85 protein-coding genes and 1 tRNA gene (2 of these 86 cut by a window edge) are annotated in these 52,441 nt (G+C 33.4%); 54 read left to right on the top strand and 32 right to left on the bottom strand.

Translation table 11 applies throughout. From position 1 onward, the window contains the following. The 3 genes in view from ACX12B_RS03770 to ACX12B_RS03760 are tightly spaced (each overlapping or abutting the next) and all read left to right on the top strand, a layout consistent with a single transcriptional unit that may run on beyond the window. Positions 1–134, top strand: the 3' end of a protein-coding gene (locus ACX12B_RS03770; protein WP_459352711.1) for a hypothetical protein. It extends 367 nt beyond the left edge of the window; the window shows 134 of its 501 coding nt (coding positions 368–501); its start codon lies off the left edge, out of view; its stop codon occupies positions 132–134. Next, on the top strand, positions 131–601 hold the full coding sequence (locus ACX12B_RS03765) for a cupredoxin domain-containing protein (RefSeq protein ID WP_459352710.1): 471 nt from the start codon (positions 131–133) through the stop codon (positions 599–601). The genes ACX12B_RS03770 and ACX12B_RS03765 overlap by 4 nt, the downstream gene beginning before the upstream one ends. Next, positions 591–1,556, top strand: coding sequence for a WD40/YVTN/BNR-like repeat-containing protein (locus ACX12B_RS03760; protein WP_459352709.1), 966 nt, complete (start codon positions 591–593; stop codon positions 1,554–1,556). Before ACX12B_RS03765 ends, ACX12B_RS03760 begins: the two co-directional genes overlap by 11 nt. A gap of 405 nt (positions 1,557–1,961) precedes the next feature. On the opposite strand, the gene ACX12B_RS03755 is transcribed toward ACX12B_RS03760, so the two are convergent. Next, the gene (locus ACX12B_RS03755) at positions 1,962–2,303 is read right to left on the bottom strand and encodes a winged helix-turn-helix domain-containing protein (RefSeq protein ID WP_459352708.1); all 342 of its coding nucleotides are present in this window, start codon (positions 2,301–2,303) and stop codon (positions 1,962–1,964) included. A 362-nt stretch (positions 2,304–2,665) separates the two neighbouring features. On the opposite strand from ACX12B_RS03755, the gene ACX12B_RS03750 reads away from it, so the two are divergent. The 6 genes from ACX12B_RS03750 (at position 2,666) to ACX12B_RS03725 (ending at position 8,118) form a co-directional block, all read left to right on the top strand. Continuing rightward, positions 2,666–2,965, top strand: a complete 300-nt coding sequence (locus ACX12B_RS03750; protein ID WP_459352707.1) for a hypothetical protein — start codon at positions 2,666–2,668, stop codon at positions 2,963–2,965. A 278-nt stretch (positions 2,966–3,243) separates the two neighbouring features. After that, entirely contained in the window at positions 3,244–4,221 is a 978-nt protein-coding gene (gene bioB / locus ACX12B_RS03745; protein ID WP_459352734.1) for a biotin synthase BioB, read from the top strand. Then, entirely contained in the window at positions 4,196–5,335 is a 1,140-nt protein-coding gene (locus tag ACX12B_RS03740) for an aminotransferase class I/II-fold pyridoxal phosphate-dependent enzyme (protein ID WP_459352706.1), read from the top strand. The genes bioB and ACX12B_RS03740 overlap by 26 nt, the downstream gene beginning before the upstream one ends. Before the next feature lie 201 nt (positions 5,336–5,536). Further along, positions 5,537–6,271, top strand: coding sequence for a cytochrome c biogenesis CcdA family protein (locus tag ACX12B_RS03735; RefSeq protein ID WP_459352705.1), 735 nt, complete (start codon positions 5,537–5,539; stop codon positions 6,269–6,271). Between the two features lie 4 nt (positions 6,272–6,275). Then, the gene (locus ACX12B_RS03730) at positions 6,276–7,376 is read left to right on the top strand and encodes a redoxin family protein (RefSeq protein ID WP_459352704.1); all 1,101 of its coding nucleotides are present in this window, start codon (positions 6,276–6,278) and stop codon (positions 7,374–7,376) included. A 91-nt stretch (positions 7,377–7,467) separates the two neighbouring features. Next, positions 7,468–8,118: a Snf7 family protein gene (locus ACX12B_RS03725; protein WP_459352703.1), complete on the top strand. Its 651-nt coding sequence runs from the start codon at positions 7,468–7,470 to the stop codon at positions 8,116–8,118. On the opposite strand, the gene ACX12B_RS03720 is transcribed toward ACX12B_RS03725, so the two are convergent. Beyond that, the gene (locus ACX12B_RS03720; RefSeq protein ID WP_459352702.1) at positions 8,111–8,452 is read right to left on the bottom strand and encodes a hypothetical protein; all 342 of its coding nucleotides are present in this window, start codon (positions 8,450–8,452) and stop codon (positions 8,111–8,113) included. The two genes, ACX12B_RS03725 and ACX12B_RS03720, sit on opposite strands and share 8 nt — an antisense overlap. Positions 8,453–8,683: 231 nt before the next feature. Then, the gene (locus ACX12B_RS03715) at positions 8,684–9,100 is read right to left on the bottom strand and encodes a DUF371 domain-containing protein (RefSeq protein ID WP_459352701.1); all 417 of its coding nucleotides are present in this window, start codon (positions 9,098–9,100) and stop codon (positions 8,684–8,686) included. A 52-nt stretch (positions 9,101–9,152) separates the two neighbouring features. Between ACX12B_RS03715 and psmA the strand changes: the two genes are divergently transcribed. The 28 genes from psmA (at position 9,153) to ACX12B_RS03575 (ending at position 22,570) form a co-directional block, all read left to right on the top strand. Then, positions 9,153–9,890: an archaeal proteasome endopeptidase complex subunit alpha gene (gene psmA, locus ACX12B_RS03710; RefSeq protein WP_459352700.1), complete on the top strand. Its 738-nt coding sequence runs from the start codon at positions 9,153–9,155 to the stop codon at positions 9,888–9,890. A 31-nt stretch (positions 9,891–9,921) separates the two neighbouring features. Next, entirely contained in the window at positions 9,922–10,734 is an 813-nt protein-coding gene (locus ACX12B_RS03705; protein ID WP_459352699.1) for a putative RNA uridine N3 methyltransferase, read from the top strand. 205 nt (positions 10,735–10,939) lie between these two features. Further along, the gene (locus tag ACX12B_RS03700; RefSeq protein ID WP_459352698.1) at positions 10,940–11,935 is read left to right on the top strand and encodes a 50S ribosomal protein L3; all 996 of its coding nucleotides are present in this window, start codon (positions 10,940–10,942) and stop codon (positions 11,933–11,935) included. Continuing rightward, complete coding sequence (rpl4p, locus tag ACX12B_RS03695) at positions 11,932–12,747, top strand: 50S ribosomal protein L4 (RefSeq protein ID WP_459352697.1); 816 nt, start codon at positions 11,932–11,934, stop codon at positions 12,745–12,747. The genes ACX12B_RS03700 and rpl4p overlap by 4 nt, the downstream gene beginning before the upstream one ends. Beyond that, positions 12,744–13,010, top strand: a complete 267-nt coding sequence (locus tag ACX12B_RS03690; RefSeq protein ID WP_141975629.1) for a 50S ribosomal protein L23 — start codon at positions 12,744–12,746, stop codon at positions 13,008–13,010. Before rpl4p ends, ACX12B_RS03690 begins: the two co-directional genes overlap by 4 nt. A 27-nt stretch (positions 13,011–13,037) precedes the next feature. After that, positions 13,038–13,433: a 30S ribosomal protein S19 gene (locus ACX12B_RS03685; protein WP_459352696.1), complete on the top strand. Its 396-nt coding sequence runs from the start codon at positions 13,038–13,040 to the stop codon at positions 13,431–13,433. 5 nt (positions 13,434–13,438) lie between these two features. Further along, positions 13,439–13,897, top strand: coding sequence for a 50S ribosomal protein L22 (locus tag ACX12B_RS03680; RefSeq protein WP_459352695.1), 459 nt, complete (start codon positions 13,439–13,441; stop codon positions 13,895–13,897). Between the two features lie 2 nt (positions 13,898–13,899). Next, the gene (locus tag ACX12B_RS03675; RefSeq protein WP_459352694.1) at positions 13,900–14,655 is read left to right on the top strand and encodes a 30S ribosomal protein S3; all 756 of its coding nucleotides are present in this window, start codon (positions 13,900–13,902) and stop codon (positions 14,653–14,655) included. Further along, on the top strand, positions 14,652–14,858 hold the full coding sequence (gene rpmC, locus ACX12B_RS03670; RefSeq protein WP_459352693.1) for a 50S ribosomal protein L29: 207 nt from the start codon (positions 14,652–14,654) through the stop codon (positions 14,856–14,858). The genes ACX12B_RS03675 and rpmC overlap by 4 nt, the downstream gene beginning before the upstream one ends. Further along, positions 14,855–15,121: a ribonuclease P protein component 1 gene (locus tag ACX12B_RS03665; RefSeq protein WP_459352692.1), complete on the top strand. Its 267-nt coding sequence runs from the start codon at positions 14,855–14,857 to the stop codon at positions 15,119–15,121. The genes rpmC and ACX12B_RS03665 overlap by 4 nt, the downstream gene beginning before the upstream one ends. Beyond that, positions 15,118–15,441, top strand: a complete 324-nt coding sequence (locus ACX12B_RS03660) for a 30S ribosomal protein S17 (protein WP_459352691.1) — start codon at positions 15,118–15,120, stop codon at positions 15,439–15,441. The genes ACX12B_RS03665 and ACX12B_RS03660 overlap by 4 nt, the downstream gene beginning before the upstream one ends. Next, positions 15,441–15,863, top strand: a complete 423-nt coding sequence (locus ACX12B_RS03655) for a 50S ribosomal protein L14 (RefSeq protein ID WP_048069135.1) — start codon at positions 15,441–15,443, stop codon at positions 15,861–15,863. The genes ACX12B_RS03660 and ACX12B_RS03655 overlap by 1 nt, the downstream gene beginning before the upstream one ends. 4 nt (positions 15,864–15,867) lie before the next feature. Next, a complete protein-coding gene (rplX, locus tag ACX12B_RS03650; protein ID WP_459352690.1) occupies positions 15,868–16,353 on the top strand; it encodes a 50S ribosomal protein L24 in 486 nt (161 codons plus the stop codon). Beyond that, a complete protein-coding gene (locus ACX12B_RS03645; protein ID WP_459352689.1) occupies positions 16,353–17,069 on the top strand; it encodes a 30S ribosomal protein S4e in 717 nt (238 codons plus the stop codon). Before rplX ends, ACX12B_RS03645 begins: the two co-directional genes overlap by 1 nt. Positions 17,070–17,073: 4 nt before the next feature. After that, entirely contained in the window at positions 17,074–17,595 is a 522-nt protein-coding gene (locus ACX12B_RS03640; RefSeq protein ID WP_459352688.1) for a 50S ribosomal protein L5, read from the top strand. Beyond that, a complete protein-coding gene (locus ACX12B_RS03635; RefSeq protein ID WP_014963151.1) occupies positions 17,595–17,774 on the top strand; it encodes a 30S ribosomal protein S14 in 180 nt (59 codons plus the stop codon). The genes ACX12B_RS03640 and ACX12B_RS03635 overlap by 1 nt, the downstream gene beginning before the upstream one ends. A 6-nt stretch (positions 17,775–17,780) precedes the next feature. Beyond that, the gene (locus ACX12B_RS03630; RefSeq protein WP_012215178.1) at positions 17,781–18,173 is read left to right on the top strand and encodes a 30S ribosomal protein S8; all 393 of its coding nucleotides are present in this window, start codon (positions 17,781–17,783) and stop codon (positions 18,171–18,173) included. Then, positions 18,163–18,720 (top strand): 50S ribosomal protein L6, encoded by a 558-nt coding sequence (locus tag ACX12B_RS03625; RefSeq protein WP_459352687.1) that lies wholly within the window; start codon positions 18,163–18,165, stop codon positions 18,718–18,720. Before ACX12B_RS03630 ends, ACX12B_RS03625 begins: the two co-directional genes overlap by 11 nt. 17 nt (positions 18,721–18,737) lie before the next feature. Further along, positions 18,738–19,025, top strand: a complete 288-nt coding sequence (locus ACX12B_RS03620; RefSeq protein ID WP_459352686.1) for a hypothetical protein — start codon at positions 18,738–18,740, stop codon at positions 19,023–19,025. 72 nt (positions 19,026–19,097) lie between these two features. Next, a tRNA-Asn gene (locus tag ACX12B_RS03615) sits at positions 19,098–19,174 on the top strand. 188 nt (positions 19,175–19,362) lie between these two features. After that, complete coding sequence (locus tag ACX12B_RS03610) at positions 19,363–19,611, top strand: hypothetical protein (RefSeq protein WP_428324258.1); 249 nt, start codon at positions 19,363–19,365, stop codon at positions 19,609–19,611. Positions 19,612–19,621: 10 nt separating this feature from the next. Then, positions 19,622–19,849: a hypothetical protein gene (locus ACX12B_RS03605; RefSeq protein WP_459352685.1), complete on the top strand. Its 228-nt coding sequence runs from the start codon at positions 19,622–19,624 to the stop codon at positions 19,847–19,849. A gap of 124 nt (positions 19,850–19,973) precedes the next feature. Beyond that, a complete protein-coding gene (locus tag ACX12B_RS03600; RefSeq protein WP_459352684.1) occupies positions 19,974–20,423 on the top strand; it encodes a DUF2299 family protein in 450 nt (149 codons plus the stop codon). Positions 20,424–20,482: 59 nt separating this feature from the next. Next, on the top strand, positions 20,483–20,635 hold the full coding sequence (locus ACX12B_RS03595) for a hypothetical protein (RefSeq protein WP_459352683.1): 153 nt from the start codon (positions 20,483–20,485) through the stop codon (positions 20,633–20,635). 114 nt (positions 20,636–20,749) lie between these two features. Further along, a complete protein-coding gene (locus ACX12B_RS03590; protein ID WP_459352682.1) occupies positions 20,750–20,875 on the top strand; it encodes a hypothetical protein in 126 nt (41 codons plus the stop codon). 106 nt (positions 20,876–20,981) lie between these two features. Then, entirely contained in the window at positions 20,982–21,137 is a 156-nt protein-coding gene (locus tag ACX12B_RS03585; protein ID WP_459352681.1) for a hypothetical protein, read from the top strand. Positions 21,138–21,575: 438 nt separating this feature from the next. Continuing rightward, a complete protein-coding gene (locus ACX12B_RS03580) occupies positions 21,576–22,064 on the top strand; it encodes a DUF4352 domain-containing protein (RefSeq protein WP_459352680.1) in 489 nt (162 codons plus the stop codon). Positions 22,065–22,165: 101 nt separating this feature from the next. Continuing rightward, positions 22,166–22,570, top strand: coding sequence for a hypothetical protein (locus ACX12B_RS03575; protein WP_459352679.1), 405 nt, complete (start codon positions 22,166–22,168; stop codon positions 22,568–22,570). 80 nt (positions 22,571–22,650) lie between these two features. On the opposite strand, the gene ACX12B_RS03570 is transcribed toward ACX12B_RS03575, so the two are convergent. The 11 genes from ACX12B_RS03570 to ACX12B_RS03520 form a co-directional block, all read right to left on the bottom strand. Next, positions 22,651–23,055, bottom strand: coding sequence for a PPOX class F420-dependent oxidoreductase (locus tag ACX12B_RS03570; protein ID WP_459352678.1), 405 nt, complete (start codon positions 23,053–23,055; stop codon positions 22,651–22,653). Beyond that, positions 23,048–23,368: a hypothetical protein gene (locus ACX12B_RS03565; protein ID WP_459352677.1), complete on the bottom strand. Its 321-nt coding sequence runs from the start codon at positions 23,366–23,368 to the stop codon at positions 23,048–23,050. Before ACX12B_RS03565 ends, ACX12B_RS03570 begins: the two co-directional genes overlap by 8 nt. A gap of 37 nt (positions 23,369–23,405) precedes the next feature. Then, entirely contained in the window at positions 23,406–23,909 is a 504-nt protein-coding gene (locus ACX12B_RS03560; protein WP_459352676.1) for an ArsR/SmtB family transcription factor, read from the bottom strand. A 348-nt stretch (positions 23,910–24,257) separates the two neighbouring features. Next, entirely contained in the window at positions 24,258–25,082 is an 825-nt protein-coding gene (gene purC, locus ACX12B_RS03555; RefSeq protein WP_459352675.1) for a phosphoribosylaminoimidazolesuccinocarboxamide synthase, read from the bottom strand. 33 nt (positions 25,083–25,115) lie between these two features. Then, on the bottom strand, positions 25,116–25,502 hold the full coding sequence (locus tag ACX12B_RS03550; protein ID WP_459352674.1) for a hypothetical protein: 387 nt from the start codon (positions 25,500–25,502) through the stop codon (positions 25,116–25,118). 33 nt (positions 25,503–25,535) lie between these two features. After that, positions 25,536–25,814 carry a DUF427 domain-containing protein gene (locus ACX12B_RS03545; protein ID WP_459352673.1) on the bottom strand — a complete coding sequence of 93 codons (279 nt, stop codon included), beginning with the start codon at positions 25,812–25,814 and terminating at the stop codon, positions 25,536–25,538. A 2-nt stretch (positions 25,815–25,816) separates the two neighbouring features. Continuing rightward, positions 25,817–27,286 (bottom strand): amidophosphoribosyltransferase, encoded by a 1,470-nt coding sequence (locus tag ACX12B_RS03540; RefSeq protein ID WP_459352672.1) that lies wholly within the window; start codon positions 27,284–27,286, stop codon positions 25,817–25,819. Then, entirely contained in the window at positions 27,279–29,444 is a 2,166-nt protein-coding gene (purL, locus tag ACX12B_RS03535) for a phosphoribosylformylglycinamidine synthase subunit PurL (protein ID WP_459352671.1), read from the bottom strand. Before purL ends, ACX12B_RS03540 begins: the two co-directional genes overlap by 8 nt. Beyond that, positions 29,441–30,121: a phosphoribosylformylglycinamidine synthase subunit PurQ gene (gene purQ / locus ACX12B_RS03530; RefSeq protein ID WP_459352670.1), complete on the bottom strand. Its 681-nt coding sequence runs from the start codon at positions 30,119–30,121 to the stop codon at positions 29,441–29,443. Before purQ ends, purL begins: the two co-directional genes overlap by 4 nt. A gap of 85 nt (positions 30,122–30,206) precedes the next feature. Beyond that, complete coding sequence (gene purS, locus ACX12B_RS03525) at positions 30,207–30,467, bottom strand: phosphoribosylformylglycinamidine synthase subunit PurS (protein WP_459352669.1); 261 nt, start codon at positions 30,465–30,467, stop codon at positions 30,207–30,209. Between the two features lie 267 nt (positions 30,468–30,734). Next, complete coding sequence (locus tag ACX12B_RS03520) at positions 30,735–30,890, bottom strand: hypothetical protein (RefSeq protein ID WP_459352668.1); 156 nt, start codon at positions 30,888–30,890, stop codon at positions 30,735–30,737. 113 nt (positions 30,891–31,003) lie between these two features. Between ACX12B_RS03520 and ACX12B_RS03515 the strand changes: the two genes are divergently transcribed. The 3 genes from ACX12B_RS03515 to ACX12B_RS03505 are packed head-to-tail and all read left to right on the top strand — an operon-like array spanning position 31,004 to position 32,522. Beyond that, complete coding sequence (locus ACX12B_RS03515) at positions 31,004–31,468, top strand: hypothetical protein (protein WP_459352667.1); 465 nt, start codon at positions 31,004–31,006, stop codon at positions 31,466–31,468. 27 nt (positions 31,469–31,495) lie between these two features. Then, the gene (gene tatC, locus ACX12B_RS03510; RefSeq protein ID WP_459352666.1) at positions 31,496–32,287 is read left to right on the top strand and encodes a twin-arginine translocase subunit TatC; all 792 of its coding nucleotides are present in this window, start codon (positions 31,496–31,498) and stop codon (positions 32,285–32,287) included. Between the two features lie 28 nt (positions 32,288–32,315). Continuing rightward, positions 32,316–32,522 carry a Sec-independent protein translocase subunit TatA/TatB gene (locus ACX12B_RS03505; protein ID WP_012215156.1) on the top strand — a complete coding sequence of 69 codons (207 nt, stop codon included), beginning with the start codon at positions 32,316–32,318 and terminating at the stop codon, positions 32,520–32,522. On the opposite strand, the gene ACX12B_RS03500 is transcribed toward ACX12B_RS03505, so the two are convergent. The 3 genes from ACX12B_RS03500 to ACX12B_RS03490 are packed head-to-tail and all read right to left on the bottom strand — an operon-like array spanning position 32,514 to position 33,712. Continuing rightward, entirely contained in the window at positions 32,514–32,948 is a 435-nt protein-coding gene (locus tag ACX12B_RS03500) for an SRPBCC family protein (protein WP_459352665.1), read from the bottom strand. The genes ACX12B_RS03505 and ACX12B_RS03500 overlap by 9 nt on opposite strands. Before the next feature lie 5 nt (positions 32,949–32,953). Continuing rightward, on the bottom strand, positions 32,954–33,511 hold the full coding sequence (locus ACX12B_RS03495; RefSeq protein ID WP_459352664.1) for a UbiX family flavin prenyltransferase: 558 nt from the start codon (positions 33,509–33,511) through the stop codon (positions 32,954–32,956). Positions 33,512–33,568: 57 nt separating this feature from the next. Continuing rightward, positions 33,569–33,712 carry a hypothetical protein gene (locus ACX12B_RS03490; RefSeq protein WP_459352663.1) on the bottom strand — a complete coding sequence of 48 codons (144 nt, stop codon included), beginning with the start codon at positions 33,710–33,712 and terminating at the stop codon, positions 33,569–33,571. Between the two features lie 97 nt (positions 33,713–33,809). On the opposite strand from ACX12B_RS03490, the gene ACX12B_RS03485 reads away from it, so the two are divergent. Next, on the top strand, positions 33,810–34,901 hold the full coding sequence (locus ACX12B_RS03485) for a DUF1297 domain-containing protein (protein ID WP_459352662.1): 1,092 nt from the start codon (positions 33,810–33,812) through the stop codon (positions 34,899–34,901). A gap of 440 nt (positions 34,902–35,341) precedes the next feature. After that, complete coding sequence (locus ACX12B_RS03480) at positions 35,342–35,602, top strand: hypothetical protein (RefSeq protein WP_459352661.1); 261 nt, start codon at positions 35,342–35,344, stop codon at positions 35,600–35,602. On the opposite strand, the gene ACX12B_RS03475 is transcribed toward ACX12B_RS03480, so the two are convergent. Further along, complete coding sequence (locus tag ACX12B_RS03475) at positions 35,599–35,847, bottom strand: hypothetical protein (RefSeq protein WP_459352660.1); 249 nt, start codon at positions 35,845–35,847, stop codon at positions 35,599–35,601. The genes ACX12B_RS03480 and ACX12B_RS03475 overlap by 4 nt on opposite strands. Before the next feature lie 153 nt (positions 35,848–36,000). Then, entirely contained in the window at positions 36,001–36,393 is a 393-nt protein-coding gene (locus tag ACX12B_RS03470) for a hypothetical protein (protein WP_459352659.1), read from the bottom strand. Positions 36,394–36,429: 36 nt separating this feature from the next. Between ACX12B_RS03470 and ACX12B_RS03465 the strand changes: the two genes are divergently transcribed. Then, positions 36,430–36,627: a hypothetical protein gene (locus tag ACX12B_RS03465; protein ID WP_459352658.1), complete on the top strand. Its 198-nt coding sequence runs from the start codon at positions 36,430–36,432 to the stop codon at positions 36,625–36,627. Here the strand turns inward: ACX12B_RS03465 and ACX12B_RS03460 are convergent, their stop codons facing one another. Together ACX12B_RS03460 and ACX12B_RS03455 are read right to left on the bottom strand one after the other, a co-directional pair. Then, positions 36,628–36,846 carry a hypothetical protein gene (locus ACX12B_RS03460; protein WP_459352657.1) on the bottom strand — a complete coding sequence of 73 codons (219 nt, stop codon included), beginning with the start codon at positions 36,844–36,846 and terminating at the stop codon, positions 36,628–36,630. A gap of 40 nt (positions 36,847–36,886) precedes the next feature. Beyond that, positions 36,887–37,321 carry a bifunctional nuclease family protein gene (locus ACX12B_RS03455; RefSeq protein ID WP_459352656.1) on the bottom strand — a complete coding sequence of 145 codons (435 nt, stop codon included), beginning with the start codon at positions 37,319–37,321 and terminating at the stop codon, positions 36,887–36,889. 150 nt (positions 37,322–37,471) lie between these two features. Between ACX12B_RS03455 and ACX12B_RS03450 the strand changes: the two genes are divergently transcribed. Together ACX12B_RS03450 and ACX12B_RS03445 are read left to right on the top strand one after the other, a co-directional pair. Continuing rightward, positions 37,472–39,289 carry a potassium transporter TrkG gene (locus ACX12B_RS03450; RefSeq protein ID WP_459352655.1) on the top strand — a complete coding sequence of 606 codons (1,818 nt, stop codon included), beginning with the start codon at positions 37,472–37,474 and terminating at the stop codon, positions 39,287–39,289. A 35-nt stretch (positions 39,290–39,324) separates the two neighbouring features. Next, complete coding sequence (locus ACX12B_RS03445) at positions 39,325–40,137, top strand: hypothetical protein (RefSeq protein ID WP_459352654.1); 813 nt, start codon at positions 39,325–39,327, stop codon at positions 40,135–40,137. 1 nt (position 40,138) lies between these two features. Here the strand turns inward: ACX12B_RS03445 and ACX12B_RS03440 are convergent, their stop codons facing one another. Further along, on the bottom strand, positions 40,139–40,402 hold the full coding sequence (locus ACX12B_RS03440) for a hypothetical protein (RefSeq protein WP_459352653.1): 264 nt from the start codon (positions 40,400–40,402) through the stop codon (positions 40,139–40,141). 75 nt (positions 40,403–40,477) lie between these two features. Between ACX12B_RS03440 and ACX12B_RS03435 the strand changes: the two genes are divergently transcribed. Both ACX12B_RS03435 and ACX12B_RS03430 read left to right on the top strand, forming a co-directional pair. Continuing rightward, positions 40,478–40,711 carry a hypothetical protein gene (locus ACX12B_RS03435; protein ID WP_459352652.1) on the top strand — a complete coding sequence of 78 codons (234 nt, stop codon included), beginning with the start codon at positions 40,478–40,480 and terminating at the stop codon, positions 40,709–40,711. 8 nt (positions 40,712–40,719) lie between these two features. Next, the gene (locus tag ACX12B_RS03430; RefSeq protein WP_459352651.1) at positions 40,720–41,286 is read left to right on the top strand and encodes a hypothetical protein; all 567 of its coding nucleotides are present in this window, start codon (positions 40,720–40,722) and stop codon (positions 41,284–41,286) included. Here ACX12B_RS03430 and ACX12B_RS03425 read toward each other — a convergent pair. Beyond that, positions 41,279–41,554 carry a DUF5615 family PIN-like protein gene (locus tag ACX12B_RS03425; protein WP_459352733.1) on the bottom strand — a complete coding sequence of 92 codons (276 nt, stop codon included), beginning with the start codon at positions 41,552–41,554 and terminating at the stop codon, positions 41,279–41,281. The genes ACX12B_RS03430 and ACX12B_RS03425 overlap by 8 nt on opposite strands. A gap of 195 nt (positions 41,555–41,749) precedes the next feature. Further along, entirely contained in the window at positions 41,750–41,929 is a 180-nt protein-coding gene (locus ACX12B_RS03420) for a DUF1059 domain-containing protein (RefSeq protein WP_459352650.1), read from the bottom strand. A gap of 144 nt (positions 41,930–42,073) precedes the next feature. On the opposite strand from ACX12B_RS03420, the gene ACX12B_RS03415 reads away from it, so the two are divergent. After that, positions 42,074–42,286, top strand: a complete 213-nt coding sequence (locus ACX12B_RS03415; protein ID WP_459352649.1) for a hypothetical protein — start codon at positions 42,074–42,076, stop codon at positions 42,284–42,286. 2 nt (positions 42,287–42,288) lie between these two features. After that, positions 42,289–42,495: a hypothetical protein gene (locus ACX12B_RS03410; protein ID WP_459352648.1), complete on the top strand. Its 207-nt coding sequence runs from the start codon at positions 42,289–42,291 to the stop codon at positions 42,493–42,495. Here the strand turns inward: ACX12B_RS03410 and ACX12B_RS03405 are convergent. After that, the gene (locus ACX12B_RS03405) at positions 42,492–42,836 is read right to left on the bottom strand and encodes a hypothetical protein (protein ID WP_459352647.1); all 345 of its coding nucleotides are present in this window, start codon (positions 42,834–42,836) and stop codon (positions 42,492–42,494) included. The genes ACX12B_RS03410 and ACX12B_RS03405 overlap by 4 nt on opposite strands. Before the next feature lie 33 nt (positions 42,837–42,869). Next, complete coding sequence (locus ACX12B_RS03400; protein WP_459352646.1) at positions 42,870–43,247, bottom strand: DUF6659 family protein; 378 nt, start codon at positions 43,245–43,247, stop codon at positions 42,870–42,872. A gap of 100 nt (positions 43,248–43,347) precedes the next feature. On the opposite strand from ACX12B_RS03400, the gene ACX12B_RS03395 reads away from it, so the two are divergent. Beyond that, the gene (locus ACX12B_RS03395) at positions 43,348–43,965 is read left to right on the top strand and encodes an O-methyltransferase (RefSeq protein ID WP_459352645.1); all 618 of its coding nucleotides are present in this window, start codon (positions 43,348–43,350) and stop codon (positions 43,963–43,965) included. Here the strand turns inward: ACX12B_RS03395 and ACX12B_RS03390 are convergent. Continuing rightward, a complete protein-coding gene (locus ACX12B_RS03390) occupies positions 43,957–45,408 on the bottom strand; it encodes a hypothetical protein (protein ID WP_459352644.1) in 1,452 nt (483 codons plus the stop codon). The genes ACX12B_RS03395 and ACX12B_RS03390 overlap by 9 nt on opposite strands. A gap of 112 nt (positions 45,409–45,520) precedes the next feature. Between ACX12B_RS03390 and ACX12B_RS03385 the strand changes: the two genes are divergently transcribed. Both ACX12B_RS03385 and ACX12B_RS03380 read left to right on the top strand, forming a co-directional pair. After that, a complete protein-coding gene (locus ACX12B_RS03385; protein ID WP_459352643.1) occupies positions 45,521–45,763 on the top strand; it encodes a hypothetical protein in 243 nt (80 codons plus the stop codon). 58 nt (positions 45,764–45,821) lie between these two features. Next, positions 45,822–46,247, top strand: coding sequence for a hypothetical protein (locus ACX12B_RS03380; protein WP_459352642.1), 426 nt, complete (start codon positions 45,822–45,824; stop codon positions 46,245–46,247). Between the two features lie 2 nt (positions 46,248–46,249). On the opposite strand, the gene ACX12B_RS03375 is transcribed toward ACX12B_RS03380, so the two are convergent. From ACX12B_RS03375 to ACX12B_RS03365, 3 genes are read right to left on the bottom strand one after another with little or no spacing between them, the layout of a single operon-like run. Next, the gene (locus ACX12B_RS03375) at positions 46,250–46,480 is read right to left on the bottom strand and encodes a hypothetical protein (protein ID WP_459352641.1); all 231 of its coding nucleotides are present in this window, start codon (positions 46,478–46,480) and stop codon (positions 46,250–46,252) included. A 34-nt stretch (positions 46,481–46,514) separates the two neighbouring features. Beyond that, entirely contained in the window at positions 46,515–46,745 is a 231-nt protein-coding gene (locus ACX12B_RS03370; RefSeq protein ID WP_459352640.1) for a hypothetical protein, read from the bottom strand. A gap of 42 nt (positions 46,746–46,787) precedes the next feature. Continuing rightward, positions 46,788–47,366, bottom strand: a complete 579-nt coding sequence (locus ACX12B_RS03365) for a hypothetical protein (RefSeq protein ID WP_459352639.1) — start codon at positions 47,364–47,366, stop codon at positions 46,788–46,790. Positions 47,367–47,683: 317 nt separating this feature from the next. Between ACX12B_RS03365 and ACX12B_RS03360 the strand changes: the two genes are divergently transcribed. Both ACX12B_RS03360 and ACX12B_RS03355 read left to right on the top strand, forming a co-directional pair. After that, on the top strand, positions 47,684–49,762 hold the full coding sequence (locus tag ACX12B_RS03360) for a pentapeptide repeat-containing protein (protein ID WP_459352638.1): 2,079 nt from the start codon (positions 47,684–47,686) through the stop codon (positions 49,760–49,762). Positions 49,763–49,828: 66 nt separating this feature from the next. Continuing rightward, positions 49,829–50,341: a hypothetical protein gene (locus ACX12B_RS03355; RefSeq protein WP_459352637.1), complete on the top strand. Its 513-nt coding sequence runs from the start codon at positions 49,829–49,831 to the stop codon at positions 50,339–50,341. 45 nt (positions 50,342–50,386) lie between these two features. Here the strand turns inward: ACX12B_RS03355 and ACX12B_RS03350 are convergent, their stop codons facing one another. Beyond that, positions 50,387–50,770, bottom strand: coding sequence for a nuclear transport factor 2 family protein (locus ACX12B_RS03350; protein ID WP_459352636.1), 384 nt, complete (start codon positions 50,768–50,770; stop codon positions 50,387–50,389). A 364-nt stretch (positions 50,771–51,134) separates the two neighbouring features. Further along, positions 51,135–52,441 carry the 3' portion of an elongation factor EF-2 gene (locus tag ACX12B_RS03345; protein ID WP_459352635.1) on the bottom strand. The gene runs 886 nt beyond the window's last position, so 1,307 of the gene's 2,193 nt are visible here — the last part of the coding sequence; its start codon lies off the right edge, out of view — the gene reads right to left on this strand; its stop codon occupies positions 51,135–51,137.

Here is a 52,441-nt window from a genome sequence, read left to right as displayed (position 1 = left end):
GTCTTGCAGTTTTCCCATTGCAGGGATTGGAGTTAAAAATCATCTCTGTTGTTGCATTGTTATTTTCAATATATTGGATATCTAGGGGATTACAACAGCCAAGCTGTTGCAGTATGAAGGAAAGTAAGAAATGACAACAAAAATAATCATTGTTGGGATTAGTGTAGGATTACTTGTTGTAGGACTTTTAGGAGGTTATGCTATTGCGGAACAAATGTTTAACCCTAAAAATATGATGAATGATCCTAAACTACATCAACAAATGATGAATCAAATGATGAACAATCCAAAAATGCAAGATATGATGGGAATGTCAGGTGATGATAATTCTAAAATGATTCATATGGGAATGAGCAGTTTTATGCCAAATGAATTAAGTGTAGAACCAAATACAACTGTTACTTGGCAAACTCACGACATGGAAACGCATAATGTTGTTGGAATTTTCAAAACGGATTCAGGAAACGAAATCCCCATACTAAGTGGTGATATTGTACACATGGAAAAATGGAGTTATACATTTGAAGAATCAGGCGTTTTTGAGTATATCTGTGGTTATCATGAAAGTGAAGAAATGAAGGGGAGACTAGTTGTCACGTAAATCAAACAAAAAATCATTCATGATTGGTGCCATACTTGTTGTGTCTATAGTTATTGCAATTACTTTGATTGGCTCATCCTTATTTTCAGAGCCTTCTACAAGTATTGATGATTCGGTAGTTGAGGATTCTGTAGTTGATAATACTAGAATAGTTGACTGGCGTCATGTTCATGGACTGGGATTAGATCCTGCTGATCATTCAATTTTGTATATTGCAACGCACGGAGATTTCTATCAGAGCATTAGTGGTGCACCTCCAATCAAAGTTGACAAAGTAAGAGCAGACTATATGGCATTTAATGCACCTCTAGTTTCTGGATTTCCACTGTATGCAAGTGGACACCCAATAACTGGCGGAAATACAGGATTAATCAAAAGCAATGATGGCGGAATTACTTGGGAACATGTTTCTAATGTTATAGAACCCCCAGTAGATTTTCATGCAATGGCAACAAGTAAACAAAATCCAGAAATGTTAATCGGATTTGACAGTGGTGCAAGAGGATTATTCAAGACTGTTGATGGAGGGAAAACTTGGGATACAATAGAACCCCCTGCATTTGAATACATTTCTGCATTGGCAATTTCTCCTAATGATTCAGACTTAATTTTTGCAGGAACTGGAAATGGAATTTACAAATCTAGTGATGGCGGAGAAACTTGGATTCATCTTGATCCATATCGAAAATTGGCTGTGTATGCATTAGCGTTTGATGATGATGGAAAATTATTTTCATCAGTCAAAACTTTTGGCTTAGTGCAGTCAGATGATCTTGGAGATTCATGGGAAAGTCTAATTCATGTTGATCTTACTGTTTCAAGCATTATTGCTGATTCACAAAATGATGAAATCTATGTTGGCGGATATTCATCTGCAGGATTCCAAGAAGTCTACAAAATTTCATATGATACAAGTTCTTATGAAATGATTGGAACCAACAAGGGATTGAGATAATTGGAATCTAAAAAGCAGTTTTGTGGTTATTGCCCTGAAGACAAATGTCTACTTGATTGCAAAATATGTAATCCTAGAAGAGGTAACAGTAGTAATTGTAACTGTTAAACTTCAAAGTTCATCTAACTTCTGTATCCCTTTGTCTTCCTTTTGGCACGTAGATGTGTCCTGCAACATGGACATTGAACTCCATCATATTCAAGATATGTGTCACAAGAAGTGCATCTCTTTACTCCATACCTGTACCTCTGAGTTTCTGAACGAAACCTCTCACAAATTCCTCTACAAGCCATTATGGAACCAAGAGTCCTTTGCATTTGGGGCAAGAATTTTTTAATTTTGTCATTGCATGTATCGTGTAAATTCCTCCACACAGAACACAGATTTTCAGAGATGATAGTTTGCTCATTTTTTTACATTAGGATTTTTACTAAATGAAATCAATGGCTCCAATTTTGTGATGCTGATTTTCACATCTTTGATCATGCTTTGATAAAATACAATTACGTGTCCATTTTCGGCAAAATCAGTTTTTTCAGAAATTAATGAACAATCTTTGAGACTCTGTATTCTTTTGTAAGCTGAACTAAGCGGAATTTTTGTCTCTTTAGAAATATCTTGAGCTCTTTTTGGTTCCTTTATTATTGAAAATAAGATGTGTCTTGACTCTAAATTTGCAAGTTCCTTGAAAATCTTGTGTGAAATATCATATTTTTCCACCATTAACGGTGTTACTTTTTTTGCCATGTGGCAGTTGAACAATTTTCTAGATATAAAAAAACCAGATACTCTAAAAATCTAGAATATCCTTTTGAAATGAAATTTAATTTTATCAAAGAAAGCATTAACACAGTTTATTCGAAGTTATGCCAATAGCAACTTCCATGTGGATGAACCTTAAATTGCGTTAATGCTTTCCTTGGTTCAAAACCTTGTTTGTAAAGGAGTGTCAGGGTAAGAAACATGGTTTGAACATATTTTGTTACAAGATAATTGTAATAAAATAGATGATGATTTTATTTTCCTATTCTAGGCTTTTGAGATAGAAAATTGTATTATCCTATTACAACCAACTCTATCTTTAATTTCTAATTTGCATCTAACATGTCATGTCTGATCAACTAAAACCATGGGTAATAGTTAGCTCGATTGGAGATGATGCTTCAGAACAAGATATTGAAAGGATTAGACCAAATATCATATCTCTAGTTGATAACTGGCAATCCTCAAAAGGAACCATGTGGTCTGGCTCTTTTAACGGTCAACCAAGTGGTATGGCAGTTTTTGAAGCAACAGAACAAGATGCAAAAAAATTCTATCAAGAATATTCTGATGCCTGTGAAAATGTGCTAGTACATCATATGTACCAGTGGGATGCAATGCCTATACTTTCAGTTTTATCAAAATAACTGAAAGATTTTCCTATTTTTTATATCTAAAAATGATTCACGATCATAGTGGCCAATACTCGGTAAACAGTATTTGGCGTGCAAGCCAATTTACATTCAGATTCAATACAATATGTGAAAAAACTCACTTTGAATACGGGTATCAAAAATAACTTTTTTAAATCCAGTGTTAACCCCATACAGTATGGAGGTTAACGTATTTTCAGGCATGAAATAACAATAATGGAAAGTTTTTGACTTCTATTGTTGTTATAAATGGAAAATATATGAGTCAAATTATGAGTACTCTAAAGTTCATCAAAGAGTGTCAAGAGAAAGTATTTTCAGGAAACCACATTACCGCCGAAGATGCTGAAAAATTACTAAACATTCCTGAAGAGTATCTTAAAGATTTAGCAAGATGTGCAAATGAGATAACTCGAGATTTCAATGGAGAAAAGGTTGATGTTGAACAATTAAACAATATTAAAAAAAATGCATGTAGTGAAGATTGTACATTTTGTGGACAGTCTGCATTCTTTGATACAGGTATAGAAACATATCAATTACCATCACCTGAAGAAGTAGTATCAAAAGCTCAAAAAGCAAAAGATGAAGGAGCAGAATCCTATTGTCTAGTAGCTGCATGGCGTCAACCATCAAAAACAGATTTTGAAAAAGTTTGTAAAATTATAACTCAAATAAATGATAAAGTTGGGATTAGCGTTGAGTGTAGTTTAGGATTTCTGACACAAGAACAAGCAAAAAAACTCAAAGAACTCAAAGTTAAAAGATACAATCATAATTTAGAGACTGCAAAATCAAAATTTCCAGAGATATGTACAACTCACACATATGAAGACAGATTAAAGACATTAGGAATTGCAAGAGATGCAGGTTTAGAGTTGTGCACTGGCGGAATTATTGGTTTAGGTGAAACCAGAGCACAGAGATTAGAATTAACATTAGAACTTGCAAGACTATTTCCTGAAGAAGTTACAATAAACATACTAGTTCCAGTTCCAGGAACTCCATTAGAATTACAAACAGATTTACCAAATTCAGAAATTGTACGAATGTTTTCTGTAATCAGATTCCTATTACCTGAATCAGTTATCAAGATCTCAGGAGGTAGAGAAACACAACTAGATGATTCTGGAGAAGAGTTACTACAGAGTGGAGCTAATGGCATAATTACTTCAGGCTACCTCACAATGGGTGGTAATGATGCTCAAAAAGACCGTAAAATGATTGAAAAAATTGGCCTCCAGGCATAAACTTGACTTTGTTGATGCAGAGTTACAAGCAATTAAACAAAACAATCTCTACAGAAAATTACGATACGGTAAAGCCCACGGAGCACACATTACAATCAATGGAAAAAAACTTCTCAATTTGTGCTCAAATGACTACCTAGGAATACCAATAACAAAGATTCAAACAAACCAACTTCAATCAAGTTCAAGACTGGTTTCAGGTAATGATGAATCATACAAAAAATTAGAAAAAGTACTTGCAAAACATAAATCTCAACAAAACAGTTTGATTTATCCCACAGGATACATGGCAAACTTGGGTTCAATTTCTGCAATTGCAAAGAAAGGAGATTTGATTCTCAGTGATGAATTAAATCATGCAAGCATTATTGAATCATGTAAATTAACTGATGCCAAAGTTTCAATCTACAAGCATAATGACATTCAAGATTTGCAAAATAAATCAAAACAAAAAGCCAAAAACAAGTTTATCATAACTGAAGGAATTTTTAGTATGGATGGAGATCTTTCATTATTAAAACAAATTACTGAAATTGCAGATAAAACCAACGCAATAACAATTGTTGATGATGCACATGGAGATTTTGTAATTGGAAAAGATGGAAAAGGAACTCCAAGTTATTTTAATGTTGGAAAAAAAATTGATTTGTATATTAGTAGTCTAAGTAAAGGATTAGGATCATTTGGAGGATATATTGCAGCAAAAAATAATGTAGTTGATTTGTGTATTAACAAATCAAAATCATTTATCTACACATCAGCATTACCATCATTTTTAGTAAAACATTCTCTAAAAAGATTTGAATCAAATAGAGAAAAACAAAAAAAGAAACTTGAAAAAAATACCAAACTATTATCAAAAGGACTCAAAGAGATTGGTTTTGAAATAAACTCAAAGTCTCAGATAATTCCAATCATTGTAGGCAATGAGAAATCAGCGATGGATTTTGGAAAATTCCTGTTTAATAATGGGGTATTTGCACAACCAATCCGATATCCAACTGTTCCTAAAAATCAAGCCAGATTAAGAATTTCAGTTACAGCATGGCTGCAGGACAAAGATATTGCGAGAGTACTTGAAATTTTCCAAAAAGCGTACGTAAAATTCTGTTAATTATCTAGCAGCATCAAAGCCACCAAACATTGGAGAACCAAGCAAAACAGCAGCCACAACAACGATACCCAAAACAATACCTACTATTACAAATCGTTTGTTCATACAAAAATTAGTCACAACCCAGTTAAAAACGGATTGCATTGACAATTGGTAAAAATCTGGAAGAACGCTTTAAAGTAAAAATTACAACTTTAGTATATGACAGAGATAACTCTAGCAGTTGCAGCATTAGCAGGATTAGGTTCATTTGTTGCACCATGTATTTTACCCATGATTCCAGCATTTCTTGCATACATTTCAGGAACAACACTATCAGAATTAAATCAAAAAGATGGAACAAAGACAGTTTCAATAAACAGAACAAACATCATTTTAAACTCAGTATTTTTTGTACTAGGATTTTCAGTAGTATTCTCAACATTAGGAGTAATAATTAACAGTACGCTTTCATCAGCGTCAGGAGAACTAGTAGAAGGGCTTAATCAAGTTGGAGGTATAATCATAGTTGGATTTGGAGTGTTCTTACTCCTTTCAATGAAGATAAACAAATTAAATTTAGAAAAAAAGTTTTTCCCAAAAAGATCAAAAGCAAGTTATCCAATGTCATTTATTTTTGGTTTAGCGTTTGCAGCAGGTTGGACCCCATGTGTTGGACCAATACTGGGAACAATACTTACACTTGCAGCAACAACACCATCTGTTGCATTCAATTTACTGTTAGTGTATTCATTAGGATTAGGAATTCCATTTATCTTAATTGGAGTATTTTATTCTAGAGCAAATAAAATTATTCGTTCAATGAGCAAACATCTAAAATATTACAACATAATATTAGGAGGGTTTATTGTAATTTTGGGAATTCTAGTATACACAAATCAACTAGCATATATTGCCAACTTTCCACTTCTCAATGAATTATTATTCTTAGGTTGATAAAATGAAATCAGAAATCAAAACAGCAATTATTCTAGTAGTCGCAATAGGAATAGGAATTATAGCCATAAGCATGACATTCTCAACACTTGATCAGACTAGCGTTTCAAACATAACAAATAGTGATTCTACAAATATAGACAAATCTGGATTCAAAAAGGCTCCTGACTTGGTAGGAATTGCGCATTATCTGAATACAACTCCTGAAGAGTTATCTCAAGAAATGGAAGGAAATGTAGTCTTGTATGACATTTGGACATATAGTTGCATTAATTGTATCAGAACTCTTCCATACATTACAGCATGGGATGACAAATATGCGGATCAGGGATTGCTAATCATCGGAATTCATTCACCAGAATTTGAATTTGAAAAAGTTCCTGAAAATGTAAAAATGTCAATTGAAAAACATGGAATCAATTATCCTGTTGTCATGGACAATGAAATGGAAACATGGAAAGCATTTGAAAATAGATACTGGCCAAGAAAATACATTGCAGATCATGAAGGATACATAAGATATGATCATATAGGTGAAGGCGGATATCAAGAAACTGAAAAAATTATTCAACAGTTAATTAAAGAAAGATCAGACGCATTAGGAATTCAAATGGTATCTGCTTCCTCATTAGTTGATATCAAAGAATTTGAACATACTTTGTTTAGAACTCCTGAATTATACTTTGGATATTACTTTGCACAAAACAGAAATCAGTTAGGTAGTGATGAAGGATTCCAACCCGACAAAACAGTAATGTATGAAGAATCAGACAAAATAGAATTACACAAATTCTATCCAGTTGGAACATGGAAAAATCATGAAGACAGTATGGAATTGGTTTCAGAGAATGGAGAGATAAAATTACTATACAATGCAAAAGAAGTAAATATTGTTACGGCAAATAATGCGGAACTAGAAATTTATCTTGATGGAGAACCATTACCAGAACAATATTCTGGAAAAGACATCATATCAGGACACATACTAAGCGTTTCAGAACCAGGATTATACAATATCATCAATAGTGAAGATAGTGCATCACATGTATTAGAGATAAAAATCAAGGGCAAAGGATTCCAGATATTCACATTTACCTTTGGATAGTGTAACCCTATCTATCTGTCACTCCAGTTACATAATCTATGGTGACAAATCTCTTTAAAACAAAAATTTTGACCAATATCGAGAATTAAATATGCTAAGTAACTCTTGGAACAAAACACAGGGAGAAAGCATTTCCCAAAAAGTTATGGGAAAAGTAAAGCCAGATGAACCACTAAAAAATAAAATTGACTTTGCACAGAAAAAATTACAATTTCAAATCTCAAAATTAGAAGGAATTAATGAAAAATTACGAGTAAAACATGATCAAATTTTTGAAAAAATAGTTCACGCTCATAAAAATAACAAAAATGCCTATGCGCAAGCATATGCAAATGAATTAGCACAAGTTAGAAAGATGAAAAATATGGTCAGTGGCGCCAAACTTTCAATGGAACAAGTCAAACTTAGACTAGATACAGTATCAGAACTAGGAGATGTAGTAGTCACACTCAGTCCATGTATGTCAATCATCAAAGGATTAGCACCATCACTGAACGGAATCATGCCAGAGGCAAATGCATCAATGCAAGACTTGTCATCCATACTTGGAGATGTAATGTCTGGCTCATCAGTGGAGTTGGGAGATACAATGAGTGTAGGTGCAGAAACCAATGCAGACACACTAGCAATATTAGAAGAAGCACAAGGTGTCATTGCAGGTCAAACAAAAGCAACAATTCCAGATGTACCAGATTCTCTCAAACAACAAATTGTTGAGAGAAAATCAGATATTTTCATTTAGATTTCTTTTTACTTTTTTGAATCAAAATTTTCTTTATTCTAGAAATTGTAGGATAACTGTATCCTCGTCTTCTATAGTTGGCAATCATCATCTTCCAATTTTTTAATCGCCATTGAGCTTGTTCAGTGGTAACAGAATGAACTTCTTTTTGAATAATGCTTTTTCGTCCAACCTTCAAAGTCCCTGCATCTTTTGCAGACCATCTATTTTTAGCAAATTTTAGCCCAGTAAGAATTTCATCAACAGGCATTTCTTTGAAATAATCTTTGAGTTTTTTGAGTTCTACATCTGTAGGTTTTTTAGAAATTGGCAACTCAATTGTTGGTTTTACCATAAAACATCTAATGATTCATGTCTTAAGAAAATCATGATAAATCAGAATTAACTAAAGATGGAAATTATTGAGTCAACAAGGTAATGGAACAAGAGCATTTTTACACAATGTTAGATACATTCCTGCACCAAGAATTATTGCAGCAAATGCTGCCAAGGGGACTAAAATGAACAAATTAGTTTTCATTCCCATGAACAAAATCAAATTAATGACTATAAAATTGTCACAGTTCTAATCAATTGTAATAGTAAAGATACCTTTGGTTTTTGGATCTTGTAGCAATCGGACCATTTCTCTAGGTAACAAATCAGATGCCTTGTCACATTTTACAGCTAAAGTTCTAGGACATACAAAATCACTTTTTCTAATTACAATATCTTCAGTATGTGTAAGGATTAGATCAGGGTGACCTTTCCCTTCTACAGTGAAATTGTAATCTCCAACATCAATAGAAAAGGTAATGTTTGAATCAGAATTTTTCAATTTGTCTTTTAGATCTTGTGGTAAATCAGCACAAGCATGATTTGCATTTACACCAACAATACAATCCCCCTGAGGCGTCAAATAGGACTCTTTTGTAATCTCTATAGTTTTTTGATGGTTTGATCTAATATTTTCATGTCCTGAAAATTCAATTCTGAATCTCACGGCAAATTAGATAGGCTAGACTTAAATTAAACTTTCAGAGCATTGGAATCAAATGCTTCCTGCACAACAAGGTTATGACAGAGCAATCACAGTGTTCTCGCCAGACGGCAGATTATACCAAGTCGAATATGCAATTGAGACGGTAAGAAGAGGAACAATTGCCGTAGGTGTAAAATGTAAAGATGGCATCGTAATTGCAGTAGAAGAAAAACCAAGAAAATTACAAATTTCTAACACTGCCCAAAAGATTTTCCAAATTGATGATCATGTTGGTGTTGCCGCAGCAGGATACATACCAGATGCAAGAAGTCAAGTGGACAATGCAAGATTCTTTTCTCAAAGTAACAAAATGATTTATGATGAACCAGTAGAAGTTGAAACAATTGCTAAACATTTAGCTGATCAATCTCAACAATATACACAATATGCAGGTGTAAGACCATTTGGTGTTGCATTAATTCTTGGAGGAGTTGTTGCTGGAAAACCACAATTGTATTTGACTGATCCTAGTGGAACATACATCTCATATGATGCAATTGCAATTGGTTCAGGTTCTGATCAAGTAACTGACTTTTTGGAAAAAACATACAAAAATGATCTTTCATTAGATGATGCATCTGCATTAGCTTCTGCAGGAATTTATCTATCAAGTGAAGACAAAGAAGGAACTAGTCATATCAGAATGGCACATATCAAAACAGATACTGGTTTGTATGAAATAGTTTCAGATGAGCAGGTTGCAAATTATGCAAAAACTGCTAAAGAAAAATATCCACACGACAAAAATTAATTATTTTATCTGTTTGTGAGACTCGATTATTTTGAAATTATCTGTTGCAATTCCCGAATCATCTCTATCAGATGAATCATTGAAGATAGACAAGACAAGAAAGATTTCAGTGTTAGCAAGAGCTTGTGCAATTTTTAAAATTGAAACTATCTATGTATACCAAGAAGGAAACAACAAACAAGATGGAAACCTTATGGTAATGATTCTGAAATATTTAGAAACACCACAATTTTTGAGACGGAGATTGTTTGCAAAAGTAAACGACTTAAAATTTGCAGGAGTATTGCAACCATTAAGAATTCCAAGTCATGTTACACCTGCAAATCCAAAAAAAATAAGCAGAGGTGACGTTAGAGAAGGAATCGTAGTAAGTGTAAAGGGAAAAAGATTCGTAGATGTAGGAATAAATCAATTAATTCCATTTTTTGGAAAAACATCTATTGGAAAAAGAGTAACAGTACAGTTCAAGGAAGGACATCCAAATTTCTCAATTAAAGAAATTAACAAAAGTGAAGCACCAGAGTATTGGGGATATTCAGTTAAGGAGAGAGCAAATCTATTTTCGTTGTTATCTGAATGGAAAGGAAACATAATTCTAACATCAAGAAAAGGTAAAACCGCAACAAAAGAACAAATTGCAAAATATACAAAGTCTGATCAACCAACACTTGTGGTGTTTGGTTCTCCTGAGAAAGGAATTCATGAGATCTTAGGTGGAAAGATGAAAAATGTACAAAATGCAAAGTCTCTAAATTTTTTCCCGAATCAAGCTACACAAACAGTACGTCTAGAAGAGGCATTACTTGGAACTTTATCTATATTGAATGCACAAACTACATCATAATCATGGCAGAAAGAAAAAATTTTTTGTTGTTGGCAATAGGAGTAGGAGCTGCAGGAATTATTATCGGTACAATAACAATTTGGAATATGTTAAATGAAATTCTAAAGCCTTAATTTTCAGGCACAGTTGGTTAACTAGGATTTTTTTAGCGGTTAACGATATCTCACATGGTTTAATAGAGGGCAATCGATGATGCGTTTTAGTCATGGGTGCTAGAAAAAGACATTCACCACGTAGAGGAAGCCTTGCGTATTCACCTAGAGTACGCGCTAAAAGTATGGAGGCAAGAATCAGAGCATGGCCCAAATTAGATTCAGACGAGCCAAAGATTTTAGCTCATTGTGGTTTCAAAGCAGGGTGTGTTCAAATTGTCAGTATTGATGATCGTGAAAAAGTACCCAATGCAGGAAAACAGTTGGTAAGTCTTGGAACAGTTCTAGTTACACCACCAGTATTGATTTTAGGAATTAGAGGTTATTCAAAAGATCATGATGGATTACATGCAGAGTTTGATGTTTATGCAGAAGACATTCCAAAAAATATCGCTAAAGAAATTTCACTAAAAAACAAACAAGAAAATGCAATTGACAATGCAGAAAAAAGTTTGAAGAAAATTAAAGAGATTTTTGCAATTGTTGCAGTGTCACCAAGTGCTGCAGGATTAGAGCAAAAGAAACCATATGTCTTTGAAGCTTCAGTAAGTGGAGGAGATATTCCAAAACAATTTACACATGTAAAAGAATTACTTGGAAAAGAAATTAAGATTGATCAGATTTTTGAAACCGGTGCAAGTGTTGATGTTGCAGCAATCACAAAAGGTAAAGGATGGCAAGGTGTTTTGAAAAGATGGAACGTAAAGAAGAAACAACATAAATCAAGAAAGACAGTTAGAGAAGTTGGTTCATTAGGTCCAATCTCTCCACAAAGTGTCATGTATACAGTTCCAAGAGCAGGACAATTTGGATTCCATCAAAGAGTTGAATATGATAAAAGAATTATGATTATGGGCAACACTGAAGATGATAAATTAAAAATTAATCCTGATGGAGGGTACAAACACTTTGGTTTAGTTAAAGGAGATTTCATTATTCTAAAAGGTTCAGTTCCTGGAACTTACAGAAGACTAATCAAACTAAGAAGTCAGATTAGAAACGTTCCAGCCAAAGTTAACAAACCAAACATCTTGGAGGTAGTAGTATGACCAAGACCGATGTATATACAACAACTGGAACAAAAGATGGAGAAGTAGAATTACCAGCAGTATTCTCCACACCATTTAGAAGAGAATTAATTCACAAAGCTTTCACTAATCTTACATCACATAAATTCCAACCACAAGGAAGACATCCAACTGCAGGTCAAGACGTAGTTGCAGATTCCAATGATCCACCAACAGGTCAAGGTGTATCTCGTGTCGCCAGAGCACAAGGCGGAGGTGGTGGAAGACAAGGTCAAGGTGCAGAGGTTGCATCAACTAGAGGAGGCAGACAAGCACATCCACCTATTGTTGAGAAAGTAATTTACAAAAAATTAAACAAAAAAGAAAAGAAATTAGCATTATGTTCAGCAATTGCGGCAACTGCATCAAAAGATAGAGTAGAATCCAGAGGACACAAAGTAGAAGGAATTGAGTCATTTCCAATTGTAGTCTCTGATGAGATTGAATCAGTGTCTAAAACAAGTGAGGTGACCAAAATACTAGATTCATTAAAACTAACACAAGATGTAAAAAGATTACAAGCAAGAAAACCACGTTCTGGACAATCAAGACTTAGAGGAAGAAGTAAAAAAGTTGGAAAGAGTGTATTGTTTGTAACTAAAGATGCATCAAACATTTCAAAGGCAATAGGCGCACTGCCAGGAGTAGAAGCAACAAGTGTCAAAGATTTGAGCGTATTAGATTTAGCTCCAGGTTCAGACCCAATTAGATTAACCGTTTATTCCAAATCCGCAATTGAGGAGATTGGAAAGATAAAATCAACACATCTAGAGGTAATGGCGAAAGTACAATGAATGTAGATCAAGCAAGTAAAATCATACTAAAACCATACATTACGGAAAAGACATTTGCAATGGTAGAAAATGAAAGTAAAATTTGTTTCATAGTAGACAGATCAGCAAGCAAACCAGAAATTGCAGATGCAGTTAACACACTATACAATGAAAAAGTTACTAACGTAAACACAGCTAGAACAATTTACGGCAAGAAAGCATTTGTTCAGTTTGAAAATACAGAAAAAGCAAGAGACCTCGCAACAAAGATAGGAATGCTATAATAGGGAGCTAGAAGGGGAAGAACAAAAATGGTTAAAGAATTTTCATACAGAGGAATTCCAAAAGAAGAACTCGAAAATATGTCATTAGAAAAATTATTCCAATTATTCAATGCAAGACAAAGAAGATCCCTTACCAGAGGAATTACCGACGGTAAAAGAAAATTAATTGAAGAGATCAAAGCTGCAAAAGCAGGTAAATTAAAAAATCCAATCAAAACTCATGTTAGAGATTTGATTATCCTACCATACATGGTAGATGTTACAGTAAATGTTTTCTCAGGAAAAGAGTTCAGACCAGTTCTAATTAGAACAGAGATGATTGGTCACTATTTGGGAGAATATGTCATAACAAACAAGAAGGTTTCACACGGTGCACCAGGTGTAGGCGCATCAAGATCCAGCCTCTACGTACCATTGAAGTGATTATTATGGGTAGATTCGGTTACGCTTTCCAAAATTATGATGCAACAAGACATGTACGTTCTTCAGTTAGAGAAAAAGACATGTCACATAAACATGCAAGAGAAGTTGCAGTTGCAATTAAAGGACTATCAATTGAAAAAGCAAGAGATTACTTGCAAGCTGTAATACACAAAGATAGAGCAGTTGCATTTAGAAGATACAAGAACCAAGTAGGACATAAAGGAGATCCTGGTATGATGGCAGGACGTTATCCACAAAAGACAGCAAAAGAATTCATCAAAGTTTTAGATAATTTAGAATCAAATGCTGAATACAAGGGAATGGATTTAGATAGATTAAAAATTGTAAATGCAACCGTTCACAAAGGAGTAATCGTAAAAAGATTTATCCCAAGAGCAATGGGAAGGGCAACTCCAAAGAACAATGTATTAACTCATGTAGAATTGGTGGCCCAGGAGATTTAGAAATGTCGTCAGTCAAAAATGTAATCAAAGACAATTACAATATGATGCTACTCAAAGACTATCTTAGAGAAGCAATCAAAGAAGCAGGGTTTTCACATGCAGAAATCTCAAAAACACCAACAGGAACAAGAGTTGCATTACATGTCACAAGACCTGGAATAGTTATTGGAAGAAAAGGTTCAGGAATTAGAGACCTTACTGACAAACTAGCAACAGACTTTGGGTTAAAAAACCCACAAATTTCAGTAGTAGAAATTGAGAAACCAGAATTATCACCAAGTGTAATGTGTAACAGAATGGCTTCTCATCTTGAAAGAGGAACAGCATTCAGAAGAGCAACCATGTGGACTCTAAAACAAATTATGGAAAACGGGGCCATGGGCGTACAAATTACAATTTCAGGTAAGCTTAGAGGTGACCGTTCTGCCTTTGAAAAACATACAGCAGGAATTTTACCAAGAGCAGGTCATCATGCAGAAGTAATTGTTGCAGAAGATATCGCACATGTCAATACAGCAATGGGATTAATTGGAATTAGAATTAGAATTGCAAGAAAAGAGAAATTTGTTCCAGAATTTGAAATGAGAGTAGAAAAACCAAAGAAGGCAAAACAAGTCAAAGATGCAGAAACAGGTAAGATGAGAGATGAAACTGCTGCTGAAAAGAAAGCAAGAACAGAATCAGAACAAATTGCAATAGAAGAAGAAAAGATGAAAGAACTTGAAACATTAGAAGAAGAGGAGGCCAAACTTAAATGACCAGAATCAGCATGAAGACAATTAAACAGTTAAACGAAAAAGATCTAAAAAGTAAGATTCAAGAATCACGAAGTGAGCTTTCAAAACTTAGAGTAGATGCAGCTAAAGGTACACTAAGAAAAGAAAGTGGAAAACTAAAACCACTTAGACATGACATTGCAAGAATGCTAACAAGATTAAACGAGATGAGGAAAGAGAAATGATTACTGCAGACAACATCACATCACATGAATTTATTGGGTTAAACACAGAGATAATTCAATCAACAAATCCACAAGTAATAGGATTAAATGGAAGAATTGCAAATGAAACAAAATCAATGTTTACAATTAATACAGATAATGGAATGAGATCAATTGCAAAATCTACCAGTAATTGGAAGTTTTCAATTAACAATAATGATGTTATTGTAGAAGGTTCCAAAATTGCAAAAAGACCATTTGACAGAATTGGAGGAAAGGCATGACTAAAAATATTGGACTAAAAGTAAAAGAGCCAAAAAGAGAATGTACAGACAAAAACTGTCCATTCCATGGAGAATTATCAATCAGAGGTAAACTCTTCGATGGTAAAGTTACTGGAAGTAAGGCAAGGCAAACCATTACACTACAAAAAGATGCACCAATTTACTTTAACAAATTCAAAAGATATGCAAGAGGAAAGAGTAGCATTCATGCCCATGTTCCAGGATGTATTGATGTCGAAGCAGGAGATAATGTATTGACTGCAGAATGCAGACCAATATCAAAATCAGTGTCATATGTTGTTGTGGAGGTTAGATCATAATGGCAAAACAAGCAGGTAAAGGAGTAGAAGAATTCCGACCATATGTAACTAAAGTAATTCCAGTTGGCGCAAATATTGTATGTGCAGATAATTCTGGTGCAAAAATTTTAGAAGTAATTAATGTTCCAAGACATAAAACAAGAGCATCAAGACTTCCATCAGCATCAGTTGGAGACTTTTGTAATGTTGTTGTAAAGAAAGGACCAGCAGAGTTAAGAAAACAAGTGTATGGTGCAGTTATAATTAGACAAAAATATCCGGTTCGCAGATTAAACGGTGTAAGAGTTTGTTTTGAAGACAATGCAGCAGTGTTGATCACTCCAGAAGGAGAAACAAAAGGAACAGACATCAAAGGACCAGTAGCAGCAGAAGCTTCAGAAAAATGGCCAAGAGTAGCTAACTTGGCATCAATGGTGGTATAAGAAGATGAAACCAACTAAAATGCGTAACAAGATGATTTATCGTGCATCTTACCAAACAAAAAGCAAACAGCTTGGAAGTGCATTATCAAAAGATCTTCATAAAAAATACGGTAAACGAAGTGTCAGAGTAGTTGAAGGTGACAGTGTAACAATTCTCAGAGGAGAATTCAAAGGTGTAGATGGCAAAGTTGCAGAAGTATCTACAGAAAAGAGCAGTGTTGCAATTGAAGGAGTAAAGAAAGAGAAAACTAAAGGTGACAAATTTGATGTTTTCATACACACATCAAATCTACTAGTCACATCACTTAACACAGATGACAAATGGAGAATTGCAAAATTAGAAGGCAAAGACCCAAGAAAAGTACCTAAAACTGAGCCTAAAAAAGAAGAACCAGTAAAAGAATCACCAAAGAAAGAAGAATCTGTCAACGAAGAGCCTAAAGAAACAAAAGTGGAGAACAAATCTGAAAAAAAGGAAGATGAGAATTAATGGTAAGTATAGCAGGTAGTAAAAAACTCAAACGACAAATGGCACCTCAATTCTGGGGAATAGCTAGAAAAGACAAAAGATTTGTAATCACAGTAAAACCAGGACCACACGGAAAAAATCATTCAGTTCCAACAGCAGTATTCCTTAGAGATATGCTAAAGATTGTTACAAGTCTTAGAGAAGCAAAAACTGCAATATATTCAGGTAGCGTAAAGATTGATGGGGTTGTCAGAAAATCACTTCATCATGCAATTGGTTTAATGGATGTTGTAGAATTAGAAAATGTTTCAGATGCTTATAGATTAGTACCAACAGAAGGTAAGCTTCTAAAACCAATTAAAATTAACGATGCAGAAAAAACTAAAAAACTTGTACAAGTTACTAGTAAAACTACAATTAGCAAAGGAAAAATGCAAATCGGATTCCATGATGGACGTTCAACAATTTCAGATACCAAAGTAAGTGTTGGAGATGTATGTTTAATGCAAGTTCCAGAACAGAAAATTCTTGAAGTAATTAAATTAGAAGCAGGAAATCATGGATTAGTTACACGTGGAATTAATGCAGGAAGAATTGGAAAGATAGAAACAATTGAAGAAGGTACATTTAATCTTCCAAAAAGAGTCATTCTAGACTTGGAAGATAGAAAAATCGAAATTCCAGCAGACATCATTATGCCAATAGGAAAAGAGGAACCAGTAATTCAATTAAAGTGATAATATGTCTCAAACAACAGAATCCCCAATGAAAAAAATCTCGTTAGAGAAAGTAGTACTCAATATGGGACTTGGTAAATCAGGAGATGTAATTGATATTGCAAGAAGAGCATTAGAACAAATTTCAGGTAAAAAACCATCACCACGTAATGCAAAAGAAACACAAAGAGATTGGGGTGTAAGAAAAGGAGAACCAATCGGTGTTGCAGTAACAGTTCGTGGAGAAGATGCTAAAGCATTATTGAAAAGATTGTTTGAAGCAAAAGGAAATACTGTAAACGGAAGATCATTTGATAATTTTGGAAACTATTCATTTGGAATTAACGAACATATCGACATTCCAGGAGTAAAATACGAACCATCAATTGGAATTTTAGGTCTTGGAATTTCAGTCACATTAACTAGACCAGGTTATGGAATTAGAAGAAGAAGTAAACACAAAGCAAGTGTTGGAAAATCCCACATCATTACAAAAGAAGAAGCAAAGGATTATCTAGCAAAAGAGTTTGGAGTGACGGTAGCATAATGGCAAAAGATAGATCATACGAATTTACTGGAAGAAAAAAGCATGATTTTGGTAGAGGTTCAAGATGGTGTAAAAGGTGCGGAGATTATACTGCAGTTATACAAAAATATGACTTGATGTTATGCAGACGATGTTTCAGAGAGGTAGCAACATCTCTAGGATTTAGGAAAAATAGGTGAGAGAAGATGCCAGCAACTAACATTTTAGCAAATCTATTTGTCACATTATACAATAATGAAACAAGAAGAAAAGGAGAATGTACAATACTCCCAACTTCAAAATTAGGAATAGAAGTTCTAAAGACACTTCAAAAAGACGGATACATTGGAGAATTTGAACACATTGATGATAAAAGAGGTGGAAAATTCAAAATAAAACTATTGGCAAAAATTACAAAATGTGGAGCAATCTCACCAAGATTCAAAGTAAAGACAGATGAATTTAACAACTGGGAACAACAGTACTTGCCAGCATATGATAGAGGAATGCTCCTAGTTACAACTAATCAAGGAGTAATGTCACATCATGAAGCAACACAAAAAGGAATTGGAGGATTTTTGATAGGATATGTCTACTAGTCAACTCGAAAAAATGCAAGATCAGGTAACAATTCCTGAAGGGGTTAAAATTACACAAAACAAACACATGTTAACATTTGAAGGGCCACTAGGCAAAACACATAAAAATTTCAGAAATATCCCGGTACAAATTGAAATTGTAGAAGATAAAGTTAATCTCAAAACAATCGGTGAGAAAAAAAGAGATTATGCAATTTTACATACGGCAAGATCAATTATAAGAAATATTTGTGAGGGTCTTGTTGAAGGATATACAATTAAAATGAAAGTAGTCTTTGCACACTTTCCAATCACAGTAAAAGTAGAAGGTAAGAAAGTTTTAATTGAAAACTATCAAGGTGAAAGAGCACCAAGAACAACTCACATCATGGGAAATACCAAAGTAATTCCAAAAGGAGAAGATGTTATTCTCACTGGAGAAGTTTGGACAGACATTACACAAACTGCAGCTAACATAGAATTAAAAACTAAAGTAAAAAACAAAGATCACAGAGTTTTCCTAGACGGCATCTATGTCTATGAAAAGAAAAAAGGCATAGACAAGTAAAATTTTTAATTCTTCTAATGACCCTAGACCCAGAATTTGCTAAACAAACAACAGACTTAATCCAACAGACTTTAGAATTATACAAAAAATCAGGAGCTTCTCCAAGAGTTGGAGAAATTTGGAATTGTGAAAAAATAGGCGATTTCTTGTGCGGGTTTTTTGTTGGAGAGATGGTAGGTTCAGCACTCAGTGCATTTCAAGTTGTACATCAAAGAGAACCTACTGCTGATGAACACCTAGATATTATCGAGTTAGTTGAGAACCATTCAAAAGAAATCAAAGAATTTTTTGCCAAATTTAACTAAACTACTAACAAATTTGGTCTAAATTGTATAGTCGCAAGGATTAAATCACTTTTGCCAAGGTACAAACATGTTGCCGCCCTAGCTCAGCGTGGTAGAGCATCCGACTGTTAATCGGACGGTCGTCAGTTCAAGTCTGATGGGCGGCGCCACTTATTTCTAAACTCGAGTTTTGAAACATTTTATTTTGACACTGATAACATAATCACCATAATAGAAAAATAATATTTCTAAATTCGAATTTAGAAATATTGATCGGTTGACAGTAATTGGTTTACACTATTAGACAACATAGATCTAATAGATGATCGCACATTTAGAATAATGCAGGAGGTTTACATTGGTCAGAACTAGAAGGGCCAACAGATATTGTGTTGATTGTGGCGCAAGACTAGTGTATTACCCTAGATTATCAAATCCAAAAGCACCAAATGAACACAGAGTACTAGTTTATGCATGCCCAGACTGTACAGATGACTTTGAGAAACCAAAAATGTTCTCAATTAAACGCAATCAAGTAGAGGATCCATTAGAAACTGTAGAAATTGAAATTACACAGTTACAGAAAAAAGCAGCTACTACAAAATAATTTTAAGAAAATGACATATCCTGAAAGACCAAGAAGCAATTTGTGGTTTTTGCTACCAATATTTTTTGGTATAATAGGAGGAATTATTGCATATTTTATTATACGAAATGACGATCCAAAAAAAGCAAAAAATTGTTTGTATTTGGGAATTGCATTGATGATAACAGGGTTAGTTCTTAATGTAATTATTGCATCACTTGTTCCTGAATTTGGTCCAGGTTTTCAAGTAAACGTTTAGCAAAAATGTTTAGTTTACAGGTAAAGATTTAGAATATTTCTAAACTCGAATTTAGAAATATTGTAAATTTAGTACTGTGATCATTGAATTTAGAATCATATAGAAGCACTTACAAGGATTTGTGATGAGCGCTTCAAAAATAAGAGATAATGTTGAAAGATGGTTAATTCATGAAGGATTATCATTTGAAGATATCAAAAATCCAGAAAATACATTTCAAATTCTTGTGAAACATGCAGGTCCTGCAGGAGTTCCTATAGAAATTTTTGAGCCAAAGGCACAACAAGGTATTTTGGTAATTGGCTCCAAAGTCATTATGAAAAATAATCAGATTGCAAGATATCTTGGATTTAGTGAAGAAGAGAAAGAAAAGTTTGAGAAAAAAGTAGCTGATTATTGCTATACCATTCAAGCAATTAATAAAAATACTACAGAAGATGGAAAACGTAAGATCGGAGTCTATGCGGTGTTAGATAAGGAAGAAAACATCCATCAACAAGGATTGTTTGATGCAATGGACAGAGTTTCAGAAATGCATGAAAAAACTGCAAGATTCCTAATGAAGACATTCTAAAAATAGACGATTTATCAATTCTACGCGGGCCTTATATCAAAAATTACCGTATTCTAATCATGAAAAGAAAAACATCAAAATCAAAACCAAGAGAACTTACAATTTCTACAAAAGAATTGTCAAGATTTGGCATGGGGGTAATGAATAGAGCCCTCAAAGTAGTCAATACTGCAAAAAAAGGCAAGATTACAATCAGAGTAGAACAACAATAAACTCAAGTTTTGTAGTTTCAACAAGTGGGTTCATACCCCTTTTTTATCAGATTTTCAGGATGTATTTCTTCAGGACATACCATTGGTTAATACAAAATAATTAACAGGATTTTCATGGAATTAGACTCAATATTGAACATGGAGTTAATCATTGGCCCTGCAACAGAACTTGCAGATAGAATGATGGATAGTACTCTAATGCTAGTTGACAAGTTAATGTCATCAGTTCTACTAAGTTAGAATGTTTTTGGCAGTATTTCTGTCCAAAAACCCCCCTATTTTGGTAGAAAATGTATGTTCAGATGGACAAGCAGAAGGTAAAATCACAATATTTTGCTAAAAAAACATGGAAATCAATTCTTTACAGATTGACGAGAATGCAATAAACGAATCATTTGAAACTACCAATAATCTGTTTGATAATTTCAGAATATTTTCATCTGAAATATTTACTCAAGTTTCAGAGTTAATCGGAGAGTTTACTCAAAATTTTCTGAAATAATATATTTGTCAGAATTATGCCTAGGCGTTAAACCCCCCTCTAATTTGACCATGATTAGGCACAATGTCATTTTTTCAAAATTAGGCATTTGGATGGGGGGTTGAACGCTTGTGCCTAGATATGAAATGCAACCTTCAAACCACCCTGATGTCCCAGCTAAACATGTATGATCTTTTTAGATCATGCCTAAAAGCTCAACCCCCATATTTTGATGAAAAATTATCAAAAAATTCCAAAAAAATAGGTCAAAAAATGCCCAAAAAAAGACCAAGATGGAACACTAGATCGAGTTAAAATTCCGTGGATTTTATGTCATAAAGTATCGTAATACTATCAGAGTTTAGGCCCCTGCCCCTCTCACTTGTGCAATTTTGCACCGGGGTCTAAGCACTTTTTTCCAAACTATGCAACTATATATCAAAAAAACCACGGTTTTTTGTGGCAGGATTAGGCGTAATCATAGTAATTGGAGCAATACTAGTTTCAATGGGAGCTGCAATGTACACATATACGCAATATCAGACCAACTTTATTGAAACTACTGCAGGAGAAACTGTCACAGTAGGTCCTGTAGAATATGTCATTACTTTTGAAGGAACACATGAAGGAGATAAGAAAACGCAACCAGAAAATACGTTTGTTATGATTGGAATTACTGCAAAATACATAGGAGATGAAGAAAGAACCCTGCTATCAGGAGGACAATTTTACATTGTTGATGAAAAAGATCAAAAACATGAAGCAGTTTATGGTGAGTTTTCCTCAAAAGATCTTCTTTTAGAATGGTTAGAACCTAACAAAGCAGTAGAAAAAACAACACAGTTTGACATTCCATTTGATGAAGAAAAATCATACAAAATAATTATCAGACCGCAAAAAGAACAATCAACAGTTGATACAGCATCAGTTTGCATAACAAATTGTTGATCGGAAAATTCAAAATTAGAAATAATTGTCAAATTTTTCTATAGTTTACGTAGTATTGTATGACTTTTACCATATAACACATATCATTTTTGAAAAAAATCATGGCAATATCTAAAGCCAAAAGAGCCGAAGCAGCTAAAAAAGCAGCAAGAACTCGAAAGAGAAATGCAGCTAAAAAAGCAGCAGAAGCCGCAGCAGCAGCAGCATCTCGTAAGAGAAAAGCAGCACGTAGAAGAAATGCAGCTAAAGCAGCAGCACCAAAGAGACGTACTGCAGCTAAACGTAAGGCAGCACCAAAGAGACGTACTGCAGCTAAACGTAAGGCAGCTCCAAAGAGAAAAACTGCAGCTAAAAGAAAAGCAGCTCCAAAGAGAAAGGCAGCAGCAAAACGCAAAGCCGCTCCAAAGAGAAAAACTGCAGCTAAAAGAAAAGCAGCTCCAAAGAGAAAGGCAGCAGCAAAACGCAAAGCCGCTCCAAAGAGAAAGGCAGCTAAACGTCGACGTTAAGCTGTCATGCTAACTTTTTTATAATTTACATTCTACATTTATTATATTTCTAAATTCGAATTTAGAAACATTCTAAATTGTTACTCTGACATTTTTAATTCAGGCAAAACAAAAACTTTGTTTGGTTTTATTTTTAGTATAACTCTTTTTTCATCATCACGTTTGAATGGATAGTGTTCTCGTCCCATGTATTGTTGTGTTAATTTATCTGCATGTTTGTAATCATGATCAGGAATCAATTCTTCAACAACCCCACGAATTGTTGTCATGTCAAGAGGATTATCTTTTGATACAACAGAAACTGCAACTCGAGGATCACGTAAAACATTTTTGTGTTTAATTCTACCTTCAGCAGTATTTACCAAAACATAACCATCTTCAAAATTTGCCCAAACAGGTGAAACTTGTGGAGAGCCATCTTTCATCACAGTTGCAATATACACAAGATTTTTTTCAGAAAATAGTTTTACAGCTTTTTCATCCATGTATGTCATCCCTCCATATTGTTGGAAGCTGTTCAATTTTAGTGATAACCTCAAGTGCTTTTTGGTTATCTTTTTCTTGCATTGCCACTGAAAACTCATAACCTAATCGGATCGCCTCAGGAGAAAGATCCTTTATTGATTCAAGATCTTTGCCTTCAATCTTTATTCTCTCACCAATTGCGCACATTTTCCAATTATCAGACATGTCCCGGTGTTCCTGACCAAGTTCTTCTTGAACATGACTACGCCAGTTTGTCAGAGTCATCTTTTCTATAAGATCTTCTGTTTTTTGGCTGTAAAATACGCGTACCATGTAAGAATTTCTTGTAAGAAATACTTAGGTGTAACGATTATTTTTTGCCAGAATTCTCAAGGACATTTGTCATGGCACGATTCATTATCTCCATTACCAAATACTGAGAATATTCTTCAGATTTTTTCCCTTTTGTTTTTCCAGTTTTTGGAGTTAGTCCTTTGAGGATTTTTTCAATTTTTGTTGATGTGTTGTCAATGACTTTTGAATATTTTGAGTCAAAATCTTCAGGGGTTTGAAAATCAAGTAATTTTGTAGAAGTGCTGTAAAATTTTGTGATGGCACCACGGGATTCCTCAATTCGTACAATTTCAATTAGCCCAGATTCTTTTAGAATTTCTAAATGATGACGTACTGTAGTTAATGCTTTTTTAAATCCAGATTTTTTTAAGGTAGTTGTAATCTGATCAGCAGAGAGAGATTGATGATATAATATCTCAACAATTTTTGCGCGTGCAGGGTCTTCAATTGCTCGTGCGTGTTCAATACTTGTCGTAACAATACGATTTACTTTGATTGGCTTTTCTAATAACGTAGACATGCTAAGATTACCTTTAATTCCGATCTAAAAGATCCTTGTATCATATTTTTTTGTCTAATCGCATCAATTTTTTTTCATTTCTAAAAAAATCATACCACTATGAAATTTATCATTACCATTACAATAATTATCGTAATGCAATTAGTAATAACAATACCACTATCATATATGTTATACTGGATAAAGAATTATTGTAACGGTCTAAGATTTTTTGTAAAATATCAAAAAACCCATGATCAGGGAACAAAGGTCTGAAAATACGTCATCAGGATGTAAATTTCCATATTTTCAAAAATACAATTCGAGTTGAAAGTTAGCTACTAGTCAACATAAAACGCAAAAATCTATCTACAAAGATTTGCCAGAGATTTTTTCATATGCAGCAACATAACGTTCTGTCATTTTCGAAATAATTTCGGGGGGGATTTCAGGAGCTATTGGTTCTTCCCCATTATCACGAGCATCATCGAATTGTTTTTGATACCCATTTGCAGTTAACCAATCTCTTAAGAGTTGTTTATCATATGCTTCTTGAATTTTTCCAACCTCAAAGGAGTCTTTGGGCCACAAACGATACTCATCAGGACCAATAGAATCACCCAATGTGATATTGCCATCTAAAATTCCAAATTCTAATTTCAAATCAGCCAAGATAAAACCAACGTTATCTGCAATACTAGTCATTTTTTTGTAAATTTCAATCGAAGTTTTTTCTAGCCAATTGTATTGTTCTTCAGAAACCAAATTCATTTCAATTGCTTTTGCTCTGTTAATTGGAATATCGTGTTCAGATTTTGTAGTAGGATCAAATATTGGTTCTGGAAGTTTTGCAGCAAGAGTGGTATCAGTTCCTTCAGGAACTTTGACTTCACCCTTCTTCCATCTACTTACTAAACTACCATAGAAATAACCACGAACTACACATTCTATTGGAAGCATTTTCATTTTCTTTACAAGTATCTCAGTTTCAGATTCACGTTTAACAAAATGATTTGGAACATCTAGTTCATTGAACCAAAATTCAGCAAATTTACACAGAACCTCACCTTTTCTAGGAATGTCTTGCTTGAATTTTACATCATATGCAGAAACTCGATCAGAGAATTTGAAGAGTAAAGTACTATCATCAACATCATAAAGATCCTTTACCTTTCCACTGGTAAGAAATTTCAAGTAAAATTACTTGGTTTTTACAGAATTTAACTGCTAGGAACCCATCATGCCAACCATTTTTGGCATTTCTCTGTAGGCCTTGTTGACAAAGATGTCATTATCAGCACTAATCATTACAAATTCCATAGAGTTTTCAGGGGGAGGAGAAACAATGATTTTTTGTCCAACATTAAGTGTTTGAATATCTAGGATATCCCCATCACCAAAATTAATGTGAAGATTCGTTATGGGTTTGGCGCCAAGGTTTTGAATTGTGACGCGTCCCATTGTAAACATTCCTTGTTCATCTAAAAGAGGATCTACAAAGATTTCATAATCCTGAGTAGTTATTGAAAACTTGAAAAAATCTGCCCCAAAAATAACACCAATAATTACAATTACCCCAACACCAACACAAAGAAGCGCAGTGTATTGTTTCACAAAAACCCTATGAATTTCTAATAATTAAGTTGGTTACTTTACTTCAACGCCATTCCAAAATGCAACCATACCTTTAATTTTCATAGCAGCATCATTTGGTTCTGCATAATACCATGCACAGTCTTTGTTGGTTTTCCCATTAACTGTTACAGAGTAATAATTTGCCATACCTTTCCAACCGCAAAAGCTAGTCATATCAGTTTTTTCAAAGTATTCTTTCTTGATAGAATCAGCAGGAAAATAGTGATTGCCTTCAACTACAACAGTATCTTCACTTTCTGCAATTACTTCCCCATTCCAAATTGCTTTCAATGTTAACTTACTTCTCCTTTGATTTCTTCTCTACTCTTAAACTCTGGAGTAATTCCAAGTGAATCATAATTTCCAGATGAACATGTAAAGCACATAGAATCAGTTGGAATTCCAACGGCTGCAGCAAGATTCTCAGCATCATTATATCCCAAAAAGTCAGCACCAATGCTTTTTCTCACCATATCGATGGTTTCATCTAAAGACATGTCCTCTCCATTAGAAAATGTTGCAAGTTCTTCCTGAGATGGAAAATCAATTCCAGCATAGCATGGGAATTTGATTGGAGGGTATGTAATCACCATACTGATTTTTTTTGCGCCAGCACGTCTCAATGCCTTGATAATGGCTTTAGAGCTAGTACCTCTAACTAAACTATCATCAATTACAACCACATGTTTTCCTTCAATGATCTCTCGGATTGGAATAATCCATCGATTAATTTCTATTCTATCAGTTTGATGAGGTTCAATGAAACTTCGTAGCGGCCCTTTCTTACTGTATCTGTCTTTGAGTAATCCTTCATCAAAAGATACACCAAGTTCTTGAGCATATCCTAATGCAGCAGGTCTTGCAGAATCAGGTACAGGTATAACTAAATCAGCATCTTTGATTGGAAATTTCTTTGCCAGATAACGCCCAATATTCTTTCTTGCGACATAGATGTTAGTACCTTCCATGTTACTTGTTGGATGAGCAAAGTAAGTGAATTCAAATGAACAATGTGCACGTTTAGTATCATCTGAAAACATTTCAGTTTCCAAACCATCTTTACTCATTCGGATTAATTCACCAGGAGTTACATTTCGCTCCATTTTAGCACCAACTGCAGAAACTGCAGAAGATTCAGATGCAACAATGTAAGTATCATCAGATTCTTTATGACCTAAAACCATTGGACGGAATCCTTTTGGATCCCGTGCAGCATAAACAGAATTATCATCAGAGATAAATGTAAAGCAATACGAGCCAACCATCTCATTTTTGAGAACAGATAGTGCTTTTCCCATTTGCCCATTTTCAGAAATTAATGAAACAAGTCTTTGGGCAGCAACCAGAGTATCACTTGCGTTTTGAGGAGTAAATGAACATCCACCTACCAAATTAGATAATTCCTGGACATTAGCAATTGTTCCATTATGAGCAACACAGAGATCTTTTACTTTGAGAGGTTGGGCGTTTTCTAGTGAACTTCGGCCCATAGTAGAATAGCGAACATGACCAATTACACAAGGAGAAGAGTATTCTTCAGCAATTGTTTTGAATTCAGAAGATGCAGCAGATACAAGACCCAATCTTTTGAGAGGAGGCTTGTTAGGAATTGCAAGACCCCATGCTTCTTGACCTCGATGTTGTAAAGCACGTAATGCGTCAATTGCCATAGGGATAACATTAGTACCACTAAGACTGTAAATTCCAATTACACCGCAGTTCTCTTTTGGTTTATCATCTAGAATATGCTGAGGTTTATCCATGCAGTACCAAATCCCTTAACGAATTTAACCAAGTTTTTTGTGCTTTATCAACTCTTAGATCTATGATCGATTTTGTTCCCTTTACGAATTGAATTTTGTCCCCTCCAAATTTACCTATAATGTTGTATGCGGTCTTGTTCTTTTTGAGAATTTTTTCAACTTTTGAGAGATTTTTCTTATCAAATGTTAAAAGATAACGAGAATGGCTTTCTGAAAATAATATTCTATCAACATCTAATTTTTTGGCAGGAATTTTGTCTAGAGATACTTTACATCCAATCTGATTATTCATAGCCAATTCAGATATTGCAACTGCCAATCCACCTTTTGAGCAATCATGAACAGATTTCAAAAGTTTTTTTGGAATTATTTCCAAAACAGACTTCATATTTTTCTTAGATTCAGTAAAATCAACTGCAGGACATTTACCACCAATGAATTTGTGTATGTATTCAAAGTATTCTGAACCGCCAAGCTCATCTTTTGTTTCTCCAACAATTATCAAATAATCATCTTTACTGATTCTTTGAGGAATCTGAGGATGTTTGTCAATTAGTCCTATAACACCGATTAACGGAGTAGGTTTGATTGGACCATTAGGAGTTTCATTATACAGGCTCACTTTACCTCCAACACAAGGAATTTTGTAGTCTTTAGCAAAATCAGTCAATCCTTTTAGAGATTCTAAAAACGTCCAAAATATTTCAGGGTCTTTTGGATTTCCAAATTGAAGATGATCTAGCATTCCAATTGGTTTTGCTCCAGTACAAACAACATTTCTGCATGCTTCTTCAAAGCAACCAATTGCACCTTCTCGAGGATTAATGTAACATTGTTTTGGATTCCCATCTATTTTGACTGAAAGAAACTTTCCGTTATCTAATCTCAAAACAGATGCATCCCTGCCAGGTTTCACTACAGTTCTGATTCCAACTTCATGATCATATTGCCCATATACCCAAATCTTGCTTGCAATGTTTGGAGATGCAAGTAATTTCATCATTGTTTTAGAATAGTCAGAGATTGGTTTGAGTTTCTTTTCTTTCTCAATATTTTTGAGATATGATGGTTCTTTTGAGGGTAAATCAAGCAAGGTGGCATTTGCCACAACATCAGTTGGAAGATTTGCAAATGTCTTTTTACCTTTTTTGACATGCATTTGATTGTCAGATTTTACACTTCCAATAACAGAACAACCAATTCTAAATTTTTTACAAATTTCTTGTAGTTTTTTGAATTTAGTTTTACTAGTAACAATTAACATTCTTTCTTGAGATTCAGAGACCATAATCTCATCAGGATGCATGTCAGATTCTCTAGTGTGAACTTTGGCCACATCCATCTCAATTCCAATCTCTAATGCATCAGCAGTTTCAGAAATGGCACAAGATAATCCACCCCCACCCAAGTCCTTCATTGCATGGATAAGTTTTTCATTTCGTGCCTCCAAAACTGCTTCAATGATTAGTTTTTCAATGAAGGGATCAGGGATTTGCACTGCAGAACGGTCTTCAGATTCTAGAGAATCAGATGCAAATTGTGAGCCTCCAATTCCATCCCTTCCTGTAGAACCACCCATTAAAACAACAATGTCACCTTTTTTTGCATGATTTTTTATCAAATTCTCTTTTTTGCCAAAGCCTACAGCAGCAACATCTACTAGGGCATAATTTTCATAACATTGATCAAATTCAACTTCACCGCCAATAGTTGGAATCCCTAAACAATTTCCATAGTCAGCAATACCAGTTACAGCATTTTTGAATAACCATCTTGCTTGTTGATCTTTTTCAATATCTCCAAATCTTAATCCGTCAAATATTGCAATAGGTCTTGTTCCAGCAGATAAAATATCACGAATTACACCTCCAACACCAGTTGCAGCGCCACCATATGGTTCTACAGCTGAAGGATGATTATGACTTTCAATGTGAGCTGTAACAACATATCCACCACCAACATCTAAGACACCAGAGTCATAACCTTTCTCAGTTATTACAAGTGGACCTTTCATTGGCAACATTTTGAGATGTTTTTTTGAGGATTTGTAAGAACAGTGTTCAGACCATTCTGCTGCAACAATTTGTAGTTCTGTAGAAGTTGGATCTCTTCCAATTTTAGATTTTAATTCAGATAATTCTTGAGGTTCTAAACTCAATTGCTTACACCCATTTTAGATAATAGAGATTCAAAGATTAGAGAAGAAGGTTTGTTATCAATTGGATTGATTTCTGATTCAACAGCTCTTTCAGGATGAGGCATCATACCGACAACATTTCCATCTTCGTTACAAACACCAGCAATTCTATTTGAAGAGCCATTAACTACTTCATCGTATCGGAATACAATTTGGTTTTTCTTCTTTAGTTGTTTCAACGTATCATTATCAACATAATATCTGCCCTCACCATTTGCTATTGGGATTGGAATTTTTTGTTGAAGTTTAAACTGATTTGTAAATGGAGTTTTGTTATTTTCGACAATCAAATTTGTCCATTCACACATGAAATTAAGAGATTCATTCTTGAGTAAAACTCCAGGTAATAGACCAGATTCCACTAGAATTTGAAATCCATTACAGACTCCCAAAATAGGAATTCCTTTTTTTGCCATTTTTTGAACATCCTTAATGATTGGGCTATGAGCAGCAATTACTCCAGCACGGAGTCTATCACCATAAGAGAATCCTCCTGGAAGAATTACTGCGTCAATATTTTTTGGTAGAGATTTTTCATGCCAATAGTATTGAGCGTCAAGATTAAAGACATCAGTTAGAACATGATACATATCACGATCACAATTACTACCAGGAAAAACTACAACCCCGACTTTCACAATTAGAATTAGATCTCGCGATATTTAATTTGAGTCTAGACTAAAAATTATGAACTAAAAAGTATGTGATCGCAAGGATCATGCATTAAGCATCAAAAACATCGATGGTAACTTTGCTTACCATTGGATTATAGATACGTAAATCATCACAGATTTCTCGAACTTTAGATTGTGCTGTTTTTTTGTCCTTATCTTTGATTGTAAATTTTAGCATTTTTGCAGTTTTAATTTTTGAGACAGTTTTGTGAGTTCCTTTTAGAACCAAATCATTGAGAATTGTGTCACCTTCAGGATCACTGATTCCAGGCTTATTTTCGATAGTTACATGGACATTATATGTTGCCATAATAATTTGCAGAATTGAATTGAGGTTAATCTATCTTCCGAATAATTTTGTGCTTTTATACTTATTTTGAAATAAAGGGTAAAGTTTCCGATTCTGAGGACTTGTGTTGTGCAGATATTACCCAGCCCAGAATCGGTTACTTTGAATTTATGTTGTCTTTTACAAATGTAGTATGTTTTCTATAAATCTCTGACACATACGAGTATTTTTGCTCGGTCATATAGAATCAGAATTAAGGATAGTAAATGAGCAATTGTATTGTTGCACTCAAACTTTGTATTTTTTTAATCCTTCACTTAGAACTAAATTCAAAACATGTGAGAAACTAACTGATTTTGTAGAGGTTCTGATCAACTTGGCTTGTATATTTCGAAGTTTTTCAGCATGTTCAGTTTTCAACACAACAGTGATTCGGTCTCCCAATATTCATAATGCATGCTTTTCATATAAAAGGAGACAGCGAATTTCCCAATACTAGGTCTAGTCACAGTCAGGCAATATTGGAATTTATATCAGAATGATTTTGATAAATCAATATGGCAAGATCAAGATATTGGAAGATTACAGCAGATGAGATGGAAGGGTTCAGTTACAAAGAAGAGAACTTACTAAATTGGGAGATAAAATGCGTAAGAGAGCCAGAAGATGAAGCACGTTTTATCGGAGTTTTCATGTATCGAAATGGTACAGCATATGACTATGAGTCAGTAAAAGGAATTTGCTATTTTCATAACAATATAAATAGAAAAGAACTACCTGAGATTACAAGTTTTCTTCAAGGGAAATTTGGGGGAAAGGAGATGGAAAAAGGAGAAAGAATATTCTTAAGAGATTCACAAGAAATCTACTCTAGTAAAGATCTTGCAAGTTTGGCAAAAGAGATGGAATCCAAATTCAATACAAAGGCCATAATTTCCTTAGAATTTGACAATATTTCCATTGAACAACTAAAAGAAGATGGATTGCCTGATGCAAAATTATTGCCAATTCCCGGCAAATAGATATAGCTAAAAACACAAAGAGATTAGATGTCAGAGTTAGATGGTATCAACCAGCATTTTGAGGAATTACGAAAAAGATTACTTCGAATTGTACTGGTAATTGGAATCATTACAGGATTTATTCTAACATTTCACGCAGAACCAATTCAAGTAGGACAAACCACATTATACTATCCAACACCTGAACCACTAAACAACATTGCAGCACAAATTACTAATCATATGAAAATTAATCTTGTACCCGAAGATGTACAGTTAATCCAAACAGCACCAGGTCAAGCATTCTTTGCACAAGTGTACATTGCAGCACTTGTTGGAATTGTGGTTGGAATGCCAATAATCATCAAAGAATTAGTAGGATTCATCAAGCCAGCTCTCAAAGAAAACGAGATTAATGTCAGCAGAAGTATTACAATTCCAGCATTAGGATTATTCATTACTGGATGTGCATTTTCTTACAATCTAGTAATCCCATACATTTTAGAATTCTTGTACAGATATGGGGAATCTGCAGGACTAGTTACATTTCTTAACGTAATAGAATTTGTCACTTTTGTATTACAATTCTTGTTAGCATTTGGATTTTCATTTCAACTTCCACTTGTAATGTATGCAATATCTGCATCAGGTATGGTTGATGCAGATTTTTGGCGCAAGAATATCAGATATGCAATTGTCGTAATTGTGATCTTTGGTGCAGTAATTACACCTGACGGAAGTGGGGTTACAATGTGGTTTATTGCAGGACCAATGATTGCATTGTATGCAACAGGCATGGTTCTCATTGAGCGTAAAGAACGCAAAAAGTTGAACACTTAAATCCGAATTTAGATAAAGAGACTCAGAAATGTTTGGAATGAATTTAGCCAATTTCATTGCAGGTCAAGAATGGATATTCATCATTGTCATTGCAGTAGTGTTAATTTTTGGTGCCAAGAAAATTCCAGAACTTGCAAAAACCTTCGGTAAAGCCAAAGGTGAGTTTGAAAAAGGCAAGATTGAAGGCGAGAAGGAACTAAAAGACTTTAAAGATAAAGAAGCAAAATCAGACTAGATTTTCAGCAATTTTTATAAAATTATCTATAATTTTCTCATAATTCTGCTGGTATCGATTTTTAGAAAACATACCACCAATCTTCATTTTTCCTTTTAATTTCAAATCCACAGCAACTAGAATTTTTGTGCCTTGAGGAGTTTCAATGAACTGTTCTTGAATGTGAGACCCTTTTGCATCACCTCCAATGACAAAAACATCATGAAGCACTGGTTCATCAGTAACATGTTTTGCCATTATCAAAAGCTCGTCATCACCTAAATTCAGATGTTCTTCAACTACTGCAACATTATTTCTAACTGAACGAATTCGTGTTGATGGGAAAAACTCAGGAGATATATTTTGATAATTTTCATAATCTGAGAAAATTTTGTAGAGAGTACTTCTACTGGCAGTGCTGATTTTTTCAAAAGAGAATTGTGGCAATTAATTTAGGAAGTGCCCCATCTAGGGTATAAATTATGTTCAATGTCAAATTGGTCCAAGCATTTTCCGACACCATGATTTACAATATCATCAATGGATTGAGGTTTGGTATAAAATTCAGTTACAGGAGGTAAAATAACAATACCAAGTCTTGAAAGCTTCAACATGTTTTCTAGGTGAATTGCAGATAATGGAGTTTCTCTTACCATCAAAATTAATTTTCTAGATTCTTTGATTGTAACTCCAGCTGCACGTGCAACAAGAGTGTCATCATATCCATTAGCAATAGCAGCCAAGGTCTTCATACTACATGGAGCAACAATCATTCCATCGATTCTATGAGTTCCACTAGAAACACTTGCAGCCATATTTTTTTCATCAGAGACTTCGGTTGCAAGTGACTTTACATAATCAACTGTAAATTCAGTTTCCATTGGAATACATTTTGCACCCCATTCAGACATTATCAGATGAGTCTCAATGTTTAATTTTTTAAGAGTCTCAAGCATTCTGATTCCATAAATTACACCAGTGCTACCTGTAATCCCAATTACTAGTTTCAATAATGAAGATAGGAATCCAGAGTATTTTATGTATTAGATAGAACGATACCCTTAGCACTAGATAGAAGGTTCGTCATTTTTGAAAGAAGCCTCAAACTCTTTTCGTTCTTTACGTCGCTTTAGCCAAAGACTGATTCCTCCAACTGCCATAGCAGTTAGTAGAATTACACCAGCCATCTGCAACTCAAAACTATACAGCACAACTATGAAAAACATCAATTTCAGAAAAATCTTGTGATTTTATCCGATCCTAAAAAATGAAAATTAGCTATATTAGATCCTAGGTTCAAAGCATTATGTGATTAATAGTTCTGAGATCAAGAAAATCGTTAACGAATACTCAGATGTAAAGATAGGTGTTCTTGGAAGTCATTCAGCATTAGAAATAATGGATGGGGCAAAAGATGAAGATTTTCAAACCAGAGTATTTTGTCAAAAAGGCAGAGAAGGACCATATCAGAGATTCAACAGAATAGCAGATGAGATTACAGTATTAAACAAATTCAAAGATATGGCATCAGCCAAAATTCAAAAAGAATTACGAGACTCCAATACAATTATTGTTCCACATCGTTCCCTTACAGTTTATCTAGGATACAAAACAATTGAGAATTCTTTCAAAGTTCCAATCTTTGGAAACAGAAAATTATTCCAAGCTGAAGAAAGAACCGCAAAGAAAGGACAATACTATCTTTTAGAAAAAGCCAGAATAAAATATCCAAAATTATTCAAAGATCCCAAGAAAATCAACAAGCCTTGTATTGTCAAAGTACAAGAGAAGAACAGACCACTAGAAAGAGCATTTTTCACAGTATCATCTTACAAAGATTATGTTACAACATCTGAAGAAAAAATCAAACAAGGAGTTATTGCAAGAAAAGACCTAGAAAAAGCAAGCATTGAGGAATTGGCAATTGGGACATACATGAATTTTAATTTCTTCCACACCCCAATTTCAGACCAAGTTGACTTTATTGGAATTGAACGAAGGCTGCAAACAAATCTCATGGACTTTAATGCATTACCTGCAAAACAACAACTAGACATTGATATAGATTTACAAAATATTGAAGTAGGTCACACACCTGCAAGCATTAGAGAGTCACTCTTAGAAAAGGTGTTAAAAATGGGAGACAAGTTTGTAAAAGCAGTCAAAAAAGAATATGCCCCAGGAATTATTGGTCCATTTTCACTTCAAAGTGTAATCACAAAAGATTTGGAACTAATTGTGTATGATGTATCACTACGGGTTCCAGGAAATCCAATTGTTGCAACAACTAGCCCATATACAAAATACCAATACGGACAAACATTTGGAGTTGGTAGAAGAATCGCCATGGAAATCAAAAGAGCTCAAGAAGAAGACAGATTAGATGAAATAGTTACATAGTAAATTTTCAAGCAAGAAATAATTTTTAGAAATTAAAAAGGCGCAACCCCCTAATTGCAGAACTGTGAGAGATTCCCTCTCGTGGTCAAACGTCTAAACGTTTGATGGCCTTTAACGTTCTGCGGGGCTACGCGGTTTATTCGTTAGATTTTATAACTAACGACATCAATTATTATAGGAAATTTTACTATTTAACATTTAGTATGATAAATTACAATAAAGATCTAATAATATTATAAAATTTTGTTTATACAGATCACATACAAAAAACATATTTCCAAAATGAATTATTTGATTTTGTTAATTGGTTAGATTGGGAATATGCTGAATACCATTCGTTCTAATTTTGGGTGATTAAAACGGTTTGACACTCGAAATTGAATTGCTGATGCCAATTAACAATACAAACTCTTTTTTGATCAAATCAAAGACAACACAATATGGGAAAAACAATCTTCATCAAAGAAATAATCACAATTGCAAAAGAGCCAAAACTGTGTCCAACATGTGAAAAAGAGGATAGATTGGTAATGGACCTAATTAGAGAAGAAAAGTCAGATGGAAAGACAATTCTTTGTACTCGTTGTGAAGCACTAATTGTAGTTACAAATTTGAATCTTAGACAAGTTGAATTATCCTCAAGAAAAGATGACACGATTATGCTCAAAGAGCCCCATTTGATAAGAAAAGTAGCATACTAGTCATCAGGTTTTGAGAGTAATTCTTCAATTATGTGTCTTCTAACATTTGCAATCTCCCAATCTCGTAGGTTGGCTAGTTTACATTCTTCTTTAATTACTAATCCTACCAACCCATCACTCCACATGTGACGTTTTGGATCATAAATCTGAATTATTTTTCCACGTTTAATTATTCGAATTCCACCATGACATCTTTGAATTACTTGTAATGCAACTCTTTTGTAGAGTTTCTCAAAATTGACCATATCTACAAAACAAGTACTAGTATCAAAAAGGTTCCTGATACATGAATAATAATATACTATTAACAAACAATACAATTTGCTGATGATTAACCGACAACTAAGCTAATCACTGAATGATGATGAGTTTGCCGAATTATGAAGCAGAATTTTAAATCAAGTACTTCTATTCTCTACATTCACAATCATAGAGAGCGGTGGAGATAAGGCCTCAGGATTGTCAATGCGTTCCCAAACAAAAACTTGGATGTGAAAAGTTCCAGATTCAGTAGGAGTCCAGGATTGAGCAGGAGAAAATGATTGCCTTGGAGATAACGAACCAGTTAGCCAAGACAATGAGATTACAATGTCTTGATCATTTTTTACTTGTGTTAAATATGCAAAGTTCTGAGTAATATCCTGATTATTTGATATATCAGCCATAATCATAATTTGTTCATCAACATAGTGAGTCTTTTCTCCAGAGGGAATTTCAGTAGAGACAGGTTCAGCAAAAGCCAAACTACCACTCAAAGTTACTAAAAATACAAAAAATAATCCAATCTTCATAACGAGTATTAGTAGGCACAATATTTAATTTAGCTAATGGGAGAACTGCCTGAAAAATTTCCAGAATATTCCATAATGTATAGAACAATCTCCAATCAAATCAAAAATTTACTAAAACAAAAAGAAGATGCACCAAAAGAAATGATAACAGAACTAGATGTAAAAATTACAAAGTATCAAGAAGAACTAAACAAAATAAAGAAAATGTTTCCAGGTAATTTTTTTGAAAACTAGTTACTCGTGGTGGTGATCATGACCACAATCGCATTGAGGGTCTCCACCATTTGCCGCCATTAATTTTTGAACCATCTCATCTCTAATCTTTAACAAATCTCCAACTTGTTTTTTGTGAGAATTAGAATCCCAATTTCCTTGATGTAATTCCCTTACAACATCAATAATTTCAAGATCAACATTTAACAAATTATCCATTAATTGTTCTTGTTCATTCATGATAAACCAAAATCATACTAGGAGAAAAACTGTTCTAATTTCAGGTTTCAGCTTCCATGCTTTCTTTTAGCAGAGTTTTTCTAACCAATATTGGAATGTTATAGTATGCAGCAAGTGCCATGGCATCAGATGCACGATAATTTCTCAAAACAAGGTCTTTTTTGCCTGTAAAGTATAGGTTTGCTCGTAAAACTTCACCGCTTTCATAGATTTTGACCTTGACTAAAACCAGTTCATTTTCTTCACAGATATCTTCAATCATTTTGTAAATAGAAGGAGCAACTTCGCCACCCTTCTCATCACCAAAACTTGAGATGTGTTTTGCAACTTCTCCAGAAAATGCTCTCATGTGAAATTCTTTTCCATTATCAGCTTTTAGAATCACCATGCCTTCAACAGCATAAGGGTCGACAAATCCAACATAATCAATTTTTACCGATTCATAATCAGGCTCTTGTGCTTGATTGATATCCATTGTACGCATAAAACTTCACGCCCAGTGCTTATAAAGATAGCAAAATTTGGAGATCATCGCTGATCAATTAATTTAGGTAAATTTTTTTTAGACGATCAATACTAGAGCGCAACCCCAAATTATTTAAAATCCCTAACTAAGGGTAGCTTGATGTCGACAAATCCAGAACGTGCAGTATCGTATGTTCTAAACAAATCCGTAACAGAATACATGGACAAGGATGTTTTGATTCTAAGTCAGAACACGTTAACTAGAGAAGCAGCTAGAATGTTACGTCACTATGAAACAGACGACATTATTGTTACAGATGAAAATAGAACACCAGTTGGAATTGTTACAGATGAAGATATTCTAAGTAAAGTAAGTGATGTCACAGTATATGCTGAAGCAACCAAATTAAAAGACATCATGTCAACACCACTGATCACAATTAATGAAAAATCAACACTACAAGATGCATTACATAAAATGAGAGATAGTAGTATTAGAAAATTACCAGTCTTATCAAAAAAGAACGAAGTCATTGGAATGATTTTTCAAACAACAATTGCAAATGTCATAAGAGACGCAACTGCATCAGAACCACGATTATTGAGTCCGCCAGTAAAAGCAGTACTGGGAAATCTAGGATTTGTTTTGCAATTTGCAGGGGTCTTGTTACTGGTTCCAGCAATTGTTGCAACAATTTTAGAAGACACTACAACTGCTACAGGAATTTATCTTACAACAGTTCTATTGCTAGTCACAGGTTTCTTTTTGAATTCATATGGGGAGAAATCCAGTCTGAATCTTCAGCAGGCATCAATATTGGTATTTTCAAGCCTATTTTTACTATCTCTATTTGGAACTGTTCCGTATCTGTATGTATTTCCAAGTGAGGAAACCAATGTAGAGGTATTTGCAAATGCATTCTTTTCAAGTGCAGCAGGATTTACTACAGGAGGAATATCATTATTTGACACACCTGAAGATCAACTTACTCAGAGTTTTACGTTCTATCGTAGTTACACACAACTTGTAGGAGGAATGAGTTTCATTTATCTGGTAATTACAGCATTTTATCCAGAATCAAAACTGCAATCAATGCGTGGTTTTATTTCAGGAAGAACACTTCACATGAAAGAACTATTTTCAACAATTACTGTCATCTTTGCAGTATACATTGTCATTGTTGCAATGTTGTTGTATTTCTTTGGGCAAGATAATTTACTAGATGACTTTTCATTAGCAATGAGTACACTTGCCACAGGAGGGTTTGTCCCATCATCAACAATTATCGATAACTTGGGATGGCAAGAAGAAGTAATTTTGATGGGAGCAATGATACTCGGGGCATTGCCATTTACATTCCACTATGCATTTGTAAGAAAAAAATTCCTTGCACCAAAATTAGGAAAAGAAGTTCTTACATACTTTGCAATTTTAGGTGGGGCAACCATACTATTCATTGGAATAAGTGGATTAGAACCATTAGAAAGTGCGTTTTATTCTGTTTCTGCAAGTACAACTGCAGGACTTCAAATTCAAAGTTTAGCAGGACTAAGTGGATTTGCACATGCAATTTTGATAACACTGATGTTCATTGGAGGATGTGGATTTTCAACAGCCGGAGGATTGAAAATTTTCAGATTATTCCATCTCAAAAATTGTAGATCATTTTTCAGTAGTGTAAAAAGAAAAGAGATGTCGGATCAGACAAAAAAAGAACTAACATCAACACTAATCATTTTAGCACTATTTCCAGTTATATCCGCAATTACGGGATTACATCTTGCAGAGATTGAAGATGTATCTTATCAAGATGCATTTTTTGAGGCTGCAGGGGTGATCACCACAGGAGGATTATCTGCAGGGGTGATTGATTCAGACACTGATCCTGCAACAAAGATTGTTTTAGGATTCCTAATGATATTTGGAAGACTGGAAATAATTGCAATCATATACATTTTCGTGCCCAGATTAATCTAAGATAGAATTTAATCTCATGGTAAAAAAACAGCATTATGGACCAAACAAATTCAGTTAGTAAAGGCAAAAAACTAATTGTTATAGGGTTTGTGGCCATTGCGTTATTATTCATAATTTATGGAAGATACCAAGATTCAGAATTACTAACACCTAGTGCAATTGAAGTGATTCAAAGAATCGCATATCTCTTTTACATTGCATTGATAGCATCATTTGGAGCTATTGCACTTGGAATGTACAGATATCACAAAGGCAAGATAGAAAATAATGAAAAAAATCTATCAACAATAATTGCACTAGTTACTTGGAACCCAAAATCAAGAAAAATATTTGTAGCAACTTTTGTAGGGTATGGAATATTCTTTGCGCTAGTATCAGGAACACTAGTGTATCAACCTGAAGTCACTTTTTCAATACATTATGGTGCAGATGTTCCTTCAGGATTTGTAGCACCTTGTTGTGGAGAGTTAGGATATATGCCAAAAATAATAATTTATCTTACTGAACATGTAGGATTGCAAATAATTCCAATAAACTTGGTACTTCAAGTAATTGTTTCATATTTAGTTGCACTAAATACATCAATTGCAATTAGCGCATACACATTTTCTAAACAAGGAAGTGGTATGAGTGGAATTGGTGCAATTGTAGGAGCATTTATTGCATGTCCAACTTGTGCAGGCACATTTTTCTCATTATTTATTGGAACAGCAAGTGGAATTGCATTATCACTTGCATTAGCACAGTTGCAGACGTTATTAATTGCAGTATCAATACCGATACTTTTAATCACACCATACATCATGGCAAAAAAATTACGCAATCCTGATGGAAGTTGTAAAATCTAATTTACGTAAACCAATGATTGAATTTTTTTACATGTGGACGTTTCCAATTACCAATATCATATCCATCTCGTCGTAAAAACTTGAGAGTGAATTTGTAAATTAATTCATCATGATCAACTTGTTCTAAAATTTGAGACCATAGAACTCGACCATTTTGTTCGATTTGGTCTTTAAAATTAGGGTTTAATGATTCAGCAATCTCTTTACATTGATCAAGTGTTTTGCCATTCTTATATGCTCGAACACGTCGATCACATTTATCCATACTAGGGTAGAAACCTGAAATTATTTTAATCTAATAGGGTGTTTCAAACAAATACAAGAAGAAAAGACAACTATCATGGGGATTGGTAGTGCATCAGAGTATGTGGATTTTTTCATCAATCTAAACATGGGAAAAGAGGTCAGTTTGATTAGTTTCGTAAATAATGAAAAACTAGTGTTGAAACAAAAATTAGAAAACAAAAACATTCCAAAAGAACCAATCAAAAAAGGAATAGAAATTCTAGAACAACTAACAAAAGAGATTAGTGAGATGGGGCAAGATAAAGTCATATCAAAATATCAGAAATAGTGAAAATTATGGATAAAAATTCAGAAATAATAAGAATAGAAATCATTAGAATTTTAAATGAAAACGGGAAGACTAGAGGGACAGAATTAGCAAAAAGAGTCATTGAAAAGGTAGGAAATGAAAAAACAGTATACAGGGAAATTAGCGCACTAGTTGAATCAGGAGATATTGAAAAAAGAGTTCACAGTAGGGCACATATTGAATATGAATTAGTAAATCTGTACGAGTCTGTAAATAATCAACTAAAAAATCTACACAGTGAAATAAAGACAATTTACGATGAAATAGAAAACTTTGATTCAATTAGCAAGACAGAAAATTTTTCATTTCATGAAAGATTAAGATCAATAATACATCTAATACAAATTGTTCAATCAACTGACGGGATTATGAAATTATTATCATTTTATCCAACATTTAGGAAAGATAAAATGTTTTCACAGGTTAATAGAAAAATTGATGATTGCTGGCAAGCAATCATGACAAACATATCGCATCAACCAGAAGATGTGTTTCTCAATGAGATTTTAGCAAATTTGAGAATTTCTCACATAGATGCAAAAAATATTAACTAAAGTTTTTTAGTTTCTCAATAATTACTTTGAGAATTTCTTCATCATCAAGAAGTATTAGTGGAAAATCATTTTCTTCACTTGCTTTTCTAAATTCAGTATCTTTTGTAACAATAATCATGTTATTTTTTCTAGCATAATTTATTATGGAATAATCAGAACCCAATTTTTCCCCAGTCTTTTGTAATTTTCTAACACTTAGTGCATCATATCCATGTTCTTTGAGACGGTCATCCATCCCATCTAGATTTTCATCTACAAGAATTTTCATATCTGAACTAAATTTCATTTCAATATTAGTGTAAAATTATCTATGATAATTCATGACCGCATGCAGGACAGACTTTGAGTTTACAATAGTCACACCCACATTTACTGCATGATTTTATAGAGTCCAATGGAAATGTCATAATATACATTACAAAATTTATTTTTAAACTTAATTCTGCTTTTAGGCTGAATACGTTTATGACGGAATTTGTGTCAAAATTCTCTTTTTGACGTAACGACCCAACGTTTCAGGAGAATACTCTATTCCATGTTCTTTTGCCATATGATTCCAATATGCAAAAACTACCTGCTCCATTTCCCCCTCTACTGAGTAATCACAGTCAAAACCACATTCATCACATCTAATGTTGACCATGAAAAATCAACAAATTAGCAGAATAAAAGAAACATCATAGGAAATCTAAAAATCTGTTTAATTTTTTAGAAAAATTTGTATGAACTTAAGTAAATAAGAATATTCAAGCAGCAAATACTTATTTTACAAAAAATAGGCTATTTTGTGGACGTAAAAGAAGAAGATACTTCAGAAGAGTCAAAGCAAAATCATATCAAATACTACAAATCATTAACAAAAACAATTGAAGATATTAGAAAAGAAGAAAAACACGAAAATGATCCTGTTATTAAAAATCACCTAGAAAAGAGAATAGAGGCCATGGAAAAAGATAAGATAAGAATTAAAGAAATGTTCCCAGATATCATAGAGGAGTAAAAATGCCAACACCAACAGAAAACAATCACAACAAACATTTGGATTTGCTACATGATTACAAGATTCATCTTGTCAAATACATCCAAGAGTTAGAAAAAATGGATCAAAAATCAGAATTTGCAAAAAAATGGAACGAAACTACAATCAAAGAAAGAAAAGAAGAACTCAAAGTCATAGATAAAATATTAAAAAATTTGATTAGATTTTAGGATTGAGTTAAATCATAAAGAGAATTACAAAATGAATCAAGATTTTTTGCAGAAACACCATCAAACCATGCAAGTTCAGAAGTGATACTAAATCCCTGTAATTCAGGCTCAGAATTTGATTTTAAAAAAGTATTTTCAAGATTGACCATTTCATTTAGTGTTTTTTCATCATTTTTTGTGAATTTGTAATTGCACGGCATCAAATCAATTTGAATAAAATAATTTCCGTGTTGAGGATTAATTTTTGCTTTGATAAATGGTTTGTCAAATTGTTGACAATCACGATAATGTTTGTCATATTCAAACATCTTTGAATCACCAAGATATTTTGGAAAAATCATGATTATTTACAAAAATCAGCAGTCCGAGTTTTACTATAGACCTACAGTAAGTTTTTTAATTTTTGTTATCAGTCGAATTTTTGTATTAATTGGCATTTCTGGTTCCATTGTAAAGTAAATGATGTTTCTTTTGGCATATACTACCATTTGTGAAACTTTTTCTCTTTCAACATGTACATATCGAACCTTCCCAAGAGACCTATCAAACTCCTTTCTCATAGTACGTCTCTGGGCAACTTGTTTGCAGAAATGTTCCTCTTCTTTTTGAGATTTAAGATTTGTTTTACCTGTTTTCATAATTGCCTCTCGAATGTTACCTTTAGAGTCAATAATTGCAGCAAATCTCATTTTAGCATCCAAATTAATGATTTTTTGAACGATTTCAAGCAGATCGACTGTCTTTGCTGCCATATGTAATAGAAAAATTCCCAGGCAAATATAATCTAATAAAAATAATATGAGATCTTAGAATAACTAATACAGGAAGAGATTTCGCACATACATAGAAAATATGAACACGTCAATTTTCAAAGTTTTAGAAGAATTAGAAAATCAATCATCATTAGAAAAATCAAGACAAGTAGATGTTCCAGCAGATGAAAGAATGTTGGCAATAACAAAAGAAACAGGTGAACTCCTAAACATGATGATACGCCTAAAAAATGCAAAAAATGTCTTAGAGATTGGAATGTCTGTAGGGTATTCCACCATATGGTGTGCAGAAGCAATTGCTGAAAATGGAGGTAAAATAATAACAATAGAACAAAATCCAAAAAAGATTATCAAGGCAAATGCAAATTTTCAAAATGCAAATATTTTAGACATCATCACAATAAAAGAGGGGTTAGCAATGCAGATACTACGAGAGTTCAGTTTACAAGAAAAATACAAAGAATTTTTTGATTTTGTGTTAATAGATGCAGACAAAGAAAATGTTATTGAATATTTTGATATGATTTTACCATTAGTGTCAGTAGGAGGGGTAATTGTCACAGATAATATACTATACCCTGAAAAATACAAAGAAGATATGAAGAAATATTCATCACACATACGTGCAAACAAAAATGTCAGAACCATAACATCACCAATAGGAAATGGGGAAGAAATTACAATAAAGTTAAGATGATTTTTTCTTTGTCTTTTTTACTGTTTTAGATACAGGCTTTTTGTTAGATTTTTTAGCAGAATGTTTTGAACTTAATGATTTTAGTTTCTTGTCTTTAGATGCAATTTGTTGTTTTAGTTTTTGTTGTTGTTTTTTTAGTTTTTGATTTTTTAGTTTAATTTGTTGTTCAGTCTTTTCACGTTTTTTCTTAAGGGATTCATAGGTTTTTTCTTCTTGTTTGAGTTGTTTCACTAGTTTTTCATGGGATTTTAGTCGTTCTTTTTCTTCTTTTGTTTTTTTGGCAATCAATTCTTTTTCTTTAGATATAGTATTAATGAGATTAAGACGTTCTTCTTTTGATTTTATCAAATCAGCCTCTTGTGATTTTATTAAATTTTTGAGTTTTTCAGATTCTGCAAATTTTGCTTTTTCTTCTTTTACTTGGGAAACAATAAGATCATACTCTTTTTTGGTTTTCTCTAAGTCATTTTGCTTTAATTTAATTTCATTTGCAATGGATGCTTGTTCAAATAAGCGAGATTTTTGCTCTTCAATCATCTTTGCAAGCAAAGTTTGTTCTGTTGCAACTTGTTTTTCTATTTTTTCTTGTTCAAGTTGTGCTTGAACCAATTGTCTTTTTTGTTTCGAGAGTTCTTTGGCAATCTTTGTTTTTTCAGAATTAATATTTTTGATAATGTTTGCTCTTTCTTTTTTGACTTTGGCTAGTTCTTCTTTTTGAGCAATGATTTCCTCAGATAGTTTTGTTTGACTTTGAATTTTTAGTCTTTCTTCTTGAATTTGTGCTTCAAGGGTAGCTTTTTCTTGAGTTACTTTTTGTTCATATTCTTTTCTATGAGACATTAACTGTGTTAATTTTGAGCGATGTGTATCGATTTCACTTGAAATTAATTTTTGTTTTTGGATTTTTTCTTCTTCTTTACGAATATCATTTGAAATTTTTTCCATTTCAGTAGACTCTGGTGTAGAGTCCCAGCCTTTGGGCATTGTTCCTCTTGTAATTTTTGGTTCAGGTATAGGTTTAGGTGGGGGCGGAGGGATTGATTCAATCTTTTGAGGTTCAGAAACAATTACTGTTTCTTCTTGTTGATGTGGAATAGGTTCATTGAGTTTTGATTCAAGATATGTAACATCAGAATGATAAAGAGTTTTGTTGTTTGAAATCATATCAAAGATATGCTGTAATCGTCCTGGATCACCATTTCCAGAATCAATTAAGGCTTGGATTTTTGGTAAAACATCATTTTCAGTAACAGGCTCGGGTTTTTCTTCAAGACTAATTGAGGATTCCAGTTTTTTCTCAAGATACATTTGATCAGAATGGTATAGTGGCCGATTACTTTTGAGACATTCAAGGATATGATAGAGTCTACCCGGATCACCATTTCCAGAATCAATTAAGGCTTGTACATTTTCAATTGTTTGAGATAGAGTCAATTGAGACATTTCTTTGCCTGTTGCTAATTTTGTTCTAGTCTAGTAAAAATAACTTTTTAAAAAAAATTCACCTGAGCATAAATTTTAGGTGATTTATTAATCAGAAAATCAACTACACAGTGTGAAGACAGGAATTCCAATGATCTTTGTGGGAGGAGGGATGTTTTTTGCAGGATTGATAATGTTTTATTCGATAGAACTAGGCCAAATTGAACCTACTTTGAGATTAATCAAGAATGTTGGAACATTTGTAGGTCTTAGTGGAATTGGAGTTGGAGTAGCAGGAATTTTGCTATATCTAATTAGTCGAAATCAACCACCAATTCAAGAAAGCTTTGAATCAAAAGAAGGGTTTGATAAATAATTTAGAATTTGTAATCTTGGGACAACTAAATTATATCACATTAATTACAATTTGAAATATGACTGAAAAAGTATGGATTGGTGCAATTTTTCTCAAAGATGAAGGAGGATATGAAATTCTATTAAAATCATTAGAACATTATCGAAAAAGATTGAGAACTATTGGACAAAGTCCAGAACTAAAAGATTCAGCAGCAATGTTTGCATCAGTTTTAAATCAACAAGCAATGAAAACAGTTCCAAAAATCGACGAAGTGGTTGAAAAGATCAAAAATAGCATTAATGATATTCAAGCAGTCAAAAATCTAAGTGACGAAGTTCCATTTTTTGAAAAAGCGTTGATGTGTTATGAATCAGATATTGACAAGGCACAAAATACAGGGCACGAATATTTTCTAAAACTAGTAGGAGATTTGGCAGTAGCAAAAAATGATTTAGATATTATAAAGATAGCATTAAAGAAAATAAAAGAATATTCTGAATAATGTTAGCGTCCTTGTAAATACCAATCAAGGTAGGGAGTTAGCGCTTTGCATTGTTTCTTTTTCTCAGATTCATCTTCAACATCTAAAATTTTTTGAATTTTTCCATCTAGATATTCAGAGGTTAAATTACTCTTAAACTGAGGCTGAATTTGTTTTAAAACATCAACAAATTCATCTGAAGATGTACTTTCAAAGTTTTCTAATATTTTAGAAACTTTTTCATCTAACGACATGACAATGATTCAAAGATTACCCATTATAATTTTACTAATCAAGAACATCATCATCATCCCAAGTCAATCGAAATCTTCCAGTAACTCGGAACATCTGTATTTTTCCACCTTTTTTAAAATTGAGTTTGTAAAAATTATGAGAAGCGTCATCTATCTCCAGTGAGACATTTTCTTTTTTTGTTTGAAAAATGATTGGATCATTTGAAATTTGATTCCAATCACTGTCATCAAAATCCATGTAAAATTTTGTATAGAGTAATCCCATAAATCATCTAAAACGAACCTGAATAAATAACTAAAGAATGGACTATTTACCTGATGAATTTTTTGGTACAATAACTCCTAGAAAGCTAGTAATTGTAGGAAGTAATAATTCAGAATCCTTGTCATTTTGGATGATCTCATAAACTTGATAGATTAACTGTTGAATTGACAGATGTTCATCTCGATATAGTGTTTTTTTAGGATTTTTTATGGAATCTAGAATTGTAAAACCATTATCAGTTTGAAGTAGTTGTTTCAAAAGCAAATTTGAAGTATGTATTTTTTCATCAATGTCTTTGTGAGGGAAATCAGTTTCTAATCGCTTGATTTGTATTTTGAGATCATGAAAAGAGTTGTTTGTAGTTTGTTCAATATGTTGAGCAGCTTTATGAGCATAGTTTTCAGTAATACGATAAAATTTCATGTTTTTTTCAGCATTTACAAAAATGATTTCTTTTTCCATAAGAGAATCCCGAGTCTTTTCAAACGTAGTCTTTGCCATAAATTTTGGAACAACTAGTTTCATGAGAGCATTGTGATGTAGTTTGGGATTTTCTTTGATATGTTCTAGAAGAATTCTTTCACGCTCATATATCATTAAGGTAGGCTCAGATTGACTCATTATATCTAGGTCAACCTATTATTAGTAGGTCAACTATTAAAAAATTTCGAATTAGGCACTGAAAAGATTCAGGTAAATTGTATAAAAAAATTTGGCACATACATTTAGATCCAAGAAGAAATAGATAGATTGTGAGATGGGCACGCAGGAACTAACCAGTGAACAGAAAGAAGAGATTCAACAAAAAATCATTGATGCATGTAAAAAAGACGTAGGACACGTTCAAAAAATATGCTCAGAGATTTAGAATTGAGCCTAATTAAAAATTAGGTGAAAATCTATTTTATATTTAAATTCAGGAAAAAAGGCCGATCTGTGTGATTCGAGGGGCAGTAATTGCAGTTTCAGCATTATTCATCATAGGGTTTGTAACTCCAGGATTTGCTCAAACAGATTCTGAGATATTTCCAGAGTGGATAAAGACCACCATAAAATTTTGGTCAGAGGGGATGATGACGGACATTGAATTAAAAAATGCATTAGAATACATGATTAAAAATAAAATCATTGTAATTGATGAGCCTTCAAAAGGAATTGGAGGCATATTACCAACAGAGGATCAAAAAATTATTTCTGGAGTCTCATTTGTAGGATTGAATTTATCAGATGTTAATTTTGTTGGTGCCAAAGTAATTGATGTTGATTTTACAGGAGCTGACTTGTCTGGAAAAGATTTTACATGGACTACATTTCACAATGTAGACTTTACAAATACAAATCTTAGTGATACCAATCTATCAAAACAAAATTTGTCAGGTTTGACTTTAAAGGGGACAATTTTGAAAAACTCTGACTTGAGTGATTCAAATTTAGAAGGAGTAATTTTTGATAATGTTGATCTTTCAAATACAAACTTACAAAATTCAAACTTGAAAGAAATTACAATGAAAAACTCCATTCTAACAAATGCAAATCTTGAAAAAGTCAATTTACTAAAAAGTACAATTAGTCAAACCAGACTAGATGAAACAAATCTAAAAAATGCCATACTCAGAGATAGTAATCTTAGTTGGTCAATGTTTGATCATGCAGATTTAACAGGAGCCGATTTATCAAATGCAAAATTTGAAAATACAAACTTTAGATTGGTTAATTTCCAAAATGCTAAACTAGATGGAGTAGACTTTAGAGATGCAACATTAGAGGAAGCCAATTTATCAAATGCAAAATTAATGGATTCTAATTTGGCTGATATGAAATTAAATAAAATTAATTTGTCAGGTGCCAATCTGACAGGTTCAGACATATCAAATTCCCTGTTTATTGAGGCCAATTTGGTTAATTCTGACTTTGATTTCTCAAATGCCAAAGGGGCAGATTTTAGATGGGCAGATATGACAAATTCTAGATGGAATAATTCAGATTTATCAAATGCAGATCTCAGTAATACAGACATGACATTTTCAATAATTGATGGTGCAAATACTACAAATGCAGTAATAACGGACACAATATTCACAGATGTTGAAATCACTGAATCACAAGTAAGTGGATTTATCAACGAATGTAAAATAAAATCATTTTCAAATTTGATTGGTTGTGATTTATCAGGAGAATCTTTATCAGAAATTCAAATAAATAATTCAGATTTAAGATTTGCAGATTTATCACATGCAATTTTAGAAAATATTGATCTTTCAAATTCTAATTTGGAGAATTCAAACTTGCAAGGAATAAAATTAATTGACGTTGATTTATCAAATGCTGATTTTAAAAATACAAGAATTAATAATTCTACTCTAAACAATGTGATATTTGCAGATGTTTCATTAAAAGGAATTAATCTAAAAGACAGTAAAATTTCTAATGTTAATTTTGTTGATGTCAATCTAGCAGGAGTTGATATGAGTTTTTCACAAATTTCAGATTCAGATATGACAGGAGCTGATATGACAGGAGCTGATATGCGTTATGCAATTATTGAGAATACAATTGCAAAATATGTTGATTTTACTGATGCCAATCTAGACACAATTACAATTACAAATTCAGACTTGTCTAAATCAAACTTTAAAGGAGTACATCTAAGTCAAGTTAATTTTGATAATGTAAATTTAAAACATACAGATATGACAGGGTTGACTTTGGAAAATAGTAAAATTACAAACTCTGATTTTTCAGATGCAATACTATCTAAAATCAAATTAACAGGTACAAATTTGAAAAATACCATATTTACAAATGCAGAGATTAAGTTTGCCAACCTTGCAGGCGTGGATTTAACAAATGCAGACATGCGTGGAGTTAATCTAGAAGGCTCAATTTTGACTAGTGCAATACTTGTTCAAGCAGATTTTACTGATGCAGACCTTACACTAGCAGATTTGACAAATTCCAATAAACAGTATGCAAAGTTTAATGGAATAATTTCAGTTAATTGTGAAGGATGTCCTTAATTAAAAAAGGGTTTTTTGTAAAAAATTTGAATCTATTCTTTGTTGAAAAAAAGGCAAAATAACATCATGCAAAACATTTCTATTATATCGGCATTATCTGTACTTTTCCTAATTGGAATGACATTTCATGTAATGGCAGAATCTGACCAATATCTACAACTCAAAGAACTATATCATGAACAAAGATGGAATTTGGAAAAAGAATTCAAAGAAAAATTCCAAGAGTCTAGTAAAAAATACCAACAAGAAAAGCAGGTAGTTTATCACAAAATAGATTCTGATCATACACTGACCTCACAACAAATCAGTCAAATGCTCCAAAATACATTCTTAGACTTTGTGGAAAGGCAAGATGATATCAAAGATGAATACACATTACAAGTGGATGCATTAAATGAAAAGTTTGCAATCAAATTTGAACAGTTTGGAGAAAAGATGCCCTTGTGGGTTGAAAAGGTAAGGATTCTATGGGAACAGGGAAAGATATCTGATTTTGAATTTGCAAACTTTTTGTCTTTTGTAATTAACAATGATATAATCAAACTAGAGCAATGGATATTTTCAAAGTATAATGACTAAATTTCAACATTTTGATTAATTGTGATTGTTTTTAGAATCAAGCAATTATGTTAATGGCTCTAGAATTTTTTGAGTATCTGTAAATTGTCTGAATTGAGTAATTTTATTACCTTCAATGTGATACACGTGAGAAAAATCTACATGAAATGATTTGTTACTATTTGATACTCCTGAATACGTTCCAGTTACCATTACATGGTCTTTCATGTCTATGAATTGTTCTGGAACTGCATGAAATTCCTTGAAATTAGACAGCATTTTTGGAAAATACTCTTCAAAGACTGCCTTTTTCCCAACATATGTTCCACCATTTGGCATGCCATCAGCCAACTGCCACTGAATTTTTTCATCACACAAATCAAGGCAAGCATCTTTGTCCTGATTCTTAAAGGCAGTATAGAATAGTTTGATCAATTCAACATTTGACATGAAAGTTTTTTTGAATTTTCATTAATAATTTTTTTCTACATTATAACGATAGTCATATCGCATAATTCGTGACTACGAGTTCAATTATTAGAAATAGAGTCTAAATCCAAACATGCTTAAGTGAACGATAGGAGAAAATGAATAGAAATGACTAAGAAATTACCCCGTGGACACAATATTGGTGGCAGCATTAAACAGAAAAGACGTAAAGAACATAAACAAAATTCTAACTAAAACCACTTTGTAATAGATGAAGTATATTGAAATTATCTTTGTTGGTTTAAACCCCTAAAACTAAGAACGATTAAGTTTATGATTTAGATTATATCGCAAAATTCATTCGTAAAAGGGGGGGATTCTATTTTTATTCTCTGTCGATAAATTCGTCTGCTCTTGGAGGATCTGGAGCAAGTCCTTTTCTCTTTCTAATATCAGCAACTGCTGCTGCCAACATTGATTTTGGAACTTCGGTCCATTCTTTAAATGAAGTATTCCATGTTGCACGTCCTGCAGTTTGACCTCTCATCTCTTCAGATAGTGTAAAGGTCTCAGAAGCTGGAATTTCTCCAGTAACAATACTTGATGCACCTTTTTGAGACATGTCAAGAACTTTACCACGTTTACCAGAAAGAACTGTTGCAACATTTCCAACTAAATCTGTTGGGACACGAACTTCAATTGCCAAGGTTGGTTCTAAGACAGCAGTTCCTGCAGTTAGTAGTGCACCCATACATGCTCTACGTGAAGCAGGTCCTAATTGAGACAAACCTCTGTGAGCAGTATCCTCATGAGGAACAAAGTGAGTAAATGTGAATTTACAATTTCTCATCTGTTCTTTACATAGAGGACCTTCTTTCATTACTTCCTCAAAGCCAGAATTAATAGAATCAGTTGATTCTTGAACAAATTGAACACCTTTTGTTCCGTTAATCAAAACATTACCACGTGAATCAAATTTCATGACTCTCTTGATTGTGTCAGTATCCCATCCAGCACCTTTTAGTAAATCTGCTACAACTTTTTTATCTTTCATATCACTGATTTCACCAGTTCTAAGCATGTGAGCAATTTCAGGTTCTAAGGGTTCAACTTTCATGAAAATCTTGTTGTGTCTGTTTGGAGATTTTGCCATGATAGGCTCACATGCAGCCTTGACAGTTTCTCTGTAGTTGATTAATGGTTCAGAAGTAACAATTTCACATTTTGCATCTTGAATTCTGTGTGTTGCAACATCCAAGTGTAAAACACCCATTCCAGCAACAATAGTTTCGCCACTTTCTTCATCAATCTTTACGACAAGATTTGGGTCTTCAATAGTTAGTTGTCTGAGAATTTCAACTAGTTTAGGTAAATCTTTAGGATGTTTTGGTTCAATTGCAACTTGAACAACTGGTTCTGAAACATATTTGACACCTTCAAACATTGGAATGTCTTTTACAGTAGATAATGTGTTACCTGCTCTAGCTTCAGTTAATCCTAATAATGCAGGAATGTTTCCAGCACCAAGTTCTCCAACTTGTTCTCTTTGGTTTCCCATGAAAAAGTTTACAGATTGAATTCTTCCTTCACGCTTTTCATCTATGATGTTAATTGTTTGACCATCTTTGATTGTTCCAGAGAACAATCTTCCAATTGCAACAGGACCTGCTGCAGGATCTAACACCATGTTTA

It is taken from the genome of Nitrosopumilus sp. S6, from assembly GCF_054515815.1.
The sequence above is the reverse complement of the archived record's forward strand: the minus strand, read 5'-3'. Positions and strand labels throughout refer to the sequence as shown.

Bases quoted from the DNA above. Each gene is read 5' to 3' on its own strand.
- ACX12B_RS03635 (WP_014963151.1), top strand. From the start codon at position 17,595: ATGGCAAAAGATAGATCATACGAATTTACTGGAAGAAAAAAGCATGAT.
- ACX12B_RS03560 (WP_459352676.1), bottom strand. From the start codon at position 23,909: ATGTCTACGTTATTAGAAAAGCCAATCAAAGTAAATCGTATTGTTACG.
- ACX12B_RS03425 (WP_459352733.1), bottom strand. From the start codon at position 41,554: ATGAAAATTCTTGTAGATGAAAATCTAGATGGGATGGATGACCGTCTC.
- ACX12B_RS03405 (WP_459352647.1), bottom strand. From the start codon at position 42,836: ATGATTTTTCCAAAATATCTTGGTGATTCAAAGATGTTTGAATATGAC.
- ACX12B_RS03475 (WP_459352660.1), bottom strand. From the start codon at position 35,847: ATGGTCAATTTTGAGAAACTCTACAAAAGAGTTGCATTACAAGTAATT.
- ACX12B_RS03350 (WP_459352636.1), bottom strand. From the start codon at position 50,770: ATGTCAAATGTTGAATTGATCAAACTATTCTATACTGCCTTTAAGAAT.
- ACX12B_RS03375 (WP_459352641.1), bottom strand. From the start codon at position 46,480: ATGTCGTTAGATGAAAAAGTTTCTAAAATATTAGAAAACTTTGAAAGT.
- ACX12B_RS03690 (WP_141975629.1), top strand. From the start codon at position 12,744: ATGAATGTAGATCAAGCAAGTAAAATCATACTAAAACCATACATTACG.
- ACX12B_RS03620 (WP_459352686.1), top strand. From the start codon at position 18,738: ATGACCCTAGACCCAGAATTTGCTAAACAAACAACAGACTTAATCCAA.
- ACX12B_RS03680 (WP_459352695.1), top strand. From the start codon at position 13,439: ATGGGTAGATTCGGTTACGCTTTCCAAAATTATGATGCAACAAGACAT.
- ACX12B_RS03540 (WP_459352672.1), bottom strand. From the start codon at position 27,286: ATGGATAAACCTCAGCATATTCTAGATGATAAACCAAAAGAGAACTGC.
- ACX12B_RS03470 (WP_459352659.1), bottom strand. From the start codon at position 36,393: ATGAAGATTGGATTATTTTTTGTATTTTTAGTAACTTTGAGTGGTAGT.
- ACX12B_RS03685 (WP_459352696.1), top strand. From the start codon at position 13,038: ATGGTTAAAGAATTTTCATACAGAGGAATTCCAAAAGAAGAACTCGAA.
- ACX12B_RS03410 (WP_459352648.1), top strand. From the start codon at position 42,289: ATGCCAACACCAACAGAAAACAATCACAACAAACATTTGGATTTGCTA.
- psmA (WP_459352700.1), top strand. From the start codon at position 9,153: ATGCTTCCTGCACAACAAGGTTATGACAGAGCAATCACAGTGTTCTCG.
- ACX12B_RS03730 (WP_459352704.1), top strand. From the start codon at position 6,276: ATGAAATCAGAAATCAAAACAGCAATTATTCTAGTAGTCGCAATAGGA.
- ACX12B_RS03395 (WP_459352645.1), top strand. From the start codon at position 43,348: ATGAACACGTCAATTTTCAAAGTTTTAGAAGAATTAGAAAATCAATCA.
- bioB (WP_459352734.1), top strand. From the start codon at position 3,244: ATGAGTACTCTAAAGTTCATCAAAGAGTGTCAAGAGAAAGTATTTTCA.
- ACX12B_RS03625 (WP_459352687.1), top strand. From the start codon at position 18,163: ATGTCTACTAGTCAACTCGAAAAAATGCAAGATCAGGTAACAATTCCT.
- ACX12B_RS03630 (WP_012215178.1), top strand. From the start codon at position 17,781: ATGCCAGCAACTAACATTTTAGCAAATCTATTTGTCACATTATACAAT.
- rpl4p (WP_459352697.1), top strand. From the start codon at position 11,932: ATGACCAAGACCGATGTATATACAACAACTGGAACAAAAGATGGAGAA.
- ACX12B_RS03720 (WP_459352702.1), bottom strand. From the start codon at position 8,452: ATGGTAAAACCAACAATTGAGTTGCCAATTTCTAAAAAACCTACAGAT.
- ACX12B_RS03435 (WP_459352652.1), top strand. From the start codon at position 40,478: ATGGGGATTGGTAGTGCATCAGAGTATGTGGATTTTTTCATCAATCTA.
- ACX12B_RS03380 (WP_459352642.1), top strand. From the start codon at position 45,822: ATGACTGAAAAAGTATGGATTGGTGCAATTTTTCTCAAAGATGAAGGA.
- rpmC (WP_459352693.1), top strand. From the start codon at position 14,652: ATGACCAGAATCAGCATGAAGACAATTAAACAGTTAAACGAAAAAGAT.
- ACX12B_RS03665 (WP_459352692.1), top strand. From the start codon at position 14,855: ATGATTACTGCAGACAACATCACATCACATGAATTTATTGGGTTAAAC.
- ACX12B_RS03640 (WP_459352688.1), top strand. From the start codon at position 17,074: ATGTCTCAAACAACAGAATCCCCAATGAAAAAAATCTCGTTAGAGAAA.
- ACX12B_RS03570 (WP_459352678.1), bottom strand. From the start codon at position 23,055: ATGGATGAAAAAGCTGTAAAACTATTTTCTGAAAAAAATCTTGTGTAT.
- ACX12B_RS03700 (WP_459352698.1), top strand. From the start codon at position 10,940: ATGGGTGCTAGAAAAAGACATTCACCACGTAGAGGAAGCCTTGCGTAT.
- ACX12B_RS03590 (WP_459352682.1), top strand. From the start codon at position 20,750: ATGGAATTAGACTCAATATTGAACATGGAGTTAATCATTGGCCCTGCA.
- ACX12B_RS03480 (WP_459352661.1), top strand. From the start codon at position 35,342: ATGGGAAAAACAATCTTCATCAAAGAAATAATCACAATTGCAAAAGAG.
- ACX12B_RS03735 (WP_459352705.1), top strand. From the start codon at position 5,537: ATGACAGAGATAACTCTAGCAGTTGCAGCATTAGCAGGATTAGGTTCA.
- ACX12B_RS03515 (WP_459352667.1), top strand. From the start codon at position 31,004: ATGGCAAGATCAAGATATTGGAAGATTACAGCAGATGAGATGGAAGGG.
- ACX12B_RS03585 (WP_459352681.1), top strand. From the start codon at position 20,982: ATGGAAATCAATTCTTTACAGATTGACGAGAATGCAATAAACGAATCA.
- ACX12B_RS03645 (WP_459352689.1), top strand. From the start codon at position 16,353: ATGGTAAGTATAGCAGGTAGTAAAAAACTCAAACGACAAATGGCACCT.
- ACX12B_RS03450 (WP_459352655.1), top strand. From the start codon at position 37,472: ATGTCGACAAATCCAGAACGTGCAGTATCGTATGTTCTAAACAAATCC.
- ACX12B_RS03390 (WP_459352644.1), bottom strand. From the start codon at position 45,408: ATGTCTCAATTGACTCTATCTCAAACAATTGAAAATGTACAAGCCTTA.
- ACX12B_RS03365 (WP_459352639.1), bottom strand. From the start codon at position 47,366: ATGAGTCAATCTGAGCCTACCTTAATGATATATGAGCGTGAAAGAATT.
- ACX12B_RS03660 (WP_459352691.1), top strand. From the start codon at position 15,118: ATGACTAAAAATATTGGACTAAAAGTAAAAGAGCCAAAAAGAGAATGT.
- ACX12B_RS03355 (WP_459352637.1), top strand. From the start codon at position 49,829: ATGCAAAACATTTCTATTATATCGGCATTATCTGTACTTTTCCTAATT.
- purS (WP_459352669.1), bottom strand. From the start codon at position 30,467: ATGGCAACATATAATGTCCATGTAACTATCGAAAATAAGCCTGGAATC.
- ACX12B_RS03600 (WP_459352684.1), top strand. From the start codon at position 19,974: ATGAGCGCTTCAAAAATAAGAGATAATGTTGAAAGATGGTTAATTCAT.
- ACX12B_RS03400 (WP_459352646.1), bottom strand. From the start codon at position 43,247: ATGGCAGCAAAGACAGTCGATCTGCTTGAAATCGTTCAAAAAATCATT.
- ACX12B_RS03440 (WP_459352653.1), bottom strand. From the start codon at position 40,402: ATGGATAAATGTGATCGACGTGTTCGAGCATATAAGAATGGCAAAACA.
- ACX12B_RS03765 (WP_459352710.1), top strand. From the start codon at position 131: ATGACAACAAAAATAATCATTGTTGGGATTAGTGTAGGATTACTTGTT.
- ACX12B_RS03575 (WP_459352679.1), top strand. From the start codon at position 22,166: ATGGCAATATCTAAAGCCAAAAGAGCCGAAGCAGCTAAAAAAGCAGCA.
- ACX12B_RS03465 (WP_459352658.1), top strand. From the start codon at position 36,430: ATGGGAGAACTGCCTGAAAAATTTCCAGAATATTCCATAATGTATAGA.
- ACX12B_RS03460 (WP_459352657.1), bottom strand. From the start codon at position 36,846: ATGAATGAACAAGAACAATTAATGGATAATTTGTTAAATGTTGATCTT.
- ACX12B_RS03430 (WP_459352651.1), top strand. From the start codon at position 40,720: ATGGATAAAAATTCAGAAATAATAAGAATAGAAATCATTAGAATTTTA.
- ACX12B_RS03755 (WP_459352708.1), bottom strand. From the start codon at position 2,303: ATGGCAAAAAAAGTAACACCGTTAATGGTGGAAAAATATGATATTTCA.
- ACX12B_RS03370 (WP_459352640.1), bottom strand. From the start codon at position 46,745: ATGGGATTACTCTATACAAAATTTTACATGGATTTTGATGACAGTGAT.
- ACX12B_RS03445 (WP_459352654.1), top strand. From the start codon at position 39,325: ATGGACCAAACAAATTCAGTTAGTAAAGGCAAAAAACTAATTGTTATA.
- ACX12B_RS03655 (WP_048069135.1), top strand. From the start codon at position 15,441: ATGGCAAAACAAGCAGGTAAAGGAGTAGAAGAATTCCGACCATATGTA.
- ACX12B_RS03420 (WP_459352650.1), bottom strand. From the start codon at position 41,929: ATGGTCAACATTAGATGTGATGAATGTGGTTTTGACTGTGATTACTCA.
- ACX12B_RS03595 (WP_459352683.1), top strand. From the start codon at position 20,483: ATGAAAAGAAAAACATCAAAATCAAAACCAAGAGAACTTACAATTTCT.
- ACX12B_RS03725 (WP_459352703.1), top strand. From the start codon at position 7,468: ATGCTAAGTAACTCTTGGAACAAAACACAGGGAGAAAGCATTTCCCAA.
- ACX12B_RS03675 (WP_459352694.1), top strand. From the start codon at position 13,900: ATGTCGTCAGTCAAAAATGTAATCAAAGACAATTACAATATGATGCTA.
- ACX12B_RS03505 (WP_012215156.1), top strand. From the start codon at position 32,316: ATGTTTGGAATGAATTTAGCCAATTTCATTGCAGGTCAAGAATGGATA.
- tatC (WP_459352666.1), top strand. From the start codon at position 31,496: ATGTCAGAGTTAGATGGTATCAACCAGCATTTTGAGGAATTACGAAAA.
- ACX12B_RS03565 (WP_459352677.1), bottom strand. From the start codon at position 23,368: ATGGTACGCGTATTTTACAGCCAAAAAACAGAAGATCTTATAGAAAAG.
- ACX12B_RS03750 (WP_459352707.1), top strand. From the start codon at position 2,666: ATGTCTGATCAACTAAAACCATGGGTAATAGTTAGCTCGATTGGAGAT.
- ACX12B_RS03605 (WP_459352685.1), top strand. From the start codon at position 19,622: ATGACATATCCTGAAAGACCAAGAAGCAATTTGTGGTTTTTGCTACCA.
- ACX12B_RS03455 (WP_459352656.1), bottom strand. From the start codon at position 37,321: ATGGATATCAATCAAGCACAAGAGCCTGATTATGAATCGGTAAAAATT.
- rplX (WP_459352690.1), top strand. From the start codon at position 15,868: ATGAAACCAACTAAAATGCGTAACAAGATGATTTATCGTGCATCTTAC.